The sequence below is a fragment of the Rahnella inusitata genome (genome assembly GCF_965118895.1).
Classification (GTDB): Bacteria; Pseudomonadota; Gammaproteobacteria; order Enterobacterales; family Enterobacteriaceae; genus Rahnella; species Rahnella inusitata_A.
The window spans coordinates 115,343-171,381 of sequence record NZ_CBCPJJ010000021.1; the positions used below are offsets into that span (position 1 = coordinate 115,343).

Annotated in this window: 60 protein-coding genes (2 of these 60 running past the window's edge); 42 read left to right on the forward strand and 18 right to left on the reverse strand. The window is 53.9% G+C overall.

Annotation, left to right across the window (positions count from 1 at the left end; translation table 11 throughout):
* From csrD to tldD, 8 genes are all read left to right on the forward strand, one after another.
* On the forward strand, nt 1–1,119 hold the 3' portion of the coding sequence (gene csrD, locus ACMHLI_RS17365; RefSeq protein ID WP_413530537.1) for an RNase E specificity factor CsrD. The gene continues 816 nt to the left of window position 1, outside the view; only the last 1,119 of its 1,935 coding nucleotides appear in the window; its start codon lies beyond the left edge, outside the window; it ends in the stop codon at nt 1,117–1,119.
* 354 nt (nt 1,120–1,473) lie between these two features.
* Nucleotides 1,474–2,517 (forward strand): rod shape-determining protein MreB, encoded by a 1,044-nt coding sequence (mreB, locus tag ACMHLI_RS17370; RefSeq protein WP_013577291.1) that lies wholly within the window; start codon nt 1,474–1,476, stop codon nt 2,515–2,517.
* Between the two features lie 271 nt (nt 2,518–2,788).
* Nucleotides 2,789–3,796, forward strand: coding sequence for a rod shape-determining protein MreC (gene mreC / locus ACMHLI_RS17375; protein WP_112168386.1), 1,008 nt, complete (start codon nt 2,789–2,791; stop codon nt 3,794–3,796).
* Nucleotides 3,793–4,281 (forward strand): rod shape-determining protein MreD, encoded by a 489-nt coding sequence (mreD, locus tag ACMHLI_RS17380; protein WP_413530538.1) that lies wholly within the window; start codon nt 3,793–3,795, stop codon nt 4,279–4,281. Before mreC ends, mreD begins: the two co-directional genes overlap by 4 nt.
* 7 nt (nt 4,282–4,288) lie before the next feature.
* Nucleotides 4,289–4,882 (forward strand): Maf family protein, encoded by a 594-nt coding sequence (locus tag ACMHLI_RS17385; protein WP_413530539.1) that lies wholly within the window; start codon nt 4,289–4,291, stop codon nt 4,880–4,882.
* Nucleotides 4,872–6,341 (forward strand): ribonuclease G, encoded by a 1,470-nt coding sequence (gene rng / locus ACMHLI_RS17390; RefSeq protein WP_413530540.1) that lies wholly within the window; start codon nt 4,872–4,874, stop codon nt 6,339–6,341. The genes ACMHLI_RS17385 and rng overlap by 11 nt, the downstream gene beginning before the upstream one ends.
* 98 nt (nt 6,342–6,439) lie before the next feature.
* Nucleotides 6,440–10,279 (forward strand): AsmA2 domain-containing protein YhdP, encoded by a 3,840-nt coding sequence (yhdP, locus tag ACMHLI_RS17395; protein WP_413530541.1) that lies wholly within the window; start codon nt 6,440–6,442, stop codon nt 10,277–10,279.
* Nucleotides 10,280–10,420: 141 nt separating this feature from the next.
* Nucleotides 10,421–11,866, forward strand: a complete 1,446-nt coding sequence (tldD, locus tag ACMHLI_RS17400) for a metalloprotease TldD (protein WP_413530542.1) — start codon at nt 10,421–10,423, stop codon at nt 11,864–11,866.
* Between the two features lie 76 nt (nt 11,867–11,942).
* Here tldD and aaeR read toward each other — a convergent pair whose 3' ends face one another.
* A complete protein-coding gene (aaeR, locus tag ACMHLI_RS17405) occupies nt 11,943–12,881 on the reverse strand; it encodes an HTH-type transcriptional activator AaeR (RefSeq protein ID WP_413530543.1) in 939 nt (312 codons plus the stop codon).
* 281 nt (nt 12,882–13,162) lie between these two features.
* On the opposite strand from aaeR, the gene aaeX reads away from it, so the two are divergent.
* From aaeX to aaeB, 3 genes are read left to right on the forward strand one after another with little or no spacing between them, the layout of a single operon-like run.
* On the forward strand, nt 13,163–13,366 hold the full coding sequence (gene aaeX / locus ACMHLI_RS17410; protein WP_013577283.1) for a p-hydroxybenzoic acid efflux pump operon protein AaeX: 204 nt from the start codon (nt 13,163–13,165) through the stop codon (nt 13,364–13,366).
* Nucleotides 13,367–13,373: 7 nt separating this feature from the next.
* The gene (gene aaeA, locus ACMHLI_RS17415) at nt 13,374–14,309 is read left to right on the forward strand and encodes a p-hydroxybenzoic acid efflux pump subunit AaeA (protein WP_413530544.1); all 936 of its coding nucleotides are present in this window, start codon (nt 13,374–13,376) and stop codon (nt 14,307–14,309) included.
* 9 nt (nt 14,310–14,318) lie between these two features.
* Entirely contained in the window at nt 14,319–16,280 is a 1,962-nt protein-coding gene (gene aaeB / locus ACMHLI_RS17420; RefSeq protein ID WP_413530545.1) for a p-hydroxybenzoic acid efflux pump subunit AaeB, read from the forward strand.
* 65 nt (nt 16,281–16,345) lie between these two features.
* Here the strand turns inward: aaeB and ACMHLI_RS17425 are convergent, their stop codons facing one another.
* Complete coding sequence (locus ACMHLI_RS17425; protein ID WP_413530546.1) at nt 16,346–16,927, reverse strand: maltose acetyltransferase domain-containing protein; 582 nt, start codon at nt 16,925–16,927, stop codon at nt 16,346–16,348.
* A 182-nt stretch (nt 16,928–17,109) separates the two neighbouring features.
* Between ACMHLI_RS17425 and ACMHLI_RS17430 the strand changes: the two genes are divergently transcribed.
* The 3 genes from ACMHLI_RS17430 to ACMHLI_RS17440 all read left to right on the forward strand — a co-directional run bounded on the left by ACMHLI_RS17430 (nt 17,110) and on the right by ACMHLI_RS17440 (nt 19,393).
* Nucleotides 17,110–18,570: an NAD-dependent succinate-semialdehyde dehydrogenase gene (locus ACMHLI_RS17430; RefSeq protein ID WP_413530547.1), complete on the forward strand. Its 1,461-nt coding sequence runs from the start codon at nt 17,110–17,112 to the stop codon at nt 18,568–18,570.
* A gap of 77 nt (nt 18,571–18,647) precedes the next feature.
* On the forward strand, nt 18,648–19,094 hold the full coding sequence (locus tag ACMHLI_RS17435; protein WP_413530548.1) for a ribonuclease domain-containing protein: 447 nt from the start codon (nt 18,648–18,650) through the stop codon (nt 19,092–19,094).
* A gap of 5 nt (nt 19,095–19,099) precedes the next feature.
* Entirely contained in the window at nt 19,100–19,393 is a 294-nt protein-coding gene (locus tag ACMHLI_RS17440; protein WP_413530636.1) for a barstar family protein, read from the forward strand.
* 35 nt (nt 19,394–19,428) lie between these two features.
* On the opposite strand, the gene yjgA is transcribed toward ACMHLI_RS17440, so the two are convergent.
* Nucleotides 19,429–19,980 (reverse strand): ribosome biogenesis factor YjgA, encoded by a 552-nt coding sequence (yjgA, locus tag ACMHLI_RS17445; protein WP_112168373.1) that lies wholly within the window; start codon nt 19,978–19,980, stop codon nt 19,429–19,431.
* A gap of 217 nt (nt 19,981–20,197) precedes the next feature.
* Between yjgA and pmbA the strand changes: the two genes are divergently transcribed.
* Both pmbA and cybC read left to right on the forward strand, forming a co-directional pair.
* Nucleotides 20,198–21,538, forward strand: coding sequence for a metalloprotease PmbA (gene pmbA, locus ACMHLI_RS17450; RefSeq protein WP_413530549.1), 1,341 nt, complete (start codon nt 20,198–20,200; stop codon nt 21,536–21,538).
* Between the two features lie 173 nt (nt 21,539–21,711).
* Complete coding sequence (gene cybC, locus ACMHLI_RS17455) at nt 21,712–22,098, forward strand: cytochrome b562 (protein ID WP_112168371.1); 387 nt, start codon at nt 21,712–21,714, stop codon at nt 22,096–22,098.
* Nucleotides 22,099–22,154: 56 nt separating this feature from the next.
* Here cybC and rnk read toward each other — a convergent pair whose 3' ends face one another.
* On the reverse strand, nt 22,155–22,565 hold the full coding sequence (rnk, locus tag ACMHLI_RS17460) for a nucleoside diphosphate kinase regulator (RefSeq protein WP_112169163.1): 411 nt from the start codon (nt 22,563–22,565) through the stop codon (nt 22,155–22,157).
* Nucleotides 22,566–22,964: 399 nt separating this feature from the next.
* Between rnk and ACMHLI_RS17465 the strand changes: the two genes are divergently transcribed.
* The 10 genes from ACMHLI_RS17465 to ACMHLI_RS17510 all read left to right on the forward strand — a co-directional run bounded on the left by ACMHLI_RS17465 (nt 22,965) and on the right by ACMHLI_RS17510 (nt 31,857).
* Nucleotides 22,965–23,315 (forward strand): PRD domain-containing protein, encoded by a 351-nt coding sequence (locus ACMHLI_RS17465; protein WP_413530550.1) that lies wholly within the window; start codon nt 22,965–22,967, stop codon nt 23,313–23,315.
* Nucleotides 23,316–23,356: 41 nt separating this feature from the next.
* On the forward strand, nt 23,357–23,722 hold the full coding sequence (locus tag ACMHLI_RS17470; protein WP_013577270.1) for an SFCGS family glycine-rich protein: 366 nt from the start codon (nt 23,357–23,359) through the stop codon (nt 23,720–23,722).
* Entirely contained in the window at nt 23,722–24,021 is a 300-nt protein-coding gene (locus tag ACMHLI_RS17475) for a DUF4312 family protein (RefSeq protein WP_413530551.1), read from the forward strand. The genes ACMHLI_RS17470 and ACMHLI_RS17475 overlap by 1 nt, the downstream gene beginning before the upstream one ends.
* 32 nt (nt 24,022–24,053) lie before the next feature.
* The gene (locus ACMHLI_RS17480) at nt 24,054–24,830 is read left to right on the forward strand and encodes a DUF4311 domain-containing protein (RefSeq protein ID WP_413530552.1); all 777 of its coding nucleotides are present in this window, start codon (nt 24,054–24,056) and stop codon (nt 24,828–24,830) included.
* Nucleotides 24,831–24,842: 12 nt separating this feature from the next.
* Nucleotides 24,843–25,490, forward strand: coding sequence for a DUF4310 family protein (locus ACMHLI_RS17485; protein WP_413530553.1), 648 nt, complete (start codon nt 24,843–24,845; stop codon nt 25,488–25,490).
* An 84-nt stretch (nt 25,491–25,574) separates the two neighbouring features.
* Nucleotides 25,575–26,705, forward strand: coding sequence for an amidohydrolase/deacetylase family metallohydrolase (locus ACMHLI_RS17490; protein ID WP_413530554.1), 1,131 nt, complete (start codon nt 25,575–25,577; stop codon nt 26,703–26,705).
* Nucleotides 26,695–27,822 (forward strand): DgaE family pyridoxal phosphate-dependent ammonia lyase, encoded by a 1,128-nt coding sequence (locus ACMHLI_RS17495; RefSeq protein WP_413530555.1) that lies wholly within the window; start codon nt 26,695–26,697, stop codon nt 27,820–27,822. Before ACMHLI_RS17490 ends, ACMHLI_RS17495 begins: the two co-directional genes overlap by 11 nt.
* Nucleotides 27,819–28,559 carry a 2-dehydro-3-deoxy-phosphogluconate aldolase gene (dagF, locus tag ACMHLI_RS17500; protein ID WP_413530556.1) on the forward strand — a complete coding sequence of 247 codons (741 nt, stop codon included), beginning with the start codon at nt 27,819–27,821 and terminating at the stop codon, nt 28,557–28,559. Before ACMHLI_RS17495 ends, dagF begins: the two co-directional genes overlap by 4 nt.
* Nucleotides 28,560–28,674: 115 nt before the next feature.
* Nucleotides 28,675–29,865, forward strand: a complete 1,191-nt coding sequence (locus ACMHLI_RS17505) for a lactonase family protein (protein ID WP_413530557.1) — start codon at nt 28,675–28,677, stop codon at nt 29,863–29,865.
* Between the two features lie 72 nt (nt 29,866–29,937).
* Entirely contained in the window at nt 29,938–31,857 is a 1,920-nt protein-coding gene (locus ACMHLI_RS17510; protein ID WP_413530558.1) for a BglG family transcription antiterminator, read from the forward strand.
* A 25-nt stretch (nt 31,858–31,882) separates the two neighbouring features.
* Here the strand turns inward: ACMHLI_RS17510 and npr are convergent, their stop codons facing one another.
* From npr to ACMHLI_RS17565, 11 genes are all read right to left on the reverse strand, one after another.
* A complete protein-coding gene (gene npr / locus ACMHLI_RS17515) occupies nt 31,883–32,155 on the reverse strand; it encodes a PTS phosphocarrier protein NPr (protein WP_413530559.1) in 273 nt (90 codons plus the stop codon).
* Complete coding sequence (rapZ, locus tag ACMHLI_RS17520) at nt 32,152–33,006, reverse strand: RNase adapter RapZ (RefSeq protein ID WP_112169185.1); 855 nt, start codon at nt 33,004–33,006, stop codon at nt 32,152–32,154. Before rapZ ends, npr begins: the two co-directional genes overlap by 4 nt.
* A 67-nt stretch (nt 33,007–33,073) precedes the next feature.
* Nucleotides 33,074–33,544 carry a PTS IIA-like nitrogen regulatory protein PtsN gene (gene ptsN / locus ACMHLI_RS17525; RefSeq protein WP_112169343.1) on the reverse strand — a complete coding sequence of 157 codons (471 nt, stop codon included), beginning with the start codon at nt 33,542–33,544 and terminating at the stop codon, nt 33,074–33,076.
* Nucleotides 33,545–33,653: 109 nt separating this feature from the next.
* A complete protein-coding gene (gene hpf / locus ACMHLI_RS17530; protein ID WP_112169187.1) occupies nt 33,654–33,941 on the reverse strand; it encodes a ribosome hibernation promoting factor in 288 nt (95 codons plus the stop codon).
* A 23-nt stretch (nt 33,942–33,964) separates the two neighbouring features.
* On the reverse strand, nt 33,965–35,398 hold the full coding sequence (rpoN, locus tag ACMHLI_RS17535; RefSeq protein ID WP_213051482.1) for an RNA polymerase factor sigma-54: 1,434 nt from the start codon (nt 35,396–35,398) through the stop codon (nt 33,965–33,967).
* 101 nt (nt 35,399–35,499) lie between these two features.
* The gene (lptB, locus tag ACMHLI_RS17540; RefSeq protein ID WP_413530560.1) at nt 35,500–36,225 is read right to left on the reverse strand and encodes an LPS export ABC transporter ATP-binding protein; all 726 of its coding nucleotides are present in this window, start codon (nt 36,223–36,225) and stop codon (nt 35,500–35,502) included.
* Between the two features lie 6 nt (nt 36,226–36,231).
* Nucleotides 36,232–36,789, reverse strand: coding sequence for a lipopolysaccharide ABC transporter substrate-binding protein LptA (gene lptA / locus ACMHLI_RS17545; RefSeq protein ID WP_413530561.1), 558 nt, complete (start codon nt 36,787–36,789; stop codon nt 36,232–36,234).
* Nucleotides 36,767–37,336: an LPS export ABC transporter periplasmic protein LptC gene (lptC, locus tag ACMHLI_RS17550; protein ID WP_112169195.1), complete on the reverse strand. Its 570-nt coding sequence runs from the start codon at nt 37,334–37,336 to the stop codon at nt 36,767–36,769. The genes lptA and lptC overlap by 23 nt, the downstream gene beginning before the upstream one ends.
* Nucleotides 37,333–37,899, reverse strand: coding sequence for a 3-deoxy-manno-octulosonate-8-phosphatase KdsC (kdsC, locus tag ACMHLI_RS17555; protein ID WP_213051481.1), 567 nt, complete (start codon nt 37,897–37,899; stop codon nt 37,333–37,335). Before kdsC ends, lptC begins: the two co-directional genes overlap by 4 nt.
* Before the next feature lie 16 nt (nt 37,900–37,915).
* Nucleotides 37,916–38,902, reverse strand: coding sequence for an arabinose-5-phosphate isomerase KdsD (gene kdsD / locus ACMHLI_RS17560; protein WP_413530562.1), 987 nt, complete (start codon nt 38,900–38,902; stop codon nt 37,916–37,918).
* Between the two features lie 19 nt (nt 38,903–38,921).
* Nucleotides 38,922–39,899, reverse strand: coding sequence for a calcium/sodium antiporter (locus tag ACMHLI_RS17565; protein WP_413530563.1), 978 nt, complete (start codon nt 39,897–39,899; stop codon nt 38,922–38,924).
* 337 nt (nt 39,900–40,236) lie between these two features.
* Between ACMHLI_RS17565 and mlaF the strand changes: the two genes are divergently transcribed.
* The 7 genes from mlaF (at nt 40,237) to murA (ending at nt 45,135) form a co-directional block, all read left to right on the forward strand.
* Nucleotides 40,237–41,040: a phospholipid ABC transporter ATP-binding protein MlaF gene (gene mlaF, locus ACMHLI_RS17570; protein ID WP_056776271.1), complete on the forward strand. Its 804-nt coding sequence runs from the start codon at nt 40,237–40,239 to the stop codon at nt 41,038–41,040.
* Nucleotides 41,041–41,055: 15 nt separating this feature from the next.
* Nucleotides 41,056–41,838 carry a lipid asymmetry maintenance ABC transporter permease subunit MlaE gene (mlaE, locus tag ACMHLI_RS17575; protein WP_112169205.1) on the forward strand — a complete coding sequence of 261 codons (783 nt, stop codon included), beginning with the start codon at nt 41,056–41,058 and terminating at the stop codon, nt 41,836–41,838.
* A gap of 4 nt (nt 41,839–41,842) precedes the next feature.
* The gene (gene mlaD / locus ACMHLI_RS17580) at nt 41,843–42,400 is read left to right on the forward strand and encodes an outer membrane lipid asymmetry maintenance protein MlaD (RefSeq protein WP_413530564.1); all 558 of its coding nucleotides are present in this window, start codon (nt 41,843–41,845) and stop codon (nt 42,398–42,400) included.
* 41 nt (nt 42,401–42,441) lie between these two features.
* A complete protein-coding gene (gene mlaC, locus ACMHLI_RS17585; protein ID WP_413530565.1) occupies nt 42,442–43,074 on the forward strand; it encodes a phospholipid-binding protein MlaC in 633 nt (210 codons plus the stop codon).
* Nucleotides 43,071–43,388: a lipid asymmetry maintenance protein MlaB gene (gene mlaB, locus ACMHLI_RS17590; protein ID WP_413530566.1), complete on the forward strand. Its 318-nt coding sequence runs from the start codon at nt 43,071–43,073 to the stop codon at nt 43,386–43,388. Before mlaC ends, mlaB begins: the two co-directional genes overlap by 4 nt.
* Before the next feature lie 174 nt (nt 43,389–43,562).
* Nucleotides 43,563–43,817: a BolA family iron metabolism protein IbaG gene (ibaG, locus tag ACMHLI_RS17595; protein ID WP_112169210.1), complete on the forward strand. Its 255-nt coding sequence runs from the start codon at nt 43,563–43,565 to the stop codon at nt 43,815–43,817.
* A 58-nt stretch (nt 43,818–43,875) separates the two neighbouring features.
* On the forward strand, nt 43,876–45,135 hold the full coding sequence (gene murA / locus ACMHLI_RS17600; protein ID WP_413530567.1) for a UDP-N-acetylglucosamine 1-carboxyvinyltransferase: 1,260 nt from the start codon (nt 43,876–43,878) through the stop codon (nt 45,133–45,135).
* 72 nt (nt 45,136–45,207) lie between these two features.
* Here murA and degS read toward each other — a convergent pair whose 3' ends face one another.
* The 3 genes from degS to zapG form a co-directional block, all read right to left on the reverse strand.
* Entirely contained in the window at nt 45,208–46,275 is a 1,068-nt protein-coding gene (gene degS / locus ACMHLI_RS17605; RefSeq protein WP_413530568.1) for an outer membrane-stress sensor serine endopeptidase DegS, read from the reverse strand.
* An 86-nt stretch (nt 46,276–46,361) separates the two neighbouring features.
* Nucleotides 46,362–47,729 (reverse strand): serine endoprotease DegQ, encoded by a 1,368-nt coding sequence (degQ, locus tag ACMHLI_RS17610; RefSeq protein ID WP_413530569.1) that lies wholly within the window; start codon nt 47,727–47,729, stop codon nt 46,362–46,364.
* A gap of 161 nt (nt 47,730–47,890) precedes the next feature.
* Nucleotides 47,891–48,292 (reverse strand): Z-ring associated protein ZapG, encoded by a 402-nt coding sequence (gene zapG, locus ACMHLI_RS17615; protein ID WP_112169216.1) that lies wholly within the window; start codon nt 48,290–48,292, stop codon nt 47,891–47,893.
* Nucleotides 48,293–48,577: 285 nt separating this feature from the next.
* Here zapG and zapE point away from each other — a divergent pair, with 285 nt between their 5' ends.
* The 9 genes from zapE to nanK all read left to right on the forward strand — a co-directional run.
* On the forward strand, nt 48,578–49,714 hold the full coding sequence (zapE, locus tag ACMHLI_RS17620; RefSeq protein ID WP_413530570.1) for a cell division protein ZapE: 1,137 nt from the start codon (nt 48,578–48,580) through the stop codon (nt 49,712–49,714).
* Between the two features lie 317 nt (nt 49,715–50,031).
* The gene (gene rplM, locus ACMHLI_RS17625; RefSeq protein ID WP_013577239.1) at nt 50,032–50,460 is read left to right on the forward strand and encodes a 50S ribosomal protein L13; all 429 of its coding nucleotides are present in this window, start codon (nt 50,032–50,034) and stop codon (nt 50,458–50,460) included.
* 16 nt (nt 50,461–50,476) lie between these two features.
* The gene (rpsI, locus tag ACMHLI_RS17630) at nt 50,477–50,869 is read left to right on the forward strand and encodes a 30S ribosomal protein S9 (RefSeq protein WP_056776311.1); all 393 of its coding nucleotides are present in this window, start codon (nt 50,477–50,479) and stop codon (nt 50,867–50,869) included.
* A 380-nt stretch (nt 50,870–51,249) separates the two neighbouring features.
* Entirely contained in the window at nt 51,250–51,891 is a 642-nt protein-coding gene (gene sspA / locus ACMHLI_RS17635; RefSeq protein ID WP_112169222.1) for a stringent starvation protein SspA, read from the forward strand.
* Between the two features lie 3 nt (nt 51,892–51,894).
* Nucleotides 51,895–52,389, forward strand: coding sequence for a ClpXP protease specificity-enhancing factor (sspB, locus tag ACMHLI_RS17640; RefSeq protein WP_413530571.1), 495 nt, complete (start codon nt 51,895–51,897; stop codon nt 52,387–52,389).
* Nucleotides 52,390–52,568: 179 nt separating this feature from the next.
* On the forward strand, nt 52,569–53,360 hold the full coding sequence (locus ACMHLI_RS17645) for a transcriptional regulator NanR (RefSeq protein ID WP_413530572.1): 792 nt from the start codon (nt 52,569–52,571) through the stop codon (nt 53,358–53,360).
* Nucleotides 53,361–53,530: 170 nt separating this feature from the next.
* On the forward strand, nt 53,531–54,430 hold the full coding sequence (nanA, locus tag ACMHLI_RS17650) for an N-acetylneuraminate lyase (RefSeq protein ID WP_413530573.1): 900 nt from the start codon (nt 53,531–53,533) through the stop codon (nt 54,428–54,430).
* Between the two features lie 96 nt (nt 54,431–54,526).
* Complete coding sequence (locus ACMHLI_RS17655) at nt 54,527–56,017, forward strand: MFS transporter (RefSeq protein WP_413530574.1); 1,491 nt, start codon at nt 54,527–54,529, stop codon at nt 56,015–56,017.
* 18 nt (nt 56,018–56,035) lie between these two features.
* Nucleotides 56,036–56,039, forward strand: partial view of an N-acetylmannosamine kinase gene (nanK, locus tag ACMHLI_RS17660; protein WP_413530575.1) — the 5' end (the start) only. Its footprint extends 872 nt past the window's final position; the window shows 4 of its 876 coding nt (coding positions 1–4); its start codon is at nt 56,036–56,038; its stop codon lies beyond the right edge, outside the window.

Consider the following 56,039-nt stretch of genomic DNA (forward strand, 5'->3'; position numbering starts at 1 on the left):
CAGGCGATGGTGGAAGAATTGCGTTCCGCAATGGTCAATCTGCTCTCGACCTTTGTGATGCGCCACGTTGATGCCTTACTGGCACGTTATTTCCACAGTGATTTTGCCGTTCTCCTGCCGCACCGGACGCTCAAAGAAGCTGAAGTGATGGCAGCACAGCTGGTAAATGCGCTCGGTGTGTTACCGACATCGTCGCTTATCGATCGTGATGCCCTGATGTACATCGGCATCAGCGCCTATCGTTTTGGCCAGACGCCGGATCAGGTAATGGATATGGTGCAGCAGGCGACGCGTCACGCGGCGTTCCAGGGCAGCAACAGCTGGTTTATCTTCGACAATAATGTGCCTGAAAAAGGGCGCGGCAGCGTGCGCTGGCGAACCCTGCTGGAAAATACGCTGGCGCGCGGCGGGCCGCGGTTATATCAGAAACCGGCATTCTCCCGAAACGGCAAACTCGATCACCGCGAATTACAGCGCCGGGTCTTTGACGGCGAGCACGAATTGCTGGCGGCGGAGTTCATACCATTGGTGGTGCAGTTCGGCCTGTCACAAAGCTACGACCGCATCATGATAAGTCAGATTATTCCGTTACTTAACCGCTGGCCTGACGAAACGTTGGCATTTCACCTGACGGTTGATTCATTATTGCAACGCTCTTTTGTTCGCTGGCTGCGCGATACCTTGCTCCAGTGTGAGAAAAAACAACGAAATCGGATTTTGATTGAACTTGCTGAGGCAGATCTCTGTCAACATACCGACCGCCTGCGTCCGGCGATTCGTTTATTGCAAGGTTTAGGCTGTCGGCTGGCCGTTTCACAGGCCGGTCTGACGGTGGTCAGTACCTCTTATCTGAAAACTTTCCCGGTGGAAAGGGTCAAACTTCATCCGGGTCTGGTGCGGGATATAGATAAAAGAATTGAAAATCAGCTGTTTGTACAAAGCCTGCTGAGTGCATGTGAAGGGACACAGGCTCTGGTCTTTGCCTCCGGCGTGCGAACAAAAGAGGAGTGGTCGATCCTGCTCGATAAGGGGATCCACGGCGGCCAGGGTGATTTTTTTGCCGGACCGGAGCAGGTTGAACCTGTTGGTAAAAAATATTCACACAACAACGATGTTTAAGTGACCGTAAACCGATTATTTAACGTAGAATGACCCAGCTTTCGACCGACTCCCTTGCCTGGCATCCGGTGCTTATCATCTGGCCGCGGGTTGACGGAGATTCCTGGTGAAAGTGTAAGAATTTATGTGCGGTGTTGCTACTTCACCTGGGGGCCTGCCCGAGGTAAATCGAGCCTGCGATACAGAATTTTATCGCAGTGCCATCAGCCTCAAAAGTCACCTCCAGTGAATGGCGACATCGCGGACAATTTTCACGTAAGCAGGACGTTTTTGCGCCTTGTCGCTGCTTCGCGTGGTTGGTAAAGTAGGCGGATTTTATTTTCCGCCCCCAGCTAGCAGGATTATCCTTTCGTTATGTTTAAGAAATTTCGTGGCATGTTTTCCAACGACTTGTCCATCGACCTGGGTACCGCCAATACCCTCATCTATGTAAAAGGACAAGGCATCGTGCTGAATGAGCCATCAGTTGTGGCAATTCGTCAGGATCGTGCTGGTTCACCTAAAAGCGTTGCTGCTGTTGGTCACGACGCAAAACAGATGCTGGGTCGTACTCCCGGCAATATCGCAGCTATTCGTCCAATGAAAGACGGCGTTATCGCTGACTTCTTCGTGACTGAGAAAATGCTGCAACACTTCATTAAGCAAGTTCACAGCAACAGCTTCATGCGCCCAAGTCCGCGCGTGCTGGTTTGTGTGCCGGTCGGCGCAACGCAAGTTGAACGCCGTGCTATCCGTGAATCCGCACAAGGTGCTGGTGCGCGTGAAGTGTTCCTGATTGAAGAACCGATGGCTGCGGCGATCGGTGCAGGTCTGCCAGTCTCAGAAGCCACCGGTTCTATGGTGGTGGATATCGGCGGCGGTACGACTGAAGTGGCTGTGATTTCCCTGAACGGCGTCGTGTATTCGTCTTCTGTGCGTATCGGTGGTGACCGCTTCGATGAAGCTATCATTAACTACGTGCGTCGTAACTACGGCTCCCTGATTGGTGAAGCCACGGCAGAACGTATTAAACACAGCATCGGTTCGGCGTATCCGGGCGATGAAGTGCACGAAATTGAAGTGCGCGGCCGTAACCTGGCTGAAGGGGTTCCGCGTGGTTTCACGCTGAACTCCAACGAAATCCTGGAAGCGCTGCAAGAGCCGCTGACCGGTATCGTCAGCGCAGTGATGGTTGCACTGGAACAATGTCCGCCAGAACTGGCGTCTGACATTTCCGAGCGTGGCATGGTGCTGACCGGTGGTGGCGCGTTACTGCGTAACCTTGATCGTCTGCTGATGGAAGAAACCGGTATTCCGGTGGTTGTCGCAGAAGATCCGTTGACTTGCGTTGCTCGCGGCGGCGGTAAAGCATTAGAAATGATCGACATGCACGGCGGCGACTTATTCAGCGAAGAGTAATCTCAGCGACGATTTGATTGATGGCGGAATAATGGTTTTCTTCCTTTATTCCTCTCAAAAAATAGTCTGCCCGGGAAGGTGGTTGTCCGTCAGGTAAAACCTGCAACGCGAAGTGTGCAGTGTTCAATGTGGATCCGCGCAAACACTGTCTAAACTGAGAATGTTTAGGCAGTGTTTTCGGCTATCCCATGAGATTGCCACCTTTTCTGTCAGGGGAAGCATTGACTTCATCTGACTGAAACCTTCTGTTGCCGAGGAACTCGCATATTTTATGAAGCCAATTTTTAGCAGGGGACCTTCCCTGCAACTGCGACTTTTTTTGGCTATTCTTACGGCCATTGTCCTGATTGTTGCCGACAGTAAAATAGGTACGTTTGTTAAAATCCGCACCTATATGGATACTGCCGTCAGTCCCTTCTATTTTCTGTCAAACGCCCCACGTGAATTCTTAGATCAGGTTTCCTCGACGTTCGCGACACGCGGCCAGCTCGAGCTGGAAAACCGTGCTTTGCGCCAGGAATTATTGCTGAAAAACAGCGACCTGATGCTGCTTGGTCAATATAAACAAGAGAACGCCCGTTTGCGTGAGCTGCTGGGCTCGCCGTTGCGTCAGGACGAGCACAAAATGGTGGCTCAGGTTCTGTCTACCAGCGACGATCCGTACAGTGATCAGGTTGTCATCGATAAAGGCAGCAATAGCGGCGTTTACGTCGGCCAGCCGGTAATCAGCGATAAGGGCGTTGTCGGTCAGATCGTTGCCGTCGGTGCGCTCACCAGCCGGGTGCTGCTGATTTGCGATGCGTCCCATGCACTGCCGATTCAGGTGCTGCGCAACGATATCCGCGTGATCGCCGCCGGCAGCGGCTGTGCGGACGATCTGCAACTCGAACATCTGCCAAGCAATACCGATATTCGCGTCGGCGACGTACTTGTCACGTCGGGTCTCGGTGGCCGTTTCCCTGAAGGTTATCCGGTGGGCGTGGTGTCTTCTGTCAAAGTCGACAACCAGCGCGCTTATACGGTGATTCAGGCGCGTCCAACGGCCGGTCTGCAACGTCTGCGTTATCTGCTGCTGTTATGGGGTTCGGATCGTAACGGTGATCATCCGTTGCCGCCTGACGAAGTCCATCGTGTGGCCAATGAACGTCTGATGCAAATGATGCCTCAGGTATTGCCGCCGCCAGGTGATATGGGGCCTCCGGCACCGCTTCCGGCACCGGCCACCGGCACCGTGACGGCACCGGTTAGCACATCCGTGACCCCGAGGGCGACGCGATGAACAGCTACCGGAGCCACGGACGCTGGATTATTTGGCTATCCTTTATCATAGCCATGTTGTTACAGGTCATGCCGTGGCCTGAACAGATCTACATGTTCCGGCCCTCCTGGTTGTTGCTGATCCTGATTTACTGGGTGATGGCATTACCGCACCGCGTCAACGTCGGTACCGGTTTTATCGTCGGTTTCATCATGGATTTGATCCTCGGTTCAACGCTGGGTATTCGTGCGCTGGCGTTTGCCATCACCGCTTATCTGGTGGCGTTCAAATTCCAGTTATTCCGCAATCTGGCACTCTGGCAGCAGGCGCTTATTGTCGTGGTGCTGTCGCTGGCGGTAGATGTGATGGTGTTCTGGGGCCAGTTCATGGTGGTGAACGTGTCGTTTCGCCCTGAAGTTTTCTGGAGCAGCGTGGTTGACGGCATTCTGTGGCCGTGGCTGTTCTTGCTGATGCGTAAAATCCGCCGTCAGTTTGCTGTTCAATGAGGATGTTATGACCGAACTTTATCTCGCTTCCGGATCGCCACGCCGCCGTGAATTGCTGGCCTTACTGGATCTGCCTTTTGAGCGTCTGATCACCGACGTGGCGGAAGAACGCCAGCAGGATGAGGCACCGGATGCATACGTATTGCGTCTGGCGAAAGATAAAGCGCGGGCCGGCGTTGCGGTCGCGATGGAAGATCTGCCTGTGCTGGGCGCGGACACTATTGTGGTCCTCGACGGTAAAGTGTTGGAAAAGCCGCGTGATGAATCGCAAGCCGCTGTTATGCTTAATGCATTGTCCGGCAGGCAGCATCAGGTGATGACTGCAGTTGCCTTCGCTGACAGGCGTGATTGCCTCAGTGCGCTGGTTGTGACCGATGTCACCTTTCGCTCGCTATCCGCCGATGACATTGCACACTATATTCTGAGCGGTGAGCCCATGGATAAAGCGGGCGCTTACGGTATTCAGGGAAAGGGCGGTTGTTTCGTCCGAGAAATTCGCGGCAGTTACTATGCAGTCGTGGGACTCCCGCTGGTGGAGACTCAGGAGTTGCTCAATGAATTTGCTGCCTTACGCGAGCTTAGGAGTAAACATGACAGCTGAATTACTGGTCAATGTCACCCCGTCTGAAACCCGCGTGGCCTACATTGACGGTGGCATTCTGCAGGAAATCCATATTGAGCGCGAAACCAAGCGTGGGATTGCCGGCAACATTTATAAAGGACGTATCAGCCGCGTATTGCCTGGAATGCAGGCCGCTTTTGTTGATATCGGACTTGAGAAAGCCGCGTTTTTACACGCGTCTGACATCATGCCTCACACCGAATGTGTCGCCCGTGATGAGCAGAAAAACTTCCACGTGCGCGACATCGCAGAGCTGGTGCATCAGGGCCAGGATCTGATGGTGCAGGTGGTGAAAGACCCGCTCGGTACCAAAGGCGCGCGTCTGACTACGGACATCACCCTGCCTTCACGTTATCTGGTGTTTATGCCGGGTGCGTCGCACGTGGGCGTATCGCAGCGAATTGAAAGCGAAGCTGAGCGCGATCGTCTGAAACGTATCGTCTCTGAATATTGTGACGAGCACGGTGGCTACATTATTCGTACCGCCGCCGAAGGCGTGGGCGAAGAAGAACTTAAGCAGGATGCCGCTTACCTGAAGCGCCTGTGGACCAAGGTGATGGAGCGCAAACGTCGCAACAAAACCAAGTACAAATTGTACGGCGAGCTGGCGCTGGCCCACCGCGTGCTGCGTGATTTTGCTGGTGAAGCGCTGGATCGTATTCGCGTTGATTCCCGTCTGACCTATGAATTGCTGGTGGAATTTACCAGCGAATACATGCCGGAAATGACCAGTAAACTGGAGCATTACAGCGGCAAGCAGCCTATTTTCGATTTGTTCGATGTGGAAAATGAAATCCAGCGCGCGCTCGAACGCAAGGTTGAGCTCAAATCCGGCGGCTATCTGATCATCGATCAGACCGAAGCCATGACCACCGTGGACATTAATACCGGTGCGTTCGTCGGCCATCGCAATCTGGAAGACACCATTTTCAACACTAACACCGAAGCGACGCAGGCTATCGCCCGCCAGCTGCGGTTACGTAATCTCGGCGGCATCATCATCATCGACTTTATTGATATGTCGAATGAAGATCACCGCCGTCGCGTATTGCACAGCCTTGAGCAGGCGTTGTCGAAAGACCGCGTAAAAACGGGCATCCACGGTTTCTCTGCGCTCGGTCTGGTTGAAATGACCCGCAAACGCACCCGTGAGAGCGTCGAACATGTATTGTGCAGCGATTGCCCTACCTGTCATGCGCGCGGCACGGTGAAAACCGTCGAAACGGTATGCTACGAAATTTTGCGTGAAATCGTGCGCGTGCATCATGCGTATGATTCCGACCGTTTCCTGGTTTACGCCTCTGCTGCCGTGGGCGAAGCGCTGAAGGGCGAAGAATCCCATGCACTGGCTGAAGTCGAAATTTTCGTCGGCAAACAGGTCAAAGTGCAAGTGGAGCCGCTCTACAGTCAGGAGCAGTTTGACGTCGTGATGATGTGATCTGAAGGCAATGTGTCAGAGGCATCAGGAAGTAACAGGTTTCCATTGCCGTCTGTACGGGTGAAGACCGGTATGGAATGGGAAACAAGGAGAGAAGTTTGAGGCGACTGCCCGGTATCTTATTAACCACCAGCGCAACCCTTGTTGTGATAGTGGCTTTGGTGATCAGTGGCTTACGCCTGGCGTTGCCTCAGTTGAGCCGTTTCCAGAATCAGCTGGTCGAAAAAGTCGAATCCGTCACCGGCGTGCCGATCGAACTGTCACAGATCAGTGCCAGCTGGAAAACCTTTGGCCCGATCATGGAAGTTCGTGGCCTGCAGGTTACGTTGCCGGATGCCAACCTTAAGGTTCAGCGTATCACGATGGCGCTGGACGTCTGGCAATCGATGCTGCATCTGCGGTGGCAGTTCCGCGATCTCACTTTCTACAATATGCAGTTGGATCTCAACAGTACGCTGGGGGGAGACAACCAGGGCAACGGTCTTAAGCCCAACCGCATCAGCGATATTTTCCTCCGGCAGGTGGACCACTTCGACCTGCGCAACAGTCGTATTTCCTTCCTGACGCCGTCCGGCCCGCGCGCCGAATTCGATATCCCGCAGCTGACGTGGCTGAACACCCACAACCGCCACCGTGCCGAGGGGCAACTAAGTCTGTCGAGTTTCAACGGCCAGCATGGTGTGGTGCAGGTGCGTATGGATCTTAATGATTCCAACGGACTGCTTAACAACGGCAAGATTTACCTCCAGGCCGATGATATCGACATGAAGCCGTGGTTTAGCCGTTGGCTGCGCAACAACACCGGTCTCGAGACGGCTAATTTCAGTCTGGCGGCGTGGCTGACCGTACGCAACGGCGATGTCTACGCCGGTGACGCGCTGCTGAAGTCCGGTTCTGCGACCTGGAAAACCGGTGATGATCTACACCGTCTGGACGTCGATAACCTGACGCTGCATGGAAACCGTCAGGGCAATGGCTGGCAGCTCGGTACGCAACAGCTGAACATAAAAACTGACGGGGTCGCCTGGCCGAAAGGTACACTGGAGGCGCTATACCTGCCGGAAAACAACGAATTTCTTGGCCCGTCGCAGGGTGAAGAACTGCGCATTCGCGGCACCCATCTGCAACTTGAACGTCTCGGGCCGGTCATCCCGACCATTTCTTTTCTTACGCCAGCGCTGTTAGAACGCTGGCAGGATCTGAAACCGGCAGGCAGTATCGATCGCCTCGCGCTCGACATTCCGCTTAAACAACCCGAACACACCCGTTTTATCGCCGACTGGCACGACGTCAGCTGGCAGCGCTGGGAATTACTGCCGGGCATTAATCATTTCAACGGCAGCCTGAAAGGCAGCGTGGCCAGCGGTCAGCTGGATGTCAAACTGCAAGACAGCCTGCTGCCTTACGGGGAGATGTTCCGCGCGCCGCTGGATGTGAGTGCGGCAACCGGGTCGTTCAACTGGACGAACGATCAGGATGGGTGGACGTTTTCCGGTAAAGACGTTGACGTCAAAGCCGATGCGCTGTGGGCGAAGGGCGATTTCCACTACGCCCAGCCAGCAAAAGGCGAGCCGTGGCTGAATATTCTGGCAGGTATCCGTCTTTACGACGCCGGGCAGGCGTGGCGTTACTTCCCTGAACATCTGATGGGTAAACATCTGGTGGATTATCTGACTGGCGCCATTAAGGGCGGTCAGGTGGATAACGCTACGCTGACCTTCAACGGCAATCCGCATCACTTCCCGTTCAAAAAGAACGAAGGGCAGTTCCAGGTCTGGGTGCCGCTGCGTCATTCCACATTCGAATTCCAGCCGAAATGGCCAGCGCTGACCGATCTGGATATCGATCTCGATTTCCTCAACGACGGCCTGTTCATGAAGGCTGCGCACACCAAACTGGGCAACGTTGACGGCAATAATGTCGTCGCCAATATTCCTGACTATCTGAAAGAAAAGCTATTCGTCGATGCTGATCTGCGCGGTTCAGGCAAAGATATTGGCGATTACTTCATGAATACACCGCTGCACGATACGCTGGGCGGCGCATTGCAGGAACTGCAAATCAGCGGCGAAGTGAATGGCCGCTTACATCTTGATATTCCACTGGACGGCGAGGAAGTTCGCGCGACCGGTGGCGTGACGCTTAAAGACAATAACCTGCTGATCAAACCGCTGGAAAGCACCATCAGCCATCTCAGCGGTCAGTTCAGCTATGACAACGGCAACCTGCAAAGCAATCAGTTAACCGGCACCTGGTTCGGACAGCCCATCAACGTAATGTTCAGTACGCAGGAACTGGCCGATGACTTCAAAATTCAGGTCGGTCTGAACGCCAACTGGCAACTGTCGAAATTGCCGGGTCTGCCTGCCGCAGCGGCGAGCAAAATTTCTGGCGGAACGCCGTGGAAAGGTGACGTCAATATCTCCCTGCCGCACAAAGGCACACCAAACTACACCGTGGATGTGAACGCCGATCTGAAAGATGTGAGCAGTCACTTACCTGATCCGCTGAGCAAAAAGGCCGGAAATTCCATGCCATTGCTGGTGAAGGTGAAAGGCGATTTACACAGTTTCAATCTCGAAGGCGTGCTGGCGGGCAAAGACCATTTCAACAGCCGCTGGCTGCTCGGTAAACAGCTGAAACTGGATCGTGCTTCCTGGCAGGCTAATACCAAGAAAACGCCGCCGTTACCCGCCGACAGCAGCCTGACGCTGAACCTGCCGCCGCTCGATGGTGAAAGCTGGCTCGGTTTACTGTCGCCGGATAAAGCCGCGCAAAGCAGCAGTAACGGTAAAAGCGGCAACGGCAAAATGGCCGGATTCAGCTTCCCGCATCAAATCATCCTGACGACACCGGCACTGACGCTTGGCGGGCAGGTGTGGAATGACCTGACGATAAGCTCCACGCAGGGGCGTCAGGGCATGGAGATCAAGGCGAAAGGCAAAGAGATTGACGGCACGCTGAACATGAACGACAGCAGTCCGTGGCTGGCGAATCTGCACTATTTGTATTTCAATCCGCAGTGGACGGTGGCCGATGTCGCTGGCAGCGGTAAAGCGGCGACGAACTCAACGAGCAGTGACAAAGTCTCCTTTGCGAACTGGCCTGCGGTGCAGTTGCGCTGCGAAGCCTGCTGGTTCCTCGGTCAGAACTTCCGCAAGGTGAATGCCGATGTGACACCGCAGGGCGATCAGCTGATGCTACGTAACGGCCTGATCGACACCGGCGTGGCGCGCCTGGACGTGCAGGGTGACTGGAAACAGAATGCGCAGGGCGAAAATACCGGCCTGAAAGGCAAGCTGAAAGGCAAAAATATCGATCAGGCGATGTCTTTCTTTGGCGTCACCACACCGCTGAAAGGCGCGCCATTTGACATCAACTTCGACCTGCATTGGAAATCCGTGCCGTGGAAACCGGACGTCAGCACCCTCAACGGCACGCTGAAAAACGAGCTGGGTAAAGGTGAAATCGCCGACGTCGGCGGCGGCCGCGCCGGTCAGTTATTGCGTCTGGTGAGCTTCGACGCATTGCTGCGTAAGCTGCGCCTTGATTTCAGCGACACCTTCGGAGAGGGCTTCTATTTCGATTCCATCAAATCGACCGCATGGATTAAAGATGGCACGCTGCACACCGACGATCTACTGGTCGACGGGCTGGCGGCGGATATCGCCATCACCGGCAAAGTGAATTTTGTGAATCAGCAACTGGATCTCCAGGCCGTGATCGCACCGGAAATTTCCGCTACCGTCGGCGTGGCAACCGCCTTTGTGATAAACCCGGTGGTCGGCGTGGCGGTGTTTGCCGCCAGTAAAGTGCTCGCCCCGCTGTGGAATAAAATTTCGCTGATCCGCTATCAGATAACCGGCACCATCGCGGAGCCGCACATTAATGAAATTCTGCGTAAACCTGTCACCGCACCGAAGGCCGCCGCGCAGTAATGCCATAAGGATGGCGGCAGGCAACCTCGTTCGGGCTGTGTTAGGCTGTTAATAACCCTGTAACAATGGATTGTCCGGTGGGTTGAGGTCATCCCTAAACCTCAGCGCGCCGGATTTTCGTTTAAAAGAGAGTGAACATCTATGAGTCTGGCCTTAGTCAGTGAGCAGTTACTAACTGCCAATAATCTGAGTCATCAGGATCTGTTTTCCGTTTTGGGCCAGTTGTCAGAACGTCGCCTCGATTACGCCGATCTCTTTTTCCAGTCCAGCTTCCATGAAGCCTGGGTGATCGAAGACAGCATCATCAAAGATGGGTCTTACAATATCGATCAGGGCGTCGGCGTGCGCGCCATCAGCGGCGAGAAAACCGGTTTTGCCTACGCCGATCAGATAACGCTGAATGCGCTGAACCAAAGCGCCACGGCGGCGCGCAGCATTGTCCGTGAACAGGGCAACGGCAAAACCCACACGCTGGGCGAAGTGGCCTACAAATCCATGTACTCTGCGTTGGATCCGCTGCAAAGCTTGTCGCGCGAAGCGAAAATTGACCTCCTGCACCGCGTGGATAAAATTGCCCGCGCAGCCGACAAGCGCGTGCAGGAAGTCAGCGCCAGCATCACCGGCGTGTATGAAACCGTGCTGGTTGCGGCGACTGACGGCACGCTGGCGGCGGATATTCGTCCGCTGGTGCGTCTGTCCGTCAGCGTGCTGGTTGAGCAGGATGGTCGCCGTGAGCGTGGCTCCAGCGGCGGCGGTGCGCGCGTCGGGTATGATTACTTCCTCGAAACGGTGAACGGTGAAGTGCGCGCCGAAGCCTTCGCACGCGACGCCGTGCGTATGGCGCTGCTGAACCTGACGGCGGTTGCTGCCCCGGCTGGCGGTATGCCCGTCGTGCTCGGTGCGGGCTGGCCGGGAGTCTTGTTGCATGAAGCAGTTGGTCACGGGCTGGAAGGCGATTTCAACCGCCGCGGCACGTCGGTCTTCAGTGGTCAGATGGGCAAGCTGGTGGCATCAGAACTGTGTACCGTGGTCGATGACGGCACGATGCACGGCCTGCGCGGCTCGCTGGCAATTGATGATGAAGGCGTGCCGGGCCAGTACAATGTGCTGATCGAAAACGGTGTGCTGAAAGGCTACATGCAGGACAAACTGAATGCGCGCCTGATGGGCGTTGCGCCGACCGGTAACGGCCGTCGCGAGTCTTATGCGCATCTGCCTATGCCGCGCATGACCAACACCTACCTGCTGGGCGGGAAATCCACGCCTGAAGACATCATCAGCAGCGTCGAATATGGTCTGTATGCACCGAATTTCGGCGGCGGTCAGGTGGACATCACCTCCGGCAAATTCGTGTTCTCCACGTCCGAAGCCTATCTGATTGAAAAGGGCCGCATCACCAAACCGGTGAAAGGCGCGACGCTGATTGGTTCCGGTATCGAAGCGATGCAGCAGATTTCCATGGTCGGGAACGATCTGGCGCTCGATAAAGGCGTCGGCGTATGCGGTAAAGAAGGCCAGAGCCTGCCGGTCGGCGTCGGCCAGCCAACCCTCAAGCTGGATAATCTGACGGTAGGCGGCACGGCGTAATCCCAAATCTCTTTGTTTTTATCCCTCCCCTTTCACAAGGGGAGGTCAGTTAGGGTTTTGGTTTGTGCTCCACACATCACTCCCACGGCATCCCCTTTTTCCCCTGCCGGTAGCCCTGATACACCTTGCCGACCCGTTTGAAGTAATCCGTCAGATAGTTAATGCAGACCTGCACTTTCAGCGGAAGTTTGTCTTTTTCGGTGTACAGCGCGTAAACCGGGCGCGGATCCGACTGATAGCGGCCAAACAGAATCTCCACGTCTCCGGCGTTAATCTCTTCGATAATCCACATCAGCGGCACGTAGGCAATACCGACACCGGCTTTCAGCCAGCGGATCATCGTCTGCGAATCGTTGGTGACGAAGCGCCCCTGCGGATTGATACGGGTGGTGATACCTTCGGGGGCGATCAGTTCGAATTCACTATCGGGACGGACGCTATACTCCAGCCATGAGAAATTCACCATGTCCGCCGGTTTTTCCGGCGTGCCGTGCTGCGCCAGATAACTGCGGGCGGCGCATACCACCATCGGCATCGAACCGAGGCGCGTGGAGAACAGACTGGAATCCTGCAAGGCACCGACGCGGATCACTACGTCTAAGCCGTCGGCGATCAGATCCGGCGCCGGGATGCCGGTGACCAGATTGACGGTCAGGCCGGGGTATTCGCTGAGCATTTCGGCGGTCATCGCAGCAAGAACATTTTGTGCCATTGTTGATGAGCTGCCGATGCGTAACGTTCCGGTGGGTGTGTTGTTAAAGGCGTATAATTGCTCATGCACTTCACGCACGTCATGGAGCATTTTCCGGCAGCCCTGATAATAAATCTTTCCGGCTTCGGTCAGGCCGATACTGCGGGTGCTTCGGTTTAATAATTTGATTTGTAGGTCATTTTCAAGCTTTGAGATCGTCTGGCTGATGGCGGAAACGCTCATGTCGAGGCGTCGCGCCGCGGCGGTAAATGAGCCGCTCTCCACAACCTGAGCGAAAATCGACATGCGTTTTAATCGGTCCATTGTTAACTCTGGCTTAAAAGTGATTTAGATCACACAACGTTGATAACTTGATAATAAGCAGGCTAATATACCCTTCCGGGCGATAAACCTCAGGTTCGAGTTTTCCTGACTGCTTACCTTCGCACACTTCCCTGGCAACCCCACAGTTTCCATCTCTGCCTCCCGTGAATTATTTCTCCGGGTTTGAGAGCTGTTGCCTAAAATAATGAATAATGTGCGCGCGGGATTAACCAGCATTTCTGCCGTCATACTGCCCGTCGTCATAATGTAAGGAATTTTTGATGAGTTTGCTTCCGGTAATGGTGATTTTCGGATTGTCGTTTCCCCCGGTGTTCTTTGAAATACTGCTGGCGCTGGTGGTGTTTTTCCTGCTGCGGCGCATTTTGCAGCCTACGGGAATTTACGATTTTGTCTGGCACCCGGCGTTGTTCAACACAGCTTTGTACTGCTGTCTTTTCTACCTGATCTCCTGCATGTTCGTCTGAGGGCGTTGTGAAAAATTTCTCTATAAAAATAATACGTTATCTAATTACGCTGATTCTTGTCGTTCTGGCTGTCATCGCAATCTTTAAAGCCTGGGCGTTCTACACCGAATCACCGTGGACCCGCGATGCCAAATTTACCGCTGACGTGGTGTCCATCGCACCCGACGTCACCGGTCTTATCACCGATGTGCCGGTCATTGATAACCAGCTGGTGAAGAAGGGGCAAATCCTGTTCAAAATCGATCAGCCGCGTTATCAGCAGGCGCTGGACGAAGCGAGCGCTGACGTCGCGTACTATCAGGCGCTGGCCGCCGAGAAAAAACGCGAAGCCGGTCGCCGTGTGAAACTGGGTGTGCAGGCAATGTCGCAGGAAGAGATCGACCAGGCGAACAACGTGCTGCAAACCGCGCAACATCAGCTGGCAAAAGCCCAGGCTGCGCGCGATCTGGCGGTGCTTGATCTCCAGCGCACCGTGGTGGTTGCCCCTGCTGATGGCTGGGTGACCAACCTCACCGTGCATCCGGGTAACTACATCAACCGCGGTTCGACCGCCGTTGCGCTGGTGAAGAAAAACTCCTTCTATATTCTTGCCTATCTGGAAGAAACCAAACTTTCCGGTCTGAGCAAAGGCGACCGCGTGGAAATCACGCCGCTTGGCAGTAATCGCATCATGCACGGCACGGTCGACAGCGTCGCGGCAGCGGTGACCAACAGTTCATCCTCTGCGGCAACCAACGGGCTGGCGACTATCGACAGCAACCTCGAATGGGTACGTCTGGCGCAGCGTGTGCCGGTCAAAATTGTTCTTGATGATGCCGATCAGCAGCATCCGTATCCGGCAGGCACCACGGCGACCGTCGTGATTACCGGCAGTCACGATCGTCAGCAGAATGACGGTTCTCCGTTCCGCCGATTGTTGCACCGTCTGAGAGAGTTTGGCTAAGGCCGGAAAATGAATAATAGTGTCCTGATCCCTCGCATCCGTTTTGCGTGTAAGCTGACGTTCGCGATCCTCGGCGCGCTGGTGCTCGGGTTCTATCTGCAACTCGAAACCCCGCGCTGGTCTGCCATGACCGCCGCCATCGTGACCTCCGGCCCTGCGCTGGCGGCCGGTGGCGAGCCGTTTGCCGGTGCCATCCGTCACCGTGGTTTTCTGCGCGTTATCGGCACCTTTATCGGCTGTCTGGCCGCGCTGGTGATAGTGATCGCCACGGCGCGTGCACCGGTGGTGATGCTGCTCCTGTGCTGTATCTGGGCGGGCGTCTGTACCTGGTGGTCTTCGCTGGTTCGCGTCGAGAACTCCTATGCGCTCGGTCTGGCCGGTTACACCGCGCTGATTATCGTCGTCACTTCCGCCGCCACGCCGCTGCAAACGCCGCAGTTTGCGGTAGAGCGTTGCAGTGAAATTGTCCTCGGGATTTGTTGTGCAATCGTCGCTGACCTGTTGTTTTCTCCCCGTTCTATCAAAAAAGATATCGACCGCGCCGTCAGTCAGTTGATGCTCGATCAGTTCGCGCTGATGCGAATTTGCGTGAATAACGCGTCGAAGGAAGATATTGATAAATCGTGGAATAATCTGGTGAAAAGCACCACGGCGCTGAACGGTATGCGCAGCAGTCTGATGATGGAATCATCGCGCTGGCAGCGCTGTAACCGGCGTCTGAAAGCGCTGCACAGTACCTCGCTGAGCATGATTACGCAGGCCTGTGAAACGTATCTGATCTTGCAAACCTCGCCGGAAAGATTGTCTCCCGAACTGAAAGCGATGTTCGATGAACCGGCGGAAACCGTCGCGGAGGTGCATCGCCGGCTAAAGCTGTTGCGGCAGGTCATTACCGGTTCTCATAGCGATAACGTCCTGATGACCATCAGCGCCTGGGCCGGTGCGGGCACCCGTGCGCTGTTGCTGATGAAAGGCGTTCACACTAACAGCAGCATCAGCAGTATCGAAAGCGGCGTGCTGGACAGCGAAGTGGTGGTGCGTCCGGCCTCGGCAGAACGCCATCACGCGCTGATTAACGGCCTGCGCACCTTTACTGCGACCGCCATCGGGTGCCTGATGTGGTTGTGGACCGGCTGGACGTCGGGCAGCGGCTGCGTGGTGATTATCGCCGTTGTGACCTCGCTGGCGATGCGCACACCTAACCCGAAGGGCATGGCGATGGACTTTATCGTCGGTATGCTGCTGGCGATCCCTGTCGGTTCGATGATGTTTATGCTGATCATGCCCGCGACGCAGCAAAGTTTGTTCCTGCTGTGTCTTTCACTGGGGATTTTCACCTTCTTCATTGGTATTGAAGTGACTAAGCGTCGCCTCGGTATGCTCGGGCTGCTGGCGGGAACCATCAATATTCTGGTTCTGAGTAACCCGATGAAATTTAACGTGACCTCGTTTTTGGATAACGCCACGGGTCAGGCGATTGGAACCGTAATTGCCATGACGGTATTACTGGTGGTGCGTGATAAATCGCGCGAGAAAACCGGTCGCACACTGCTTAACCGCTTTATGAGCAGCGCCGTTTCCGCGCTGACCACCAAAGCCTATCGCCGCCGCGAGAACCATCTGCCTGCGTTATACCATCAGCTGAATCAGTTGCTGGTGATGTTTCCGAACGACATCGGCAAATATCGCCTGGCGCTGATGCTGATTATCGCGCATCAGCGGATGAAGCTGGCGGAAGTGCCGGTGAACGACGAACTGTCGGCATTCCATAAGAAAATCCGCAATACGGCTGACCATGTAGTGTCAGCGTCGGGCGAAGGAAAGCGAACGTATTATTATCAACGTTTGCTAAGCGAGCTCGGGGAGTATCAGGAAAAACTGGTGGAATACGATGCGCCGCTGAAAGTCACCGAACCGGTGCGCCGCCTGACCGACATGTTGCATCGTTATCAGCATTCCTTTGTGGTGTAAGCGAATAAAATACAAGGCCGTTGCTGCAAAGCACCGGCCTTTTTCTTTTGCGCTTACTTTAGCTTTTACTTCGTAAACGCCTTGCGATCTTCCGGCCCGATGGTCCGCATAACGCGGCACGGTACGCCCACCGCGACGACATTTTCCGGAATAGAAGTTGTGACCACGCTGCCTGCGCCAATTACGCTGTTACGGCCAATCGTTACGCCTGGATTCACTATTACGCCCGCGCCCAGCCAGACGTTATCTTCAATCACGATGGGCAGGGAGAACTGTTGTCCGGTGATGCGGATGTCCGGATCGATTGGATGCCCGGCGGTGGCGAGGGTCACGTTCGGCGCAATCATCACGTTATCGCCGATGGTTACCGTGGCGTCATCCACCAGCGTGAGATTGAAGTTGGCGTAGAAGTTCTTGCCGATGTGGGTATGTGTGCCATAAGCCACGCGCAGTGGCGGTTCAATCCAGCCATTTTCGCCGATGCTGCCCATCATGTCTTTGAGCATCCGCTGGCGCTTTTCTTCTTCCGAGGGGCGGGTCAGGTTGTAATCGTACACCCGTTCTTTCCCTGCACGGCGCTCTTCCGGCAGCCCTTCGCCCATGTCCGTATACAGCTCGCCGATATTCATTTTTATGCGTGTCGACATCCCTTTTCCTTAATCATTAAGCCAGTGATAACTCAGTTTACTCACCAGCTTTGTGGTTGTGAACGTGTGACATTCCACTTTGCGAGCTGTGTCTCTCAGTGCTGTCTGAGAGACGCTTCCTCCTGAGCCGCTATACTTATTTCTATTCATTGCTTTAAACGGTATACGTCAGGAGGATTTACATGTCTGCCCACCTTAAGAAACTGTCCGCACATCCTTTATTTAAGACCGGTTATTTCACCGGCGGTAAATGGCATGAAGCCAAAACCACGTTTGATGTGCTGGATCCGGCCACCGGCGATGTGGTGGCGAAAGTGGCTAAAGCGGGGAAAGCTGAAACCGAAGCGGCGATTAAAGCGGCCAGCGATGCCTTTCCTGCGTGGCGCAAAACCACCGCCAAAGCACGTTCTGAAATTTTACACCGCTGGTATGAGCTGATGCTGGAGAACAAACAGTTTCTCGGCGAGCTGATGGTGGCGGAGCAGGGCAAACCGCTGAAAGAAGCGCTGGGCGAGGTCGATTACGCCGCCAGCTATCTGCAATGGTTCAGCGAAGAAGCTAAGCGAGCGAACGGCGAAATCATTCCGCCAGCAAAAACGGGTTCCCGCATTTTTGCCACCCGCGAACCTGTCGGTGTGGTCGCGGCGATCACCCCGTGGAATTTCCCGCTGGCGATGCTGACCCGCAAACTCGGCCCGGCGCTGGCTGCGGGCTGTACCGGCCTTATCAAACCGGCCAATAACACGCCGCTTTCGGCCTTCGCGCTGTTGCAACTGGCAAAAGACGCCGGTGTGCCGGATGGCGTGATCAACGGCGTGGCCGGTGATACACATGCCATCAGCGACGCAATTATGGCCAGCGACAAAGTGCGTAAAGTCTCCTTCACGGGGTCGACGGAGGTCGGTAAAACGCTGGTGCGTAATAGCGCCGACACCATGAAAAAAGTGTCGATGGAGCTCGGCGGCAACGCGCCGTATATCGTATTTGATGATGCCGATCTCGACGCCGCCGTCAAAGGCGCGATCACCTGTAAATTCCGTAATACCGGACAGGTATGCGTGTGCATCAACCGCATTTACGTGCAGGACGGCGTTTACGATGCGTTCGTTTCCCGTCTGGTGGAAGAAGTGCGCAAGCTGAAAGTCGGCAATGGCATGGACGACGGTGTGATTGTCGGGCCGCTGATCGACATCAAAGGGCTGGAGAAAGTGGAAGATCACGTCAAAGACGCGCTGGAGAAAGGCGGACGACTGATGGAAGGCGGCGAGCGTCACAAGCTCGGCGGCAACTTCTTCCAGCCTACGGTGATTGCCGATGCCACCGACGATATGAAAGTCGCCCACGAAGAAACCTTCGGCCCGCTGGCGGCCTGCTTCCGTTTCAAAACGGAAGAGGAAGTTATTCAGCGCGCCAATGATACTCCGTTCGGGCTGGCTGCCTATTTCTACAGCCAGAACCTGCAACGCGTTTTCCGCGTCGCGGATGCAATTGAGAGCGGCATGATCGGCGTGAATGAATGTGCGATTTCCAACGAAGCCGCGCCGTTTGGTGGGGTGAAAGAGTCCGGTCTGGGGCGCGAAGGGTCGGTGCTGGGACTGGAAGAGTATTTACAGGTGAAAACGTTACATTTAGGAAATCTATAAGTCGCCTTTTCAGAAAGCGGATTTTAGGAAACAATAAAGAGGAACACATCATTTCCGGCTATGCACAAAGGACGTCAATGAAGGTATTTTACGGGCTGCAGCGCACGCTGATGGTGGTCGCCGCCGTGATTCTGGGGCTGTCCGGCGTCGCCGGGCAGGTTGTCGCGAAAACGACATACAACTCTGGCACCATCGTATCGGGCACCGATGAGAAAACGGTAGTCAGCTATTTACGCCAGAATCACCGGTTACCTGACAACTACATCACCAAGAAAAAAGCGCGTGAAGCGGGCTGGGATGCACGTTCCGGTAACCTCTGTGACGTGCTGGCGGGAAAAGCCATTGGCGGCGACCGTTTCTCGAACCGGGAAGGGCGCTTACCGACAGCGTACAAACGGGTCTGGCGTGAGGCGGATATCAACTATCGCTGCGGACGTCGCGGCGCTGACCGCGTGTTGTTCGCCAGCGACGGGCTGATTTACGTCAGCCGTGACCATTATCAGAATTTTGTTCGGGTGGAGTAATGTCGATGAATAAAGTGAGCTTCGATTTTAATCACATCCCGGATTTACCGGCATTCTATGCCGAATTTGTCCGTCAGTTTTCACTGACTGACAGCTTTGGCGCGAATCTGGATGCACTTTGGGATGAAGTCACGGGCGGGATTGCGCTGCCGGTGGAGATAGATTTTATCAATCTGACTGCCAGCCGTAAGCGGCGTTTCGGCGCACTGATTTTGCTGTTTGAAGAGGCAGAAGAAGAGCTGGAAGGCGAGCTGCGTCTGAACCTGCTGGAGAAACCTGTCGCGAAAGCGAAAGGCTGAAAACAAAAAACCCGCCTTTCAGCGGGTTTTGTTTTTTATTCCTGGGCCTGAGCCAGTTCGCGCAGATACTGGAAAATCTGGCGGTAAGATTTCGGCGGTTTGTTAGTCGCTTTCTCTTTCTGCGCGTTGCGGATTAATGCGCGCAGCTGCTGGCGGTCGGCTTCCGGATACAGCTCCAGCACCGTTGGCACTGCTTCATCGCCTTCTTCGACCAGACGGTCACGCAGCATTTCCAGTTTGTGGAACAGCGAAACCTGCTGGTTGTGGCGGTTTTTGAGCTTGTCGAGCGCGGTTTCAATCGGCTCCACATCGCGCGAACGCAGCATTTTACCGATCAGCTGTAACTGGCGGCGACGGCCTTCTTTTTTGATTTTCTGAGCTAAATCGATGGCCGCGCGCAGATCTTCATCCAGCGGCAGTTTATCGAGCGAGTTTTTACCCAGATCCACCATTTCTGCACCGAGATCTTTCAGCGCCTCGGCGTCACGTTTGATTTCACTTTTACTGACCCAGATGATCTCATCATCTTCTTCGTTCTCATTATTCTCGGGAACGTCATCGAGCCAGTCGTCAATTTTCTTTGTCATGGGCGCTTCCTCTTATCGAGGTAATCCTGTCAGTTTGATTGTGCTTTATTGCTTCGGCGGCATTATGCCACAGAGATGGCTATTCTGTTGCAACTTCGGTCTTAACACCGCCGCACGCTATGCGAAATTATGGCGAGTCTCTGTTAGACTCAAAAGGATAAGTATCTGTGTTTCAGTGTAGAACAATCCCTTTTATCTCATAAGCGATGGCATGCCGATGAACGTAGTGAATCAAGTTGCGCAGCAGCGTAAAACCCTCGAACAGGCCGTATCTCAGGCATTAGAACTGGCGAAAGCCGGTTCAGACGCCGCAGAAGTGGCGGTCAGCAAAACCACCGGTATCGGCGTCAGTACACGTTTTGGTGAAGTCGAGAACGTTGAATTCAACAGCGATGGCGCGCTGGGCATCACCGTTTACTATCAAAACCGCAAAGGCAGCGCGTCTTCCACCGATTTAAGCCCGGACGCGATCTCCCTCACCGTGCAGGCCGCACTGGACATCGCCCGTTATACCTCGCCGGATCCGTTTGCCGGTGTAGCGGATAAAGAGATGCTGGCCTTCGATGCACCGGATCTGGATTTATTCCATCCGGAAGAGCTGGATCCGGATCGCAGCATTGAGCTGGCAGCACGCGCTGAACAGGCCGCGCTGAAAGCGGACAAGCGCATCACTAACACCGAAGGTGGCAGCTTTAACAGCCATTACGGCATCCGCGTTTTCGGTAACAGCCACGGCATGCTGCAAAGTTATTGCTCAACGCGCCACTCGATTTCCGCCTCAGTCATCGCCGAACACGAAGGCGACATGGAACGTGATTACGCCTATTCCATCGCCCGTAAAATGAGTGATCTGAAAGACCCGGAATGGGTTGGCGCAGAGTGCGCACGCCGCACGTTGTCCCGTCTCGCACCGCGAAAATTACCCACCATGCACGCACCGGTGCTGTTCGCTGCTGAAGTAGCGACCGGCCTGTTTGGCCATCTGGTAGGTGCGATCAGCGGCGGCAGCATCTACCGTAAATCCTCCTTCCTGCTCGACAGCCTTGGCGAACAGATCCTGCCTGAGTGGCTGACCATCGAAGAACATCCGCATCTGTTGCAGGGGCTGGCCTCGACGCCGTTCGACAGCGAAGGTGTGCGCACCCAGCGTCGCGACATCGTAAAAGCGGGCGTGCTGCAAACCTGGCTGATGACCTGCTATTCCGCGGGCAAGCTCGGTCTGCAAACCACCGGGCACGCAGGCGGCATCCATAACTGGCGCATCGCCGGTCAGGGTGACGACTTCGCCGGTATGTTGCGTAAGCTGGACAAAGGCCTGGTGGTGACGGAACTGATGGGGCAGGGCGTCAGCGGCGTTACCGGCGATTACTCCCGCGGTGCGGCAGGTTTCTGGGTCGAGAACGGTGAAATCCAGTATCCGGTGAGTGAAATCACCATCGCCGGTAACCTGAAAGACATGTGGCGCGATATGGTCGCCATCGGCAGCGATATCGAAACCCGCAGCAATATCCAGTGTGGTTCCGTATTATTGCCTTCGATGAAAATCGCCGGCGAATAATCTCTCCCAGCAGCGGTCGCCCGATCGCTGCTGTTCTTCTGCTTCATTCCTCTCATCAATGCTTATTTACAAAAAAAGTCGTTCCACTTTGCCTTCTCTCGGCCTATTTTTATAAAGCCTTACAAGCAATGTCGTTTTAAATAATAAATTTATAACAATAGAGAGAATCCCTCATGCGTAAACATCTGATGGCGTTAGCAGTTGTGGCCTTATTAGGAAGCAGTACGGTCGCACTGGCGGCGGATTTAGAAACAGACATGGACACGATTGCCGATAACTACGGCAAAGTGTTGAAAACCAACGATCAGGCGGAACTGACCACCGGTCTGGCGAACATGAAAGCGGCAGCGGAAGATGCTAAGAAAGCGACACCGCCAAAGCTGAAAGGCAAAGCGCCGGACAGCCCTGAGATGAAGGACTACCACAAAGGGCTCGATACGCTGATCGGACAAATTGATTCGGCTGCCGCTTTAGCTAAAGCGGGCAAAGTGGATGAAGCGAAGAAAGAAGCTGAAGGGTTTAAGGCGACAAGGAATGAGAACCATAAGAAATTTAAGTAAATGACGCCTGCCTCGCTCCTTTCCCTCCCCTTCGCAGGGAAGGGATTTAACGGACTTTAGCGTCGCAGTTCCCCCGCTGCCTCCGGCTGGAACAACAACTCCAGCACCTCGATCCGGCTGTCTTCGCCGTTCGGCATCTTCCACGTGATACTTCCACCCACGCGTAAGCCCAGCAACGCTGCACCAAGCGGCGCCATCACGGATAACTGCTCGTTACTGTCTTTCAGCGCCGCCGGATACACCAGCGTGCGGATATGTTCTTCGCCCTCTTTACCTTCTGTAAAGCGCACCTTGCTGTTCATCGTGACCACGTCGGCGGGCATGTCTTCTGGCGGCAAAATCTCTGCGCGATCCAACTCTTCATTCAGGGCATCTGCGACCGGGCTGTTGGCATAGGCAGGCTGCGCCAGCAGGGTGTCCAGGCGTTCTGCGTCAAGTTCGCTGATGGTCAGTGTCGGTTTGCTCATAACATTCTCCAGGATTCCTTTTGCATCACCCGCTTTGTGCGGATGGGTTGCCAGTAGGCAAAAAATAACACCCCCGCGGGTAAGCGCAGGGGTGTCAGTAATTTGCGGGTGTTCTTTGATACTAGGCACTCTTAAGCGGAAATGAAAGGGATGTGATGGAAATATTCCGCATTGCGAAAATTCCGATTACCAGTGAAATACGCTGCTACAGACGGTAATACTCAGTGATATGACGACTTAACTTTTCGTTTTGCGAATCGGATCCGCTCAGCTCATTGTATTTCCACTTCGAACTGGAAAAAGACGGTCTACACAGGAAATCTCCCTGGGGTTAGGGTAAAGACAGACGAAATAAACGGCTGAAATTAGTGAGTCAGGCAAGGAGAGAGGTAATCGCGAGTGAATAACGCAAGCGCATCTGTGAATGGGGCCGGGCAACGTGAATTTAAAGACGCCGCGGCAACCACAGAGCAAATTTTAAAAGATATTCAGGCCATGCAAAGTGCAAAGAATATCTACACCACCGATGTTCAGTTGCAGATGTTAACGTCACACGTTAAAGCCATGGTGTTGCGATCCATTACCGGTGAGCCGTTACCTGAAGTCGAAAAAGAATTATTTGATGAAATCTCTGATGACTCCATGAAAATGGCAGAAGAGGTGATCGGCTGGTTAGGAAATTTACCGATCGAAGAAGCGTATCTGCTCTCGGTGCATTTCGAAGTCGCACGTGACAACGAGCCAAAATAAATTTTACAGAAAGTACAGCGAATTAACTGGAGAGATAAATCATGGGACAAGTATTAGTAGTGATCGGCGACCGTTTAGGCAAAGGGCAGAAAGTCGCGGCAGGCGTTGAAGCAGCGGGCGGAAAAGCCATTGTTGTCCCTGGTATGGCAGCAGATATGAAACTCGGTGACGTGATGAAAGCAGAAGGCGCGACCTTTGGTATTTCTTTCTGCGGCAGTGGCGGCGCGGGTGCGATTACCGCACAAAACAAATATGGATATAAAGCCAAATATGGGATGCGCTCAGTGGATGAAGGTGTCACCGCAATTAACGAAGGCTGTTTGGTATTAGGGTTTGGATTTATGGATAAAGAAGAACTGGGTCAGCGCCTGGTGGAAGCTTATAACAAAAAGTATGGTCAGGCGTAATGAAACAACAATCAACCACGACAGTTCGGGTTGAGGGAAAAGGCGAAAATAAGGCTGCCGCCTTTTCTTCCGCACTGAGTCAGGTTCAGCGAACCGTTCTCAAAGCTTCGGCGAATAATGTCTTGCTGCGCATTGAACCGCAGGACGTCAAGGTAATAAAAGCCGAAGAATCCGTTAAAAGAGAAAAGTTCCTGTTCTTTTTTCTGGCCAGGGAAAAAAAGAGTTATTACGTGGCGTTAGACATTACCGTCAACCTGACTGTTATTGATACGGAACAGGTAGTTTTTGTCACGAAATAAAAACGTTAGCTATAAATGACAAGGATATACTGATGTTTTTAATTATTTTATTTAAGTCGCTTATTATCGGCGGACTGGTTGGGGTGGGCGTAGGTGCGGGTGCCGCACGTATGTTCCACGCGCCGACCGTGCAAGGAATGGGGGCTTTTCGTACTCTTGGGGAATTAAATTCCTGTGAAGGCGATCCGGCTTCGCATTTCTCATTCGGTCTGGGCTTCTTCTTTAATGCCTGGGCATCTTCCGTGGCGGCGGGGTCTTTCACACAGGACGTCGACCACCGCATCATCCCTCACTGGGCGACCGCGGCACTGATGTTTAAAAACCGCAACGTCGCAGAAACCATGCATGACCCGCGCAAAATGGCGATTGCGGGCGGCATCATCGGCATGATTGTCGTGGCATTCCTTAACACCACGGCCTCGGCGGTTCCTGCTGCACTGCAGGTCACGGCGATCAAAGTGCTGGTGCCTGCCGCAAACATGCTGGTGAACACCGTCATGCCGGTGATTTTCTGGCTGGCTGCGATTGATGCAGGGCGTCGTTCGGGTTTCTGGGCCACCATTTTTGGCGGTCTGGCGCAGATGATCATGGGCAACGCCGTACCGGGTCTGGTGCTGGGTATCCTGATTGGTAAAGGGGTCGAAGAAAGCGGCTGGAACCACGTCACCAAAGTGATGATGGCGGCGATTATCGCGCTGTTCGTCCTCAGCGGCTTCTTCCGTGGTTTCGACGTCAAATTGTTGCAGTCATTCATGCTGGACGTTCCGACATGGCTGAACGGCATCCACAACTCCATCAGCGGCAAGTAAGAGGAAATGACAATGGAAGAACAAGCCAAACGTGGTTTCTGGTACGCCGAATGGTCGTTCCCGATCTTTGTCGGATTACTGTCCTCCGGCGTCTTCGCCGGGACGCACATGTATTACCTGTATGGCATCGGGGCGTTTAACGAAGTGGCGTTTGTGTCGATGCTGCGTTCAGGCATGGATACCGGCGTGTATGGCGCAGTGGCGGCCTTCGGTGCCAGCTTCCTGTTCGCCCGCATCATCGAAGGCTCCCTGGTCGGGATTCTAGATATCGGTGGCGCTATCCAGACCGGTATCGGCCTTGGCGTTCCGGCGATGCTGCTGGGCGCGGGGATCATCTTCCCGGTGGCGAACTTTGCTGCTTCGCTGGTGACCGGCCTGATCCTCGGTTTAGCCGTGGGTTACATCATCATTCTGGCGCGCAAATTCACCATCAATCAGAGCAACTCGACCTACGGGGCGGACGTGATGATGGGCGCGGGTAATGCCTCCGGCCGCTTCCTCGGGCCGTTGATTATCCTGTCCGCGATGGCCGCGTCGATTCCTATCGGTCTGGGCTCGTTGCTGGGCGCGTTAGGTTTTTATCTGTGGCAAAAGCCGATCACCGGCGGTGCCATTCTCGGTGCGATGGTGCTGGGCGCGTTTTTCCCGGTTTCCCTGTAGGAACGGCAGTAAAACGCAGTAACCGGGCGTCAGGACGCGCTTCTGAGGCCCGGTCTTACGCAGAAGAGAGACGGAGAAGAGAGAATGTATGATCTGATCATCCGACAGGCAAAAAGCACAGACGGCAGCCTGATGGACATCGCCATCCGCGACGGCAAAATCGCCGCCCTTGACGTCCCGGCGGACGCATCCGCCCGCCACGTTCTCGATCTGCACGGCAAGGTTTACGCCAGCGCGGGCTGGATCGACTCCCACGTTCACTGTTACCCCAAATCACCGATTTATCATGATGACGCTGATCTGATCGGCGTCGCCAGCGGCGTGACTACCGTGGCCGATGCCGGAAGTACCGGCGCGAATGATGTCGATGATTTCTATCAGATCACCCGCGCGGCGAAAACTAACGTCTACGCGTTTTTGAATATCGCCCGCACTGGCATTGTCACGCAGAACGAACTGGCCGATATGGCGCAGATCGACAAAGCGGCGGTGCGTACGGCTATCGAAAAAAATCCTGGTTTTATCATCGGTATTAAAGCCCGCATGAGCAGCAGCGTGGTCGGTAAGAACGGCATTCAGCCGCTGATTCGCGCTAAAGAAATTCAGCAGGAAAATGATGATTTACCGCTGATGGTTCATATCGGCAATAACCCGCCGAATCTCGACGAAATCGCTGATTTACTCACTTCCGGCGACATCATCACCCATTGCTATAACGGCAAGCCGAACCGCATTTTGTCGCCGGAAGGCGTACTGCGCGATTCAGTGAAACGCGCGCTGAGCCGCGGCGTGCGGCTGGATGTCGGCCACGGCTCCGCGAGCTTCAGTTTTGAGGTGGCGGAACTGGCCATTAAGCAGGGCATTTTGCCGCACACCATCAGCTCCGATATTTACTGCCGCAACCGCATCAGCGGACCGGTTCACAGCCTGGCGACGGTGATGTCCAAATTCTTTAGCGTCGGCATGACGTTGCCGCAGGTGATCGATTGCGTCACCTCGCACGCCGCCGATGCGTTACGCCTGCGCACCAAAGGGCGTCTGGAAGTGGGAGCTGACGCCGATCTGACCCTGTTTGAGCTGCGCCACGCGCCGCAGGTGTTTGTCGATTCTGAAGGTCAGTCCGTGAAGGGCGAAAGTTTGCTGGTGCCTCTGGCCGCCGTGGTCGCGGGCATCACCCTGTTAACCGAAGAAGGGAAATCTGCTCATGTCTTCTGAACAATCGTTATATGAAAAGTACAATTTAAAACAGGTCATCAATGCTTCCGGGCGGATGACCCTTCTCGGCGTCTCAACGCCGCGCGAAGAAGTGGCTGCCGTGGTGAATACCGGCCTGAACCATTTCTTCGAGATGAAAGATCTGGTGAATAAAACCGGTGCGTACATCGCCAGACTGCTGAATGTCGAAAGCGCAGTCGTGGTGTCCTGCGCCTCCGCCGGGATCGCCCAGTCGGTCGCGGCGGTGATCGTGAAAGATAACGCGTGGCTGCTGGAAAACCTGCACGCCGCGCCGCTCGACGTGCCGCACGACATCGTGCTGCCGAAAGGTCATAACGTGAATTTCGGTGCACCGGTCGCCACGATGGTGACGATGGGCGGCGGGAAAGTCGTCGAAGCCGGTTACGCCAACGAATGTTCGGCGGCACAGCTGGCGGCCTGCATCACGCCGCGCACTGCGGCCATCATGTACATCAAATCGCATCACAGCGTGCAGAAAAGCATTCTCTCCGTGGAAGAAGCGGCGGCGGTGGCGCGGGAATATAACCTGCCGCTGATCGTCGATGCGGCCGCAGAAGAAGACCTGACCTGTTACTACGAAATGGGCGCAGATCTGGTGATTTACAGCGGTGCGAAAGCCATCGAAGGGCCGACCAGCGGTCTGGTGCTGGGTAAAAAACAGTACGTCGAATGGGTGAAGCTGCAATCCGGCGGCATTGGTCGCGCGATGAAAGTCGGCAAAGAGGGCATTCTCGGCCTGACGCAGGCGATTGAAAGCTACATCACATTGCCGAAAACCAGTGGCCAGGAAATGGTCGATAAGATGACGCCATTTATCGCCAGCCTGAATGAAATCCACGGCGTCACCGGCCGTGTGGTCTGGGACAGCGCCGGGCGCGACATCGCCCGTACGGAAATCACCTTTGACGAAGCGGTGCTGGGCTGGAAAACCAAAGCCATTGTGGAAGCGATGAAAACCGGCGATATCGCTATTTATTTCCGAGGCTACCGCGCTAACGAAGGCAAGATCGAAGTGGACGTGCGCAGCGTGACGCCGCCACAGCTCGCCATCGTCGCCGACCGTTTCAAACAACTTTTCAGTGGAGAGAAAGCATGAAGCTGACCCCAAACTTCTACCGTGACCGCGTCTGCCTGAACGTGCTGGCGGGCTCGAAAGACAATGCCCGCGAGATTTATGACGCGGCAGAAGGTCATGTACTGGTTGGCGTGCTTTCCAAAAATTATGCCGATGTGGCAAGCGCCGTGGCGGACATGAAGGAGTATGCCGCGCTGATTGAAAACGCGTTATCCGTCGGCCTCGGCGCGGGCGATCCGCGTCAGTCTCTGATGGTCAGCCAGATATCAGCGCAGGTGCAGCCGCAACACGTCAATCAGGTCTTTACCGGCGTCGGCACCAGCCGTGCGCTGCTCGGCCAGAGCGACAGCGTGGTCAACGGTCTGATTTCGCCTACCGGCAAAGTGGGCCTGGTGAAGATCAACACCGGGCCACTGAGCTCAAAGGCCAGCGATGCGATTGTGCCGGTGGAAACCGCCATTGCGCTGCTCAGGGACATGGGCGGCAGCTCGGTGAAATATTTCCCGATGGGCGGCCTGAAAACCCGGGAGGAATTCGCAGCCGTCGCGCGCGCCTGTGCGGAACAGGATTTCTGGCTGGAGCCGACGGGCGGTATCGACCTGGAGAACTTCGAGGCGATTATGGAAATCGCACTGGCGGCGGGTGTCACGAAAATCATTCCGCACATTTACAGCTCAATCATCGACAGCGCGACCGGTAACACCCGCCCGGAAGATGTGAAAACCCTGCTGGCCAGCGTTAAAAAGCTGGTGGGCTAAAGATTCTGACCTTTCCTGCGCGGTGAGCCGTCTGCGCGGTTAAATACTCTGCGTTCTCCCGGTCACGGGGGCGCAGAGTCTCTCGTTTGTCTGACAACCCCGTTTGAGGAAATGTATGAGAAACTGGTTTCTGATTTCAGGTTTAACCTCCGCGATGCTGGCCGTATCCGCCATGCCGCTCTACGCAGCCGAAAAAACCATGACGCCACACTTTGCTTATGTCGGCACCTACAACCCGAACGGGGAAGGTGTTTACCGCTTTAAATTTGATCCTAAAACCGGGGCGCTGAGCGAGAAAACGCTCGCCAGCCAGCTGCCTAATCAGGCGCAGATGGTGCTCAGCCACGATGGCAAAACGCTGTTCGTCGGCAGCGAAATCGATAATTACAACGGCGGGAAACACGGCGCCATTGCCGCGTACCGCATCGCGCCGCAAGACGGCAGCCTGACGCTGATTAATCAGGTAGATTCCGCAGGCGCGGGGCCGGTGTATCTGTCGCTGACGCCAAAAGGCGATCATCTGCTGGTCGCCAACTACATCAGCGGCATCGTGGCAGTATTCCCGGTGGCGGCTGACGGCAAACTCAGCGACGCCAGCAACAGTCAGCAAGAGTCCGGCCCGGCGGGCGCAGGCAAACCCGCGGCCGCTACCGAAGGCAGTTTTGCAATAAGCGATCACAACGGGCCGCACGCACATATGATCGCCACCGATCCTTCCGGCAAATTCGCGTTCTCCACCGATCTCGGTCTGGACAGGATCTATCAGTGGAAGTTCAACGCTGAAACCGGCGTACTCGAAGCCAACGAGCCGCCGTTCATCAAGGCCTCGTCCGAAGGAGCCGGGCCGCGCCACTTCGTGTTCCATCCCAACGGAAAAGTGGTTTTCCTGATCAACGAAGAAGCCTCGACGCTGACCAGTTATCGCTTTGACGTCACTAAAGGCACGCTGACTGAACTGCACAGCCTGTCTTCGTTGCCTGCCGGTTTCAAAGGCACCAACTTTGCGGCGGGCATTGTGCTGAGTAAGGACGGTAAGCATCTGTACGTGGCCAACCGTCTGCACAACAGCATCGCGCAGGTCTCGGTGACCGGCGAGGGCGCAATGAAATGGAGCGATGAAACCTGGACGCGTGGTGATTACCCGCGCACGCTGACCTTGTCACCGGACGGCAAATATATTTACGCAATGAATCAACGAAGCGATAACATCACTACATTCAAGGTATCGTCTGACAGCGGCAAACTGACCTTCGTCGACAGCTACGTGGCGGTCGGCAGTCCGTCGCAGATGGTTATCGCGCCCTGACTGACACAACCTGAGAACCAAACCCCATTCGTTTAAGCGGATGGGGTATAGCGGCAACAATATGGAACAACAATGGTGAGATTTCCCAATCAACGGCTGGCGCAACTTTTTGATGCGTTACAGACCGAAACCCTGCCTCAGGATGAGCTGGCCAGGCGTCTGGAGGTGTCAACGCGCACCGTGCGTGCGGACATCACATCACTCAATGAAATCATTGCCGGTTATGGCGCGACCTTTGTTCACAGCCGTGGCAGCGGTTATCAGCTGCGCATCGACGATCAGGCGCTGTTCTCCTCGTTGCAGCAATCGGCACAGCCTAAACCGAACCCGACGCCGCGCACCGCCGCAGAGCGGGTAAAGACGTTGCTGATCCGCTTTTTGACCTCAGCTTTTTCACTGAAGCTGGAAGATCTGGCCGATGAATGGTTTGTCAGCCGGGGAACCCTGCAAAATGATATGGCTGAGGTGAGGGAGCATCTGGCGCGTTACCACCTGAATATTGAAACCAAACCGCGTTACGGTATGAAGCTGTTCGGCGCAGAACTGGCGATCCGTGCCTGTCTCACTGACCTGCTGTTTCAGCTCGATGCCGAAGAGCAGGCCAATCCGCTGCTGAAAGCCGAGAGTCTGGAGCCGGAAGCGCTGGTGCCGCTGACACGGTTTATGCATCAGCTGCTGACACAGTCGGCTATTCAGCTGACCGATGCGGGCGAGCAGTATCTGATCCTCTACTGCGCGGTGGCGATCAAACGCATCGCCGGCGGTTATCCGCTGACGGATTTCGATGCGGAAGAGGGCGATCCGGCGGTGAAGCAGGTCTCCCTGCGGCTGGCGGAGGAGCTAAAAAGTCTGGTGGGCAAGGAGATCCCGGCCTCCGAAGAGGCCTACCTGCGGGTGAATATCGCCGCGCGGCGCGTGCAGAATATTTTGCCGACCGACATTAACGCCGACGATGATGAATCGCTGGTCGATTACATTCTTTCGTATATCAATGCGCACTATAACTATGATTTGCAGGGCGATAAGCAGCTGCGTGCGGATCTGCTCACGCATATCAAGACCATGATTACGCGGGTGAAATATCAGATCAATATTCCTAATCCGCTGCTGAGCAACATCAAACAGCATTATCCGATGGCGTATGACGTCACGCTGGCGGCGGTCTCCAGCTGGGGTAAATACACGCCGTATACGCTCAGCGAAAACGAGATCGGTTTTCTGGTGCTGCACATCGGCGTCGGACTGGAGCGGCATTACGACATTGGCTATCAGCGTCATCCGCAGGTGATGATGGTGTGCGATACCGGCAATTCCACCATCCGTATGATTCAGGCGCAGATCAGCCGAAAGTATCCGCAGCTGGTGATGAAGCAAATCGTATCTTTGCGCGATTACGAGAAGCTGGAGCACATTGACGAAGATTTTATTATCTCGAATGCGCGCATCAGCGAGAAGAATAAGCCGGTGGTTGTACTTTCACCGTTCCCGACGGAATACCAGATGGAACAGCTCGGCAAGCTGGTGCTGGTGGATCGCACCCGGCCTTATATGCTGGAAAAATTCTTCGACGAAAAACACTTCATGATCATCAACGAACCGATGACGCAGGCGGAACTGTTCCGGCATGTGTGTTCGCAGCTGGAAGAAGAAGGGTATGTCGATCAGGCATTTTACCCGTCGGTGGTAGAGCGTGAGGAAATTGTCTCGACCATGCTGGGTGAGGGCATTGCATTGCCACATTCGTTAGGTTTGCTGGCGAAGAAAACCGTGGTGATCACTTTGCTTTCTCCGCAGGGTATTGCCTGGGGCGAAGGGGAAACGGCGCATGTGATTTTCCTGCTGGCGATCAGCAAGGCGGATTACGAAGAGGCAATGGCGATTTACGATTTATTCGTGACGTTTGTGCGGGAGCGTTCGATGAGCCGTTTGCTGAGCAGTGAGAATTTTGAGAGCTTTAAGGCTATTGCGATCGACTGTTTAAGCCGCATTTAATACGGCTTAAACAGTGGGTTAATTCTCAGTCTTCATCGAATCCGGAATTAATCAGATTCACTACGGCGCTCAGTGCTTCAACCTCATCGGGGCCGGTGGCTTCGATTTCGATTTGCTGGCCTTTAGGGGAGTCGAGCATCAGCAGGGCGATCACGCTGCTGGCTTCCGCTTCAATGCCTGTGCCGTTGCGCAGCATCACTTCTGATTCAAAACTCTGCACCAGTTCAAACAACTTCATCGCCGGACGGGCGTGCATCCCTAACCGGTTTTTGATTTCTACCGTTTGTTTCACCGTCATGATTTGCGTTTTTCCAGCGTGCGATGGCGGGACTGAACATTCTTCCCACGGGAACGGAAATAGTCGGCCAGTTCTTCCGCGATATACACCGAACGGTGTTTACCGCCAGTACAACCAATGGCGACGGTCAGATAGCTGCGGTTGTTGGTTTCCAGCGCGGGCAACCATTGTTCGAGATAGCTGCGGGTCTGGTAGATAAAATTGTGCACTTCGGTATGACGGTCAAGAAACGCCGCGACAGGCTTATCAAGCCCGGTCATCGGGCGCAGTTTCGGATCCCAATGCGGGTTTGGCAGGAAACGTACGTCGAAGACGTAATCGGCATCAATCGGCAGGCCGTGTTTGAAACCAAAGGATTCGAAGACCATCGTCAGTTCGCGTTCACGTTTGCCCAAAAGGCGGGTGCGCAGCATTTCTGCCAGCTCGTGAACCGACATTTCGGAAGTGTCGATGATCAGATCGGCGGCGGAACGCAACGGTTCGAGCAGATCGGCTTCTTCATCGATGGCACTTTCGAGGGACAGATTTTTGCTGGAAAGCGGGTGCAGACGACGGGTGTCGCTGTAACGGCGGATCAGGGTATTGCGGTCAGCGTCGAGGAACAGCAACTGCGGCGAGAAACTCTCAGGCAGTTGTGACATCGCATACTCATAAACTTCCGGTGTTTCAGGCATGTTGCGCACATCAATGCTGACGGCGGCAGACGTATTGCGTTCGACAAGCGTCTGGGCAAGCTGCGGCAGTAACACCACCGGCAGATTATCCACACAGTAAAATCCCATGTCTTCTAATGCCCTTAGGGCAACCGACTTCCCGGAACCGGAACGGCCGCTGACAATCATCAGCACCATGGTGTCACTCCCCTGGCATTCAGTGTTCAGAATTCACTTTCCCGGCGCGCTGCCGGGAATCTTAAAATTATTCGTTTTCAGTCATTATCTTGAACAGTTCTTCGTCGCTTTGCGCTCCGCGCAGACGGCGACACACTGTTTTATCTGCCAATTTCTTGGCCACTAAAGACAAGGTGTGTAAGTGGGTTTTACATTGATCTGCAGGAACCAGCAAGGCAAAAAGCAGATCCACTGGCTGATTGTCGATAGCGTCAAACGCGATCGGTTGTTCGAGCTGAATAAACACGCCCACGGCGCGTAACGTATCTTCTTCCAGCTTGCCGTGCGGGATGGCGATCCCGGCACCGATCCCGGTGCTGCCCATACGCTCACGGGTCAAAATGGCGTCAAAAATCACCTGTGGCGACAAATTCAGTTGTTTGGCCGCCAGCTCGCTGATGATTTCCAGCGCACGTTTTTTGCTGGCGCAATGAACGCCGCTTTTGGTGCATTCGGCATTGAGCACCGACGTTAATTGCATTGCTATATCGTTGATCATGTCATCTTCACTTTTGCGCTGATTCACCCTTAAAGCTATATCGGCTCGTTCCCCGAAGGTCACAAGCCGATGCCCGAAGGTGTGTAGCACAGGGTTGGCTACATGAATGTCAGTGCTGTTTCAGTTTGTCTTTATGTTTGTTCAGCTGACGGGCCAGTTTATCAACCAGTCCGTCAATCGCTGCGTACATATCCTGATGTTCCGAGGTGGCATGCAACTCGCCTCCGTTCACATGCAGTGTCGCTTCCGCGACTTTTTGCACTTTTTCAACGCTTAACACCACATACACCTGATTAATCCTGTCGAAATACTGTTCTAACTTCGCCAGTTTCAACGAGATGAATTCTCTCAGGGGATCGGTGATCTCAATGTGATGTCCGGTAATGTTGAGCTGCATAATGTCTTCCTTCTCTGTTGAGGTCAAACTAACTGTTTACGCTGGTTTGAGGGCGGGATGGACAAAGACTCTCGGTATTTTGCAACGGTACGGCGTGCAACCATGATGCCCTGATCGGAAAGCAGGGTTGCTAACTTACTGTCGCTGAGCGGTTTTACAGGATTCTCCGCGGCTATCAATTTCTTCACCAGCGCCCGGATTGCGGTGGACGATGCCTCGCCGCCGCTGTCAGTACTGACATGGCTGGAGAAGAAATACTTCAGTTCGAAAATGCCGCGCGGGCTGTGCAGGAACTTCTGCGTTGTCACGCGCGAAATCGTCGACTCGTGCATTTCAACGGCGCTGGCGATATCGGCCAGCACCATTGGTTTCATGTATTCATCACCCATCTCAAAGAACGCCTGCTGCTGTTCGACAATGCAGCGCGTCACTTTCAGGAGCGTGTCATTACGGCTTTCAAGACTTTTGATCAGCCACTTGGCTTCCTGCAGATTGCTGCGGATAAACTGCCCGTCGCTGTCGCTGCGGGTGGAATTGCCCATCGCGGCGTACTGCTGGTTGATTTTCAGTCGCGGAATGCTGTCTGAGTTCAGTTCGACGGACCAGACGCCCGACACTTTGCGTACCAATACATCCGGGATCACGTATTCTGACTCGCCGGTATTGATCGACTGCCCCGGTCGCGGATCAAGAGACTGGATCAGGAGCATCGCTCCTTTCAGTGTATCTTCTTTTAGACGGGTTGATCGCATAAGTGCGCGGAAATCATGGTTCGCCAGCAGATCCAGATGCTCGCTGATGATAAGTCTGGCTTCTGTGATGAAAGGCGTTTCCGGGACGTACTGAGAAAGCTGAATCAGCAGGCAGTCGCGTAGATCGCGCGCCGCCACACCCACCGGGTCAAAACGCTGAACGCGCTTTAAAACAGCTTCGACTTCATCCATGGTGACGTTTTCATCACCAATACTTTCGAGGATGTCGTCGAGAGAAATTGTCAGATAACCAGTGTCATCCACGGCGTCGACAATGGAGGTTGCGATAGCGGCGTCGGTGTCGGAAAACGGCGTCAGCTCGACCTGCCACATCAGGTAATCCTGCAATGTTTGGGTAGTTTCACCCTGATACACCGGCAGTTCGTCGTCGCTGTAATCATTGCCGGTACCGGACGGGGTGCCTGCGGTGTAAATCTCATCCCAGGTGGCATCCAGCGGCAGCTCTTCGGGCATGTCTTTCTGCTCGAGGGCTTCGCGGGTATCCAGACCTTCACTGTCAGGGGTTTCGACCGCATCGATTTCATCGTGCAGGTCAGTTTGTTCCAGCAGAGGGTTGCTCTCCAGCGCGAGTTGGATCTCCTGTTGGAGCTCAAGCGTGGACAATTGCAACAGACGGATCGCCTGTTGTAATTGAGGAGTCATGGCCAGTTGTTGGCTGAATCTGAGTTGCAAACCTTGCTTCATATCTTGGCTTTATATCCGTGGCTGATTTGAGACGGTATAGCTTCGGTCAGAAACGGCCTGTTTACGTTAACGCGCAACAGGCTCGGTTCAGGCGGCGCAGATCACAGACGGAATTCTTCACCGAGATAAACACGTTTCACTTGTTCATCAGCAAGAATGTCGGCCGGAGAGCCGTGGGCGATAAGTTTGCCCTGACTGACGATATAGGCACGTTCACATACGTCCAGCGTTTCACGGACGTTGTGGTCAGTGATCAGTACGCCGAGGCCGCTGTCACGCAAATGCTCAATGATTTTTTTGATATCAATGACGGAAATCGGGTCAACACCGGCGAAGGGTTCATCCAGCAGAATAAACTTAGGATTTGCCGCCAGCGCGCGGGCAATTTCCACACGACGGCGTTCACCACCGGACAGTGACTGACCGAGGTTATCGCGCAAATGGGAAATATGGAACTCTTCCATCAGCTCATTAGCGCGATCGTTTCGCTGGTCTTTATTCAGGTCGTCACGGATCTGCAATACCGCCATCAGGTTATCAAACACGCTGAGGCGACGGAAAATGGACGCCTCCTGAGGCAGGTAACCAATGCCGCGACGTGCGCGGGTGTGCAATGGCAGAAGGCTGATGTCTTCGTCGTCAACGATAATGCGGCCCGCATCACGCTGCACGATACCGACCACCATGTAGAACGTGGTGGTTTTACCGGCACCGTTAGGGCCGAGTAATCCGACGATTTCGCCCGAATTAACGGTCAGGCTGACATCTTCAACGACCTTACGGCCTTTGTATGCCTTCGCCAGATTTTCTGCGATTAATTTTGCCATAAATTATCAGTTACTCTTTTTGGTCTGGCCGCCGGCTGCTGCCGGGGTCTTTTCCTGCAACTGCGTCGGAACCAGAACGGTCGTGACACGGTTGCCTTTATCACTGAAGGCTTCCATCTGCTGCTTTTGCACCAGATAGGTAATGCGATCGCCTTTCACGTTGCTGTCGAGCTGTTCTAAGTACGCGTTGCCGGTGAGGGTCACCAGATCGGTTTCCACTTCATAACGGACTTTCTGCGCGTGGCCTTTGATAGGTTTGCCGTTGTCCTGCAACTGGTAGAAAGTCACCGGGTTGCCGTAGCCTTCAACCACTTCTTTACCGGATACGCCTTGCGGGCGGATCACGACCACTTTATCGGCTTTGACCTGAATCGAACCCTGATTCACCACCACGTTGCCGGTAAAGGTCGCTGTGTTGGTATTCACATCCAGCGCCTGATTGGCGGAATCAATGGTGATCGGTTTCGTCGTGTCATCTTTTAACGCGAATGCTGGAATACTGACGGCCAGCAAGGAGCCTGTGATCAGAAGATTACGGATTTTATTTTTTACTTTGAATTTCATAAGAGGTCGTTACCTTTTCGATCAGCTCTGCTGTTTTATCACGCAGATTACCACGCATTTTCATGCCGTTAGATGTAAAACCTGTACCGTAAAGCGTCACTTCATCGTCTGAGGCAACGTCTTGTGTCGTCAGGTTAACCCGTGCATTGTCCGTTTTGATTCTTTGCAGCTGTGATGTTTCCGGCGTCAGACTATCTGCCTGCACATGCCCATAAAGATAGAGCATTTTATCCTGAGTCATCTTGGCTTTATCAGAACGCAGTACCCAGGTTGGAACTTTATTCTTGTCATACATAGTCGCCACCGGGTTGGTAAACCAGGTTACCTGATCGGTGGTGTAGTATTTGACCTGATCGGAGACCAGTTTGTACGTCAGGCTGCCCAGCGGGTCATACACCATGGTGACCGTGTGGGAGCTTTGATAGGTCGGATCCTGATCGTTAACCGCCTGCGGCGCGTCATCGGAGTTATCAGACAGCGACCAGCCAATCAGCACCAGAACAATGGCTGTCAGAACCAGAATGATCCAAAGTCTTGTTTTATTCATATCGACAGCCCTTTGGCGTCCTCCAGCTTGCCCTGCGCCAGCAGAATCAAATCACATAATTCGCGAACTGCGCCACGGCCACCGGCAATGCGGGTGACGTAATGCGCCTTTGGCAGCAGGATAGGATGTGCGTCCTGAACCGCGACGGACAAACCCACTTCGGCCATTACCGGCCAGTCAATCAGGTCATCACCGATGTAAGCGACTTCCTCTGCCCGAAGCGACAGTGTATCTAACAGTTCGCGGAAGGCCAAAAGCTTATCTGATTGACCTTGATACAAGTGACGGATCCCAAGTGTTTTGGCGCGATCTTCCAATAATTTCGCATTGCGGCCTGTAATAATGGCGACCTCAATGTCAGAAGTCAGCAGGCAACGGATGCCATAACCGTCGCGAACGTTAAAACTTTTCAGCTCTTCTCCCTGATTTCCCATGTAGATCAGGCCATCAGACATGACGCCGTCCACATCGCAAATCAGCAGGCGAACCGCTTTTGCCCGTTCAAGCACGTCGGTGCTGACCGGACCGTAGCAGGTATCCACCAGGGCTGTGCTAATACTCATTCAGGGCATTCCTCAATTAAACTACGCCAGCGCGCAGCATGTCGTGCATATGTAACACACCCAACAACTGGTCACCATCAGCAACCATCACACAGGTAATGTGTTTTTCCTGCATTAAATTCAGCGCATCGACGGCCAGCAGGGAAGGACGCACGCGAACGCCGCCGGTGGTCATCACATCCGCAATGGACGCAGTGTTGATATTGACGCCCATGTCGAAAATCCGACGTAAATCGCCGTCGGTGAAGATCCCATGAATTTTCATCAGGTCGTCGCAGATAACGGTCATCCCCAGATTCTTGCGGGTGATTTCCAGCAGGGCATCGCGCAAAGACGCATCGCGGCTGACGTGGGGTATTTCATCACCTGAGTGCATGATATCGCTAACGCGCAGCAGGAGCTTGCGACCCAGTGCTCCGCCGGGATGTGACAGGGCGAAATCTTCCGGCGTAAAACCGCGTGCTTCAAGCAGCGCAACGGCAAGGGCATCACCCATCACCAGTACCGCCGTGGTGCTGCTGGTTGGTGCTAAGCCGAGCGGGCACGCCTCTTTGGGCACCCGCACGCAAAGATGCACGTCGGCCGCTTTTCCCATGGTACTTTCGGGATTCGCGGTCATGCAGATAAGCGTAATGGCTAAACGCTTTAACACCGGGATTAGCGAGAGAATCTCATTCGCTTCGCCGGAGTTGGAAATCAGGATCACGACGTCCTGTTTGGACACCATGCCGAGATCGCCATGGCTGGCTTCGCCCGGGTGAACAAAAAACGCCGGGGTGCCAGTACTGGCGAAGGTGGCGGCCATTTTCCGGCCGATGTGGCCTGACTTGCCCATTCCCATCACCACGACTTTACCGGTGCAGGCGAAAATCTTCTCACAGGCACGGGTGAAATCACCGTTGATGTATTGATCTAACTGCTCAAGTCCTTCACGTTCTGTTTTCAGCACTTCACGTCCGACAGCCTGGAAATCAAAGTCGGAGGCGAGGATATCGTTAGCCATAGTCAATTCCTGACAGAGTTCAGAGGCCGATACCGTCCGGTTGAAGGAACAGCACCGCCATATAAGCGATAAATCCACAGAGTAACAGTGCACCGGCTAAATGACCGATACGGTGTTTTCGCATCAGGCACAGCCCGGTTAGTACTATACTGACCGCCAGCATGACCCAGTAATCGCGATGAAACGCATCCGGGTTGAACGAGCCCGGCGCCACCAGCGCGGGTAATCCCAGCACCAGACAGGTATTAAAGATATTCGCGCCGATGATGTTACCCAGCGCGATGTCGTCTTCACCTTTAAGAGCACCGGCAATAAACGTCGCCAGTTCCGGCAGGCTGGTTCCAATGGCAATTACCGTCAGGCCAATCACCAGCTCGCTGACGCCAAAATAACGGGCAATCACGGTACTGTTATCGACAATCATCCCTGACGCCAGCGGCATAATGATAAAGCCCAGCGCCAGCCACAAAAACGCCACGGTGTTACTGCTGTCGGAAGGCAGCTCGGACATCTGCTCATAAGTCAGCGTATCGAGCCCTTCTTTTTCGGCCGCGCGGGCGATTTTTATCACCAGCATCATAAAGGCCGCGGCGCTGGCCAGCAGCAAAACGCCATCAACGCGGCTGAGTTCACCGTCACTTAACAGAAAACCGCAGAGCCCTGTGACCAGTAACAATAGAGGGAGTTCGCGGCGTAATATATCAGAACGCACGGAAAGTGGATGAATCAGGGCTGCACCGCCCAAAATCAGAAGAATATTAATGATATTTGAACCAATTGCGTTTCCGACCGCCAAATCCATTTGATCATTGATGGCGGCAGTGGTGGAAACGACCAGCTCAGGAAGGGAGATCCCGACGCCGACGACGGTCATCCCGATAATAAGCGGAGGCATGCCCATCGAACGTGCTAATACTGCGGCTCCGTACACCAGACGATCGGCGGCATACACAAGAAGTAAGAGGCCGACAATCATCAGTACGATAGCGAGAAGCATGAAACATCCTTTCTTGGGTATAATGCGAGGTTCGTAGCCCTGGCGGGCAGGCGATTCCTTCGTCAACATAGGCTGGCGCGATATTTTGTCTGAAAAGGGCGCCAGCAGGTTCCTGTATGTTAGACGATGAAGGCTTTTATCATAAAATGGTTATTCGTTGATTTTGACCGTCTGTGGCGGAAAAGTAAATCGATGGCAACTTTGGTAACGAAACTGGGGTAAGTTTTTGTAAAAATACCAAAGTTATACAACACGGCTTGCGTGCCAGACGTATTCTTAGCGAAAGTAATTTAAGCGGAAGTCGTCTTTTGCAAAGGCATTCCGAAGGGATAAACGAATGAGTCAAAGCGAGTCGAATCTGGTAGAGATCAAGGGCATGAGCTTCGTGCGCGGCGATCGTCCCATTTTCGAAGAGATAAATATGACGGTGCCGCGAGGCAAAATCACCGCCATTATGGGGCCTTCAGGGATCGGTAAAACGACGTTGCTGCGCCTGATCGGTGGTCAGCTGACGCCCGACAGCGGTGAAATCTGGTTCGACGGGGACAATATTCCGACTCTTTCGCGCCGCAAGCTGTATGAGTCCCGCAAGAAAATGAGCATGTTGTTTCAGTCCGGTGCATTGTTTACTGACCTCAATGTGTTCGAGAATGTGGCGTTTCCGCTGCGCGAACACAGTAAATTGCCGGAAGCCTTGCTGCGCAGCACGGTAACCATGAAGCTGGAAGCGGTCGGTTTGCGCGGTGCCGGTGAACTGATGCCTGCTGAATTATCCGGCGGGATGGCCAGACGCGTGGCACTGGCGCGTGCTATTGCGCTCGACCCGGAACTTATCATGTTCGATGAGCCGTTCGTCGGGCAGGATCCCATTACTATGGGCGTGCTGGTTAAACTGATTGATGAGCTGAACCATGCGCTTGGCGTCACCTGCATCGTGGTGTCTCACGACGTCCCCGAAGTGCTGAGTATTGCCGATTACGCTTATATCGTGGCTGCACAACATGTCATTGCTGAAGGAACGCCTGAGGAGCTGCAAAACAATCCTGATCCGCGCGTTCGTCAGTTCCTTGACGGTATTGCCGATGGACCGGTGCCTTTCCGTTTCCCGGCCGGTGATTACAAAGCCGAGTTGCTCGGATGATGGAGTTTCCTATTTATGTTAACTAAGGCGCTAGCCTCAGTCGGGCGTCGCGGGATACAAACCTGCGTCTCTTTTGGCCGTGCGGGCCTGATGCTCTTCCGGGCACTGGTCGGTAAGCCGCAATTCGCCAAGCAGTGGCCGTTGCTCATCAAGCAACTCTACAGCGTCGGCGTGCTCTCCCTGTTAATCATCCTGGTGTCCGGCCTGTTTATCGGCATGGTGCTGGGGTTACAGGGCTACCTGATTTTAACCACCTACAGTGCTGAAGCCAGTCTGGGCATGATGGTCGCGCTCTCTTTGCTGCGCGAGCTGGGCCCTGTGGTGACCGCCTTACTGTTTGCCGGTCGCGCCGGTTCTGCTTTAACCGCAGAGCTGGGTCTGATGAAAGCGACGGAGCAAATCTCCAGTCTTGAAATGATGGCGATCGATCCGCTGCGCCGCGTTGTGGCACCGCGTTTCTGGGCCGGTCTGATTTCCATGCCTTTGCTGACGGCAATATTTGTCGCGGTAGGGATCTGGGGGGGATCGCTGGTCGGCGTGGATTGGAAAGGTATCGACAGCGGTTTCTTCTGGTCAGCGATGCAAACCGCGGTAGACTGGCGGACTGACTTGCTTAACTGCCTGATTAAAAGCCTTGTTTTCGCGATCACAGTGACCTGGATTGCGCTTTTCAATGGCTATGATGCGATCCCGACGTCCGAAGGGATCAGCCGGGCAACGACACGTACTGTGGTGCATTCGTCACTGGCGGTGCTGGGATTAGATTTTGTGCTGACAGCACTGATGTTTGGAAATTAAAACCATGCAAACGAAAAAGAGTGAAATCTGGGTTGGCGCATTTATGATTATCGCATTGATTGCGGTGGTCTTCCTGTGTCTGAAAGTCGCAGATATCCGCTCCATCGGTTCGGATCCCACTTACCGTATTTCTGCGGACTTCGACAATATCGGTGGCCTTAAAAGCGGTTCACCGGTGAAAGTGGGCGGCGTAGTTATCGGTCGTGTCAGTAGCATCACGTTGGATAAAAATTATTCTCCGCGTGTCGAAATGAATATTGACCAGAAGTACAACCAGATCCCAAGCACCAGTACGCTGGCGATCCGTACCTCCGGTCTACTGGGCGAACAATTCCTGGCACTGAATATTGGTTTTGAAGATCCTGAGATGGGGACGACTATCCTTAAAGAGGGCGGCGTCATTCAGGACACCAAATCAGCGCTGGTTCTTGAAGATCTGATCGGTCAGTTCCTGTACAAGAGCGGTGATGGAAAGGCCGACCCTGATGCGGGCGAGGCACCTGCTGCAAATGCCACCCCTGCACCTGATGCTAATACAGCGCCGCAACCGGCTGCGCAATAAGCATTTGGCAACGTGGATTCTCCAATAAAGAGGAAGTTAGAATGTTTAAACGTTTAGTAATTGCTGCGCTGCTGGTAGTGATGGCCCCGATGGCCAATGCTGCTGTGGATAAAACCAATCCCTACAGCGTGATGAATGAAGCGGCGAACAAGACTTTCACCCGTCTTAAAAACGAACAGCCAAAAATTAAGCAGGATCCAAACTATCTGCGTCAGGTCGTCCGCGACGAGCTTCTGCCGTATGTGCAAATCAAATATGCCGGTGCGCTGGTGTTAGGCCGCTATTATCAGCAGGCTACCCCGGCACAGCGTGATGCTTACTTCGCGGCGTTCAGCGATTATCTGCAGCAGGCTTATGGCCAGGCGCTGGCGCTGTACAACGGTCAGAGCTATCAGGTTCAGCCAGAACAGTCTTATGCCGACAAAGATATCATCGCCATCCGCGTGACCATCACCGATCCAAACGGCCGTCCTCCGGTTCGTCTGGATTTCCAGTGGCGTAAAAACAGCCGCACCGGTGAGTGGCAGGCGTATGACATGATAGCCGAAGGCGTCAGCATGATTTCCACTAAGCAAAATGAATGGGCGGATATCCTGCGTCAGAAAGGGATTGATGGTCTGACTGCACGCCTGAAACAGGCTGCGGCACAACCGATTACTCTGGATCAAAAATGAGTGATGCCCTGCGCTGGGAATGCCAGCCGCCGTTGCTGACGTTGCGCGGCTGCCTGGATCGCGAAACGTTGTTGCCGGTCTGGGATGCGCGTAAATCGCTGCTGACCGGCGTCACGCGTCTGGATGTCTCCGGGCTGGATCGCGTGGATTCTTCCGGTCTGGCGTTGCTTGTGCATTTGCGTCAGGAAGCCAGCCAGCAAGGCATCTCCCTGACCCTTGAAGGTACTACCGACCGGCTGAGAACGCTGATCACGCTGTATAACCTTCAGGACATTATTCCAGCCGACATCTCCGCTCCGGCGGTCAGTCAGTGAATAAAGAATAGTGAGTGGTTACGGTAAGTTAGCGAACCTGCCGTGAACTGCTAACGTAAAGACCTCAAAGCCCCTGTGCGAAACTCTTCCTCAGGGGCTTTTTCGTGGTTTAAGATTTGCCCCGATCCCTATAAGATACCGGGCTGTTATGATCCTTCAGAAGAATAGATCCCTATGGAAACGAATGAAATTAAAGAAGTGCTGATGAATGCTTTGGCACTGGATGAAGCCCACATTACTGGCGATGGCAGTCATTTTCAGGCCATTGTCGTTGGTGCGATGTTTGATGGCATGAGCCGCGTGAAAAAACAGCAGACCGTTTACGCCCCGCTGATGGAATACATCGCCGACAATCGAATTCACGCACTGTCTATCAAGGCTTATACCCCGGAAGAATGGGCGCGTGACCGTAAACTGAGTGGTTTATAAGACTGTCGGGTATCCGCAGCTTCCTCCAATTTGAACCTCATAAAAGAGAGCCGTCCTAATGGATAAATTTCGTGTACAGGGTGGGACTCGCTTAAACGGCGAAGTGACTATCTCTGGTGCAAAAAACGCCGCACTTCCTATTTTGTTTGCCGCACTGCTCGCAGAGGAGCCGGTTGAACTTCAGAACGTTCCTCATCTGAAAGACATTGATACCACCATCAAGCTGCTTGGTCAGCTGGGCACCAAGATTGAACGCAACGGTTCTGTGTTCGTGGATGCCAGCGGTGTGAATGAGTTTTGTGCGCCGTACGATCTGGTGAAAACCATGCGTGCTTCCATCTGGGCACTCGGTCCTCTGGTTGCGCGCTTTGGCCGTGGTCAGGTTTCTCTGCCGGGCGGCTGCGCGATTGGCGCACGTCCTGTTGACCTGCATATCACCGGTCTGGAACAGCTGGGCGCAACAATTGTGCTGGAAGAGGGTTACGTAAAAGCCTCTGTAGAGGGTCGCCTGAAAGGTGCGCACATCGTGATGGATAAAGTCAGCGTGGGCGCGACGGTCACCATCATGAGTGCTGCTACGCTTGCCGAAGGCACCACCATCATTGAAAACGCCGCGCGCGAGCCGGAAATTGTCGATACCGCCAACTTCCTCAACACGATTGGTGCAAAAATCACCGGTGCAGGCACCGATAAAATTACCATCGAAGGTGTAGTCCGTCTTGGTGGCGGTGTATATCGCGTAGTTCCTGACCGTATCGAAACCGGGACTTTCCTGGTGGCAGCGGCTATCTCCGGCGGTAAAGTCACCTGCCGTGAAGCGCGCCCTGATACGCTGGATGCCGTTCTGGCAAAACTGCGTGAAGCGGGCGGCGACGTTGAAGTGGGTGAAGACTGGGTCAGCCTGGATATGCACGGCAAACGCGCTAAAGCAGTCACCTTCCGCACTGCGCCTCACCCTGGTTTCCCGACCGATATGCAGGCGCAGTTTAGCCTGTTGAATCTGGTGGCAGAAGGTACCGGTGTTATCACCGAAACCATCTTCGAAAACCGCTTCATGCACATCCCTGAGCTAATCCGTATGGGGGCTCACGCGGAAATCGAAGGCAGCACGCTTATCTGTCATGGCGTTGAAAAACTGTCTGGCGCGCAGGTGATGGCGACTGATTTGCGCGCATCAGCCAGCCTGGTTCTGGCGGGTTGTATTGCAGAAGGCGTCACCGTGGTTGACCGTATTTATCATATCGATCGTGGCTATGAGCGTATTGAAGATAAACTGCGTCAGCTGGGCGCGAAAATTGAGCGTTTCAAAGGCGAGTAATTCTTAAGCCTGACGCAATAAAAAAGCCGGAAGGGGAAACCTTTCCGGCTTTTTCGTTTATGGGGTTTAGGGTCAGTGGTCAGGATATTCCTGCACGGTGACCTGCAACGTCAGCTTGTCGCCGTTGCGCATGATTTCCACCGGAATAACGGTGCCGGGACGCACTTCCGCAACCTGATCCATCGTTTCGATAGCGGAAACTGCCGGTTTGTTATTCACGTTAACAATGACGTCACTGACCCGCATACCCGCATTGGCCGCCGGGCCGTTAGCTGTCACTTCGTTTACCACGATGCCCTGAATGCGATCCAGACCGCTGTTCGGGCCGTGCAGTGGCGACACCTCGCGGCCGCTGATCCCGATATAACCGCGAATAACGCGGCCGTCGCGGATCAGTTTGCCCATCACTTTGGTCGCCAGTGCGGTAGGGATGGCAAAGCCGATCCCTTCCGGCGTCGCGCCATCGTTGCTCTGGTCAAAGGATAATGTATTGATACCCACCAGCTCGCCGAGTGAATTGACCAGCGCGCCGCCTGAGTTACCCTGGTTTATCGAGGCATCGGTTTGCAGGAAGTTCTGACGGCCGGACGGGCTGAGGCCGATACGGCCTGTGGCGCTGATGATACCCTGTGTCACCGTCTGCCCGAGATTGTACGGGTTGCCGATCGCCATCACGATGTCGCCGACGTGCGGATTACGGTTCGGGTTAATCGGGATGACTGGCAAATTCCCGGCGTTGATTTTCAGCACGGCCAGATCTGTCAGGCTGTCGGAGCCGACCAGCAGCGCTTCGAATACCCGGCCATCCTGCAAGGCAACAATAATCTGGTCAGCATTATTGATAACATGCTTGTTGGTGAGAATATAGCCGTTGTCATTCATGATCACGCCAGAACCTAGCGTGCGGATCTGCAATTCGTTTTGCGAGCTGTTGCCCATGTTGCGGTTGTATACGTTGACCACTGCCGGCGCGGCGTGTCGTACACCCGAGTTATAGCTAACCGGTTCTTCGCTGGTTTGGGTGAAATTGCGTTCGAACAACGGTTCCGTGATCTTTTTACGCAGCATAGGCACCGCCGCCAGCAAAATTCCGGCAACAATCAGACCAATAACAGCGGATCTCAATAGCTTAACAAACATGAGTGTATGGGTACGAGAGGAAAAGTGACTGAAGAATAGCACGAGTTAATCGGACGCAGCAGCACCTGCGTCCGATTTTCAACGCTTTACGGCATCAGCAGGTACATATTTTGCCCTTTACGCACAATGCTCAGGGCAATCAGATCCGGTTTGGTTTCGAGTATTTTGCGCAACGCCGCCAGATTGTCGATGGGTTCACGGTTAACGCCGATGATCACATCGTCTTTTTCCAGACCCACCTGTTCAGCCGGTGTGCCTTTTTTGACGTCATCGACCTTAACGCCCTTGCCGGTTTTCGCCTCCACATCACTGAGCGTGACGCCTTGCAATGCCGGATTGATCTTCTCGATGCCCACTTCCACGGCCGGGCTTTGCGCCAGCGTGACATTGACGGTCATCGGTTTGCCTTCGCGCAGTAAACCAATCTGCATCACCACGCCAGGTCCGGCGGTGCCGACTTTGGCGCGCAGTTCCGCGAAGCTGCTGAGCGTTTTGCCCTGTAACGTAATTAATACGTCGCCGGATTTGATGCCCGCTTTGGCCGCCGCAGAGTCTGGCAGCACTTCATTGACGAACGCGCCGCGCTGGCTGTCCAGTTTAAATGCCTGCGCCAGTTCCGGCGTCATTTCGCTGCCGCGAATACCCAGCAGACCGCGTTTGACTTCGCCAAACTCAATCAGCTGGTGGCTCAGATTTTTCGCCATATTTACCGGGATCGCAAAACCAATCCCGACGCTGCCGCCCTGAGAGGAGATGATCGCAGTGTTGATCCCGATAAGTTCGCCTTTCAGATTCAGCAGTGCGCCACCGGAGTTGCCTCGGTTAATGGAAGCATCGGTCTGGATAAAGTTTTCCAGCCCTTCGAGATTCAACCCGCTGCGTCCAAGTGCGGAAACAATCCCTGATGTGACGGTCTGCCCCAGTCCGAAGGGATTCCCTACCGCGACGGCGAAATCGCCAACCTGTAAGGCATCGGAATCGGCCATCGCAATTTGCGTCAGGTTTTTTGCGTCAATCAGCTGGATCACTGCAATGTCCGACTGGTCATCTTTGCCAATCAGTTTGGCTTTGTATTCGCGGCCATCGTTGAGCTGGACGGTAATCTTATCGGCATTGTTCACCACATGGTTGTTGGTGAGGACATAGCCTTTGGCAGCATCAATGATGACGCCGGAACCCAGCCCTTCAAACGGCTGAGCGCCCTGATTAGGTTCAGGATCTTGCTGACCAAAGAAAAATTTGAATTCGGGAGGTACGTCTGTGCTTGGCGGTTGTGTACCGGAAACCTGAACGCCAACCACGGCGGGCAATACTTTTTCAAGCATCGGCGCGAGACTGGGCAGCGGTTGCCCCTGAACGGCCATCGGCAAAGCAGCAGTTGCCATCGGCGCAGAAGCGAAGGTTAATCCGAGGCTAACAGCTAACACACTGAGCAAAAATGACTTTTTCTTCATCAGGATAACTCTCTCGCTTTCTGTAATGGGCGTCTTTATCGACAATCGAATGATGATTCACAGCACGGGAAAGGGCAGGTCCGGAGACGGTGCATGCGCAGGGCATGCACCGTGGTTGTCCCGGCGCCGATGAACAGCGATGCCGGGCAATGTTGCGTGGGTTATTTGCGTACAGGACGCTCGCCGCGCAACAGACCCGATGCACCATCAGAGTAATCGCGTGGCATCTGAACCGGTGCCTGATCGTTATCGGCTTCAGAACCTGTCAGACGGTAGTTGAAAGGATTATCCTGTGCAGGCATGTCCGGCAGCAGGTTGTTAGAGCTTTTCGCCATGTGCTGATAAAGCTGACGGTAATCCGTCGCCATGTTATCGAGCAGTTCTGCGCTGCGCGCAAAGTGGCCTGTCAGTTCCTGACGATATTCGTCGAGTTCTGCTTTGCTTTTCTCCAGCTCATTTTTCATGACTTGCTGATCGCGTAATTGACGATTGCCAAAGCGCATCGCCACCGCACCAATCGCGATACCGACCACTAATCCAATGAGTGCATACTCCCAGGTCATAATGACTCCTATTTTGACTTCGTTGTCCCGCAGGGCTTTTTCACGTAACTTTTATGACTTAACTTTTTTACACAATGCTTTTAACGTTATTGTCACACGCATTCGTCATGCAATAGCTCCACTATAACCGTTAACCTTGTCTGTGTGGAATCCTGCCGTCACAATCACCGCAGTCCGGCGCCTTTTTCGCGCACAGACTGAAGGGAAAAGCAGCGAACCGACAGCAAAAAAGCGGCTAAACGACGTGAAAAACATTAAAATTTTTTCTCAGGGACGTTAACTAACATGCAACCCAAATCACCCCTTATCCTTTATCAGAACGCTGTTGATGCCGGAGAGTTCCAGCCGGACGCCGTTCAGAAGCAGGCTGTGGCCCAGCTTGATACCATCTATCAGGCACTCAGTGCCATCTCAGCCCCTGCCGCTCAGTCAGCCAAACGTGGTGGCATGCTGGGGCGCCTGTTCGGCAAGGCACCGGTAAAAACTGCGCAGCGTCCGGTTCAGGGCTTATATATGTGGGGCGGAGTAGGGCGCGGCAAGACCTGGCTGATGGATTTGTTTTTCCATAGTTTGCCGGGCGAGCGCAAATTGCGCCTGCACTTCCACCGTTTTATGCTGCGCGTTCATGAAGAGCTGACGCAGTTGCAGGGGCAGGAAGATCCGCTGGAAGTGATCGCCGATCGCTTCAAGGCTGAAACCGACGTGCTGTGTTTCGACGAATTCTTTGTCTCTGATATCACCGATGCCATGCTGCTGGCTACGCTGTTACAGGCGCTGTTTGCCCGTGGTATCACGCTTATCGCTACGTCTAACATTCCGCCGGACCTGCTGTACCGCAACGGGCTGCAACGCGCGCGCTTCCTGCCTGCAATCGATCTGATTAAAGAATACTGCGACGTGTTGAATGTCGATGCGGGCATTGATTACCGTCTGCGTACGCTGACGCAGGCGAATCTTTGGCTGTCACCGGCCGGGGAAGAGACCACTGACGCGATGCATTCAATGCTTGGCAAGCTGACCGGTAATCACAGCGGCTCAGCCGAGACAAAACCGGTGCTGGAAGTGAATCATCGTCCGATGCAGGCGATCGCCGCTGTCGACGGCGTGCTGGCGGTAGAATTTCATACTTTGTGCGAAGAAGCGCGCAGCCAGCTCGACTACATCGCTCTTTCAAAAATCTATCACAGCGTGTTACTGCACAATGTGCCGGTGATGGGGGCGGACAGCGAGAATGCAGCGCGACGTTTTCTGGCGCTGGTGGATGAGTTCTATGAACGTCATGTGAAGCTGGTTATCTCTGCCGCGGTGCCGATGTTTGAGATTTATCAGGGCGAGCGGCTGAAGTTCGAATATCAGCGTTGCCTCTCACGCCTGCAGGAGATGCAGAGCGAGGAATACCTGAAAAGACCGCATCTGCCTTGATCTTGTTGACTAAAAGGCAGGCGATAAATCGTATAAAAAAGAAACAGTGCATCGCACAAGGGCGGCCGTTACACTGACTTCAGGGATTTATGATTTTTCGTCAAAAAGGGTTCGCTCTTTGCGGGAGACTTCTCTATAATCTTGCGACCCCACGTTACTACAAAGTTTTTTTCCCGAAACTTTATAAGTGCCAGCATTGGCTATTCGAAGGGGTAGGTTTGCTGGACGATGGTCGTGTGAACCTCAAATACTTATTTTATAAACAAGTAAGCGTTCGGGTGTTCGCCAACGTGTAACTTTAATTGGGTAAGCTTTTAATGAAAACTTTTACAGCTAAACCGGAAACCGTACAACGTGACTGGTTCGTAGTTGACGCTACCGGCAAGACCTTAGGTCGCCTGGCCACTGAACTGGCCCGCCGTCTGCGTGGCAAACATAAAGCGGAATACACTCCGCACGTTGATACTGGTGATTACATCATCGTTCTGAACGCAGAAAAAGTTGCTGTAACCGGCAACAAGCGTAACGACAAGATCTATTACCATCACACCGGCCACATCGGTGGTATCAAGCAAGCGACCTTTGAAGAGATGATCGCTCGCCGTCCTGAACGCGTGATCGAGCTCGCGGTTAAAGGCATGTTGCCAAAGGGCCCGTTGGGTCGTGCAATGTACCGTAAAATGAAAGTTTACGCGGGTAACGAGCACACTCATGCGGCGCAACAACCGCAAGTTCTTGACATTTAATTCGGGATTATAGGCAATGGCTGAAAATCAATACTACGGCACTGGTCGCCGCAAAAGCTCCGCCGCTCGTGTTTTCATCAAACCGGGTAGTGGTAACATCGTAATCAACCAGCGTAGCCTGGAACAGTACTTTGGTCGTGAAACTGCCCGCATGGTAGTTCGTCAACCTCTGGAACTGGTCGACATGGTTACTAAATTTGACCTGTACATCACTGTTAAAGGTGGTGGTATCTCTGGTCAGGCTGGCGCTATCCGTCACGGTATCACCCGTGCACTGATGGAATATGACGAAAATCTGCGTGGCGAACTGCGTAAAGCAGGCTTCGTTACTCGCGATGCTCGTCAGGTTGAACGTAAGAAAGTCGGTCTGCGTAAAGCACGTCGTCGTCCTCAGTTCTCCAAGCGTTAATTTTCTGCTGCTTATGCAGCACAGTGCTACGGCACGAAAATCAACGTCAAAAACCCGGTGCCACACCGGGTTTTTTTATGCCTGTCATTCCGCTAAGGCTTGCAAAAAACAGGCTTAAATGATTTTCAGATACACAATTCACCACGAATTCATCTCGCCGTCCCCACAGCACGCGTAAAATCTGGTAAACTATCACACACTTTTGTGCCTATTCGCCGAGCAGTTGACGTTGCCGCGCTTCCTGGCTGGGTTCGCCTTGCCAACGGTTGTCTATGAAACTACGGAACAAAAACTGCAGGCTGGCGATAAAATGACTGTTCAGGATAGCAGCCTGACAGTTGGCTATTCGCTGTATAATTCTAGATAACTTGGAGGTTTTCATGGCTGTCGCTGCCAACAAACGTTCGGTAATGACGCTGTTTTCCGGCCCGACCGACATTTTTAGCCATCAGGTACGTATCGTACTGGCCGAAAAAGGTGTCAGTGTCGAGATTGAGCAGGTTGAGATGGATCACCTGCCGCAGGATCTTATTGACCTCAACCCTTATCGCACCGTCCCTACGCTGGTCGATCGTGAGCTGACGCTGTTCGAGTCCCGCATCATCATGGAATATCTTGATGAGCGTTTCCCGCATCCACCACTGATGCCGGTCTATCCGGTAGCGCGTGGCGAGAGCCGTCTGATGATGCACCGCATCGAAAACGACTGGTACTCTCTGATGCGTCAGATTGAGAACGGCACCGCCGCCGAAGCCGACGCAGCGCGTAAGCAACTGCGCGAAGAACTGCTGGCCATCGCACCAATCTTCTCTTATATGCCTTACTTCAAGAGCGAAGAGTTCAGCCTGGTCGATTGCTATCTGGCTCCGCTGTTATGGCGTTTGCCAGAAATGGGCATTGAGTTGTCCGGCACGGGTTCTAAAGAGCTGAAAGGCTATATGACGCGTGTCTTCGAACGTGATGCATTCCTGGCCTCCCTGACCGAACCCGAGCGCGAAATGCGTTTGCACACACGGGGTTAAGGTATGGAGATGAACGACATGTCTCCGCGCCGGCCTTACCTGTTGCGGGCTTTTTATGAGTGGTTGCTCGATAACCAGCTCACCCCGCACCTGGTGGTTGATGTGACGATGCCCGGCGTTATGGTTCCGATGGAGTTTGCACGTGACGGACAGATCGTTCTGAACGTGGCACCTCGCGCCGTCGGTAATCTTGAACTGGGTAATGACGATGTACGTTTCAACGCCCGTTTTGGCGGTGTGCCGCGTAACGTATTCGTACCGATCGCTGCAGTACTGGCAATCTACGCCCGTGAAAACGGTGCCGGTACCATGTTCGAGCCTGAACCTGCTTATGAAGCTGAAGGTGCCTTTGCAGGTAACCTGAGCAACGATGAGACCTCAGAGCCGACCATGTCAGTCATTGACGGTGATTTGCCTGATGTGTCTGAAGAAGGCCCGGATGACGAGCCGCCAACGCCACCACGCGGTGGTCGCCCGGCATTACGCGTCGTGAAGTAATCGTTCGTCAGATTGATTCTGGTTTGCACTTCGGCCAGACTGAAACCCTGCGTGAATACGCGGGGTTTTTTATTGTCCAAACCCCAGCGGGCTCTCCTTTCGCCAGTGCAGATTTGCTGTGTTATCATTCAAAAAGTCATTCGCAAACGTCCCATTACTAATGGTCTGATCCCGACGCTATGAGCACATTCGACGAACAACCGGCAGAAACCAGTGATACCTTCGGGCATGCAATGCGCCGCCGTCCACTCGCGCGCAAGAAGCTTTCAGAGATGGTAGAAGAAGAACTGGAGCAGATGATCCGCAGGCGCGAATTCGCCGAAGGTGAACAACTGCCGTCAGAACGTGAGCTGATGACCTTTTTCAATGTTGGCCGTCCATCCGTGCGTGAAGCACTGGCTGCGCTTAAACGCAAAGGGCTGGTGCAGATTAGTAACGGTGAACGCGCCCGCGTTTCACGTCCTTCGGCAGAAACCATTATCAGTGAATTGTCCGGCGTGGCGACAGACTTTCTGGCGCGTCCTGAAGGTATCGCTCATTTCGAACAACTGAGGATGTTTTTCGAATCGAGCCTGGTACGTTATGCCGCCGAGTTTGCCACCGATGAGCAGATTCAGCGTCTGGGGCAGGCGCTGGAAATAAATAGTCAGTCGCTTGATGATAACGAGCTTTTCATTCGCTCGGATATCGAGTTTCATCGCGAACTGGCTGAAATCCCGGCCAATCCGATCTTCATGGTCGTGCATGTTGCCTTGCTGGACTGGCTGATTGCGGCGCGTCCTGCCGTACCGCAGGAAGAATTGCATGCGCATAATAATGTCAGCTATCAGCAGCACATCGAAATCTTCGACGCCATTCGTTCGCGTGATCCTGATACCGCGGATGCCGCGCTGAAAGCGCATCTTAAAAGCGTATTTGCGGCCTATTACGCGGCACCGCGTAAGCATGGTTTTAAAAAACAACCGGTCTGAACTGAGATCTTCCCCGCATTTTTTTTGATCATCGCTGATCAACCATAACTATTTCATATGGCAGAGATCACATCCTGAGCCTTCAGTTGTATTGTGTTTGTTTTTTGGTCTGGTATAACAGGTATAAAGGTATATCGATATGCCTGTAAACCAACAACCAAGAGGCGTTTATGAAACAGAATCTGCGGGGCGTGATGCCGGCATTGCTCACTCCTTTTAACCAGCAACAGCAAGTAGATACCGACAGCCTGCGCCGTCTGGTGCGTTTTAATATCGAACAGGGGATCGATGGCCTGTATGTCGGCGGCTCCACTGGCGAAGCTTTTCTTCAAAGCCCGCAGGAGCGTGAACAGGTGCTGGAAATCGTGGCGGAAGAAGCAAAAGGGAAGGTGATATTAATCGCGCATGTCGGTGCAATCAGCACCCGTGAAAGTCAGACGCTGGCAGCTGCCGCCTGCCGTTACGGCTTTGATGCTGTCTCCGCAGTCACGCCTTTTTACTATCCTTTCAGCTTTAATGAACATTGTGATCACTACCGTGCCGTGACGGATTCTGCCGAAGGCTTGCCTATGGTGGTCTACAACATTCCCGCACTCAGCGGCGTGAAACTGACTTTGGAACAGATTGATACGTTAATCACACTGCCCGGCGTTGGTGCGCTCAAACAAACCTCCGGTGATCTGTACGAAATGGAGAAAATCCGCCGTGCGCATCCGGATCTGGTCCTCTATAACGGTTATGACGAAATTTTTGCTTCCGGCCTGCTGGCGGGGGCTGATGGCGGAATTGGCAGCACCTACAACGTGATGGGCTGGCGATATATGGCTATCAAACAAGCAGTGCAGGACGGGGATGTGCGACGCGCAATGCATCTGCAAAGTGAGTGCAATAAGGTCATCGATCTGCTGATTAAAGTCGGTGTTTTCCGCGGACTGAAAACGATTTTGCACTATATGGATATCGTTGCCGAGCCGCTGTGTCGCAAACCTTTTGCACCGGTGGATGCACAGTATCTGCCAGCGCTTAAGGCGTTGGCCGCGCAGCTTCAGGCAGAACGTACTGAGTTCTGATTCCTGCTCCCTGATACCGGTTTGTCCGGAATCAACAATACTCTATCAGTCCTAACCAAAGGACGGGTTAGTACTAATCCGTCCCGGGGGTGATTTATGCGTAACAATGCCCGACAGACCTCATGGTTTCGCCTTTTGACTAAACCGCAATGGAAAGCATTTTCGGCCGCATGGATTGGCTACCTTTTGGATGGTTTTGATTTTGTCCTGATCGCATTAGTGCTGACAGAAATTAAAAGCGAGTTCGACCTGACGGGTGTACAGGCGGCGAGTCTGATTTCTGCGGCATTTATCTCCCGCTGGTTTGGTGGATTACTGCTCGGCGCAATGGGTGATCGTTACGGCAGGAAGCTGGCGATGATCACCAGTATTGTGCTGTTTTCTATCGGGACATTGGCCTGCGGCTTCGCCCCTAGTTTCACAGTGATGTTTTTCGCCCGTCTGATTATCGGTATAGGCATGGCGGGCGAATACGGTTCAAGTGCCACATACGTCATTGAAAGCTGGCCGAGACATTTACGCAACAAAGCGAGCGGGTTTCTGATATCCGGGTTCTCAGTAGGCGCGGTGATTGCCGCTCAGGTTTACAGCGTGGTGGTGCCGGTCTGGGGGTGGCGCGCGTTGTTTTTCATCGGCATCTTACCGATTATTTTCGCCCTCTGGCTGCGTAAGAACATACCGGAAGCAGAAGACTGGAAGGTGAAGTTCGCGAATAAGAAACCGGCCAAAACCATGGTGGATATTCTCTATCGCGGCAAACATAGGGTCACCAATGTAGGTATGACGGTCGTCGCGGCCATCGCGTTGTATTTCTGTTTCGCTGGCAACGTGGGTAGTGCGGTAGTGATTACGATACTGGGTCTCATGTGTGCGACAATTTTCGTCAGCTTTATGGTACAGGGCAGCGGCAAACGCTGGCCGACGGGTGTATCGCTGATGGTCGTCGTCTTCTTTGCCTTTCTGTACTCATGGCCAATTCAGGCGCTATTACCGACATACTTAAAAACCGAACTGGCCTATTCGCCAACGCTGGTCGCCCATGTGCTGTTCTTCAGTGGCTTTGGTGCAGCGGTAGGTTGCTGCGTGGGCGGTTTCCTCGGCGACTGGCTGGGAACGCGTAAAGCCTATGTGTACAGCCTGCTGGCCTCTCAGTTATTGATCATTCCGGTATTTGCCATTGGCGGCGGAAATATATGGGTGTTGGGATTACTGTTGTTCCTGCAACAAATGCTGGGGCAGGGCATCTCGGGCATTCTGCCTAAGCTGATCGGGGGGTATTTTGATACTGAACAGCGTGCAGCAGGGCTGGGCTTTACCTATAACGTCGGCGCGCTGGGTGGCGCTCTGGCACCGGTGATTGGGGTGACAATTGCACAGCGTTTGGATCTCGGAACTGCGCTGGCGTCACTGTCCTTCGGGCTGACATTTGTGGTGATCTTGCTTATCGGGCTGGATATGCCCTCACGCATTCAGCGCTGGATCCATCCGGAAGCATTACGTACGCATGATGCGATTGATGGCAAACCTTTCAGCGGAGCAGTGAAAGTAAAGCCGGTAAATACAAAAACCGGGTTAATCAGAAATTGAAATCGTGAGGTTTTCCAAATGA

Coding starts and splice junctions, on each gene's coding strand:
- ACMHLI_RS17485 (WP_413530553.1), top strand. CDS start 24,843: ATGGAAGAACAAGCCAAACGTGGTTTCTGGTACGCCGAATGGTCGTTC.
- ACMHLI_RS17475 (WP_413530551.1), top strand. CDS start 23,722: ATGAAACAACAATCAACCACGACAGTTCGGGTTGAGGGAAAAGGCGAA.
- ACMHLI_RS17510 (WP_413530558.1), top strand. CDS start 29,938: ATGGTGAGATTTCCCAATCAACGGCTGGCGCAACTTTTTGATGCGTTA.
- ACMHLI_RS17565 (WP_413530563.1), bottom strand. CDS start 39,899: ATGCTTCTCGCTATCGTACTGATGATTGTCGGCCTCTTACTTCTTGTG.
- lptB (WP_413530560.1), bottom strand. CDS start 36,225: ATGGCAAAATTAATCGCAGAAAATCTGGCGAAGGCATACAAAGGCCGT.
- mreB (WP_013577291.1), top strand. CDS start 1,474: ATGTTTAAGAAATTTCGTGGCATGTTTTCCAACGACTTGTCCATCGAC.
- mlaC (WP_413530565.1), top strand. CDS start 42,442: ATGTTTAAACGTTTAGTAATTGCTGCGCTGCTGGTAGTGATGGCCCCG.
- mreD (WP_413530538.1), top strand. CDS start 3,793: ATGAACAGCTACCGGAGCCACGGACGCTGGATTATTTGGCTATCCTTT.
- aaeB (WP_413530545.1), top strand. CDS start 14,319: ATGAATAATAGTGTCCTGATCCCTCGCATCCGTTTTGCGTGTAAGCTG.
- ACMHLI_RS17480 (WP_413530552.1), top strand. CDS start 24,054: ATGTTTTTAATTATTTTATTTAAGTCGCTTATTATCGGCGGACTGGTT.
- sspA (WP_112169222.1), top strand. CDS start 51,250: ATGGCTGTCGCTGCCAACAAACGTTCGGTAATGACGCTGTTTTCCGGC.
- rpsI (WP_056776311.1), top strand. CDS start 50,477: ATGGCTGAAAATCAATACTACGGCACTGGTCGCCGCAAAAGCTCCGCC.
- kdsC (WP_213051481.1), bottom strand. CDS start 37,899: ATGAGTATTAGCACAGCCCTGGTGGATACCTGCTACGGTCCGGTCAGC.
- rpoN (WP_213051482.1), bottom strand. CDS start 35,398: ATGAAGCAAGGTTTGCAACTCAGATTCAGCCAACAACTGGCCATGACT.
- ACMHLI_RS17440 (WP_413530636.1), top strand. CDS start 19,100: ATGAATAAAGTGAGCTTCGATTTTAATCACATCCCGGATTTACCGGCA.
- ACMHLI_RS17655 (WP_413530574.1), top strand. CDS start 54,527: ATGCGTAACAATGCCCGACAGACCTCATGGTTTCGCCTTTTGACTAAA.
- mlaF (WP_056776271.1), top strand. CDS start 40,237: ATGAGTCAAAGCGAGTCGAATCTGGTAGAGATCAAGGGCATGAGCTTC.
- tldD (WP_413530542.1), top strand. CDS start 10,421: ATGAGTCTGGCCTTAGTCAGTGAGCAGTTACTAACTGCCAATAATCTG.
- cybC (WP_112168371.1), top strand. CDS start 21,712: ATGCGTAAACATCTGATGGCGTTAGCAGTTGTGGCCTTATTAGGAAGC.
- mlaD (WP_413530564.1), top strand. CDS start 41,843: ATGCAAACGAAAAAGAGTGAAATCTGGGTTGGCGCATTTATGATTATC.
- ACMHLI_RS17490 (WP_413530554.1), top strand. CDS start 25,575: ATGTATGATCTGATCATCCGACAGGCAAAAAGCACAGACGGCAGCCTG.
- kdsD (WP_413530562.1), bottom strand. CDS start 38,902: ATGGCTAACGATATCCTCGCCTCCGACTTTGATTTCCAGGCTGTCGGA.
- pmbA (WP_413530549.1), top strand. CDS start 20,198: ATGAACGTAGTGAATCAAGTTGCGCAGCAGCGTAAAACCCTCGAACAG.
- degS (WP_413530568.1), bottom strand. CDS start 46,275: ATGTTTGTTAAGCTATTGAGATCCGCTGTTATTGGTCTGATTGTTGCC.
- ACMHLI_RS17385 (WP_413530539.1), top strand. CDS start 4,289: ATGACCGAACTTTATCTCGCTTCCGGATCGCCACGCCGCCGTGAATTG.
- hpf (WP_112169187.1), bottom strand. CDS start 33,941: ATGCAGCTCAACATTACCGGACATCACATTGAGATCACCGATCCCCTG.
- murA (WP_413530567.1), top strand. CDS start 43,876: ATGGATAAATTTCGTGTACAGGGTGGGACTCGCTTAAACGGCGAAGTG.
- aaeR (WP_413530543.1), bottom strand. CDS start 12,881: ATGGACCGATTAAAACGCATGTCGATTTTCGCTCAGGTTGTGGAGAGC.
- lptA (WP_413530561.1), bottom strand. CDS start 36,789: ATGAAATTCAAAGTAAAAAATAAAATCCGTAATCTTCTGATCACAGGC.
- rapZ (WP_112169185.1), bottom strand. CDS start 33,006: ATGGTGCTGATGATTGTCAGCGGCCGTTCCGGTTCCGGGAAGTCGGTT.
- ACMHLI_RS17425 (WP_413530546.1), bottom strand. CDS start 16,927: ATGTCGACACGCATAAAAATGAATATCGGCGAGCTGTATACGGACATG.
- rplM (WP_013577239.1), top strand. CDS start 50,032: ATGAAAACTTTTACAGCTAAACCGGAAACCGTACAACGTGACTGGTTC.
- yjgA (WP_112168373.1), bottom strand. CDS start 19,980: ATGACAAAGAAAATTGACGACTGGCTCGATGACGTTCCCGAGAATAAT.
- mreC (WP_112168386.1), top strand. CDS start 2,789: ATGAAGCCAATTTTTAGCAGGGGACCTTCCCTGCAACTGCGACTTTTT.
- mlaE (WP_112169205.1), top strand. CDS start 41,056: ATGTTAACTAAGGCGCTAGCCTCAGTCGGGCGTCGCGGGATACAAACC.
- zapG (WP_112169216.1), bottom strand. CDS start 48,292: ATGACCTGGGAGTATGCACTCATTGGATTAGTGGTCGGTATCGCGATT.
- zapE (WP_413530570.1), top strand. CDS start 48,578: ATGCAACCCAAATCACCCCTTATCCTTTATCAGAACGCTGTTGATGCC.
- ACMHLI_RS17645 (WP_413530572.1), top strand. CDS start 52,569: ATGAGCACATTCGACGAACAACCGGCAGAAACCAGTGATACCTTCGGG.
- ACMHLI_RS17505 (WP_413530557.1), top strand. CDS start 28,675: ATGAGAAACTGGTTTCTGATTTCAGGTTTAACCTCCGCGATGCTGGCC.
- rnk (WP_112169163.1), bottom strand. CDS start 22,565: ATGAGCAAACCGACACTGACCATCAGCGAACTTGACGCAGAACGCCTG.
- ACMHLI_RS17430 (WP_413530547.1), top strand. CDS start 17,110: ATGTCTGCCCACCTTAAGAAACTGTCCGCACATCCTTTATTTAAGACC.
- ACMHLI_RS17435 (WP_413530548.1), top strand. CDS start 18,648: ATGAAGGTATTTTACGGGCTGCAGCGCACGCTGATGGTGGTCGCCGCC.
- sspB (WP_413530571.1), top strand. CDS start 51,895: ATGGAGATGAACGACATGTCTCCGCGCCGGCCTTACCTGTTGCGGGCT.
- lptC (WP_112169195.1), bottom strand. CDS start 37,336: ATGAATAAAACAAGACTTTGGATCATTCTGGTTCTGACAGCCATTGTT.
- ACMHLI_RS17495 (WP_413530555.1), top strand. CDS start 26,695: ATGTCTTCTGAACAATCGTTATATGAAAAGTACAATTTAAAACAGGTC.
- ptsN (WP_112169343.1), bottom strand. CDS start 33,544: ATGATCAACGATATAGCAATGCAATTAACGTCGGTGCTCAATGCCGAA.
- ACMHLI_RS17470 (WP_013577270.1), top strand. CDS start 23,357: ATGGGACAAGTATTAGTAGTGATCGGCGACCGTTTAGGCAAAGGGCAG.
- npr (WP_413530559.1), bottom strand. CDS start 32,155: ATGACGGTGAAACAAACGGTAGAAATCAAAAACCGGTTAGGGATGCAC.
- ibaG (WP_112169210.1), top strand. CDS start 43,563: ATGGAAACGAATGAAATTAAAGAAGTGCTGATGAATGCTTTGGCACTG.
- dagF (WP_413530556.1), top strand. CDS start 27,819: ATGAAGCTGACCCCAAACTTCTACCGTGACCGCGTCTGCCTGAACGTG.
- mlaB (WP_413530566.1), top strand. CDS start 43,071: ATGAGTGATGCCCTGCGCTGGGAATGCCAGCCGCCGTTGCTGACGTTG.
- nanA (WP_413530573.1), top strand. CDS start 53,531: ATGAAACAGAATCTGCGGGGCGTGATGCCGGCATTGCTCACTCCTTTT.
- rng (WP_413530540.1), top strand. CDS start 4,872: ATGACAGCTGAATTACTGGTCAATGTCACCCCGTCTGAAACCCGCGTG.
- degQ (WP_413530569.1), bottom strand. CDS start 47,729: ATGAAGAAAAAGTCATTTTTGCTCAGTGTGTTAGCTGTTAGCCTCGGA.
- aaeX (WP_013577283.1), top strand. CDS start 13,163: ATGAGTTTGCTTCCGGTAATGGTGATTTTCGGATTGTCGTTTCCCCCG.